The organism is Microbacterium sp. R86528, assembly GCF_044596335.1.
Lineage (GTDB): Bacteria > Actinomycetota > Actinomycetes > Actinomycetales > Microbacteriaceae > Microbacterium > Microbacterium marmarense.
The window spans coordinates 2,924,866-2,979,216 of sequence record NZ_CP138996.1 but is presented as its reverse complement, the minus strand read 5'-3'; the positions used below and the strand labels follow the sequence as shown (position 1 = coordinate 2,979,216).

Below are 54,351 nucleotides of genomic sequence, written 5' to 3'. Positions count from 1 at the left end.
CCAGATGAACATCCGGCAAATCTGAACTGCCCCCCGGGCGTGTCGTGCTGACCTTGGTAGTGCGCGGCCCTCATCGTCCGTGATACGAAGTGCTGATCGCGGCGAAAAAGGGGTACACTCTTCCTCAGTCTCGGCCACCCGGAGGGCCCAGAATCAGCAGAACTGCGAAGACCGTAACAACGCCGACGACAAGCAGCAGCCCGAGAATCCATGGTTTGCGCAAGAACCACCGCATCAGGCGATCGTGCCAGGCGGCATCCCGCGGGTCATCAGTCTCTTCCCTACGCCAGGCACCTTCCAGACGGCCGGTGCGATGAAGCCATAGCTCGGCGGGAATCGTCGCATAAGGGATGATCGTGCTGACGATTGCGATCGCCGTCGCGCCGGCCTTCCACCGCTGATTCTTGGCGACGAGGATAGCTGTCGCTCCGTAGGCAAGAAAGACGAAGCCGTGGATGCCGCCGCCGATCGATACTGCCCACGCCCAGTCTGCAGTTGCTCGCAAGATCAACCCCGCGATGAGCAAGGTCCATGAGATCGCTTCGGCGATCGCGAGTGTACGAAAAAGGGCCAGGGGCGTGCGGAACACGTCTCTCCTTGGGTAGGGGGATTATTCGAGCCGACAAGCTACGCCGCACTACGCGGCGCCGCTTGCTAGTTGTTACTGCTGTTCGGCCTCCGCTGCCGCTTGTTGCTGCGCCGCCTCTTGCTGCTGCTGCACCTGGGCGCGCACCTCATCCATATCGAGTCCGCGCACTCCAGCAATCAGCTCGTCGAGCTGAGGTGCAGGAAGAGCGCCGGGCTGGGAAAAGACCACAATTCCGCCGCGGAACACCATCAGTGTCGGGATCGACGTGATCTGGAACGCCGAAGCGAGCTCCCGCTCTGCTTCAGTGTCGATCTTTCCGAAAGCGATGTCGGGGTTCGCTTCCGATGCGGCTTCGAAGACGGGCGCGAACTGCCGGCACGGACCGCACCACTCCGCCCAGAAGTCCAGAAAGACAATCTCGTTGTCGGCGACGACGCTTGCGAGGTCGTTTGCGGTGATTTCGGTAGTGGCCATGGCTCGTGCCTCCTGAATCGTCGGTGCGACACCGCGAATTACGGCGCCGCGTTGCTCTCTAGTCTGCCGTCTCTGACGGAACCGTGCCCCAACCGCGAAGATTCGTCGCACTCGAGGCGTATGCGAACAGCGAGCCGGGCCGGGCCGGGCTACCGTTGAGTCGTGACCTTTCTGCTGGACGATCTTCGCCGCTGGCCCGATCTTGAAGGGCCAGACCTGCAAGCGTCCGACGCCGCCGACCGGTTGCTCCTTGACGAATCGAAAGATGCCCGTCGGGCCTCGAGCGCGGCTGACATCGTCGTTATCGGCGACAACTATGGCGCGCTTACCCTTCGCAGCACGAGCGAGGCCTTGCCCACCACCGGGCAGCTGATCCGCGTTCACCAAGATGCGCTCACGGGCGAGCGCGCGCTGGCCGCGAATGCGGCACGCCTGGGCCTCGATGCGACTTTCACTTCCGAGCCGCTCGGCCCCGACCTCGTGCGTGGCGCGAAACTCGTTCTCTTGCGCTTGCCCCGTTCGCTGGATGCACTGCGTGATATCGCGGGTTTGATCGCAATGGATGCTGCGCCCGACGTCACCGTCTTCGCCGGCGGTCGCATCAAACACATGACCGTCGCCATGAACGATGTGCTTCGTGAGCACTTCACCACGGTCGACGTGACCCACGCGCGCCAGAAGTCGCGGGTGCTCATCGCGCGTGGCCCGCACTCTGGACGCGCACCGCTTCCGCAACAAGCAACCCACGACGGGCTCGTGGTCTGCGCGTTCGGTGGAGCATTCGCGGGCACCTCCATCGACATCGGCACCAGGCTGCTGCTCGAGCAGCTGCCAGCCACGCTCCCCCACGACGGTGCCGTGATCGATCTTGCTTGCGGCACCGGCGTCGTGGCCGCAACACTCGCGAAGCGAACCCCGCCCCGAAGCGTGATCGCGTGCGATCAGTCCGCCATCGCGGTCTCGTCTGCGCGCGCGACTGCCGAGGCGAATGGGCTTGCCAACGCAGTGACCGTCGTGCAGGACGACATGCTGGCGAGCCAACCGGACGCGGCAGCATCCCTTATTGCCCTCAATCCCCCGTTCCACGTGGGTGCGGCCATCTCTGAAGAGATAGCGCCACGAATGTTCGCTGACGCGGCGCGAGTGTTGCAACCGGGCGGCGAGCTGTACACCGTGTGGAACTCCGCGCTGAAATACCGCGCGTCGCTGGAGCGGCTCGTCGGCCCCACCCGTCAGCTTGCCCGAAACGCCAAGTTCACGGTGACCATCTCTACGAGGCGTTAGTGGCGCTCGCTCAACGAGGAGTCCGCGTCGACCAGTAGGCCCACGCGACGAGCACCGGCTGGAAGAACAACCTCACGAGCCGTTTGCGGTCTGAATCCAAGCTGAATCCATCACGCTTCTTGGTGTACTGCTCGACATTGCCGGGAAAAACCGCGACAAAGAACGCGGCGAGGATCACGCCCAGTCTGCTGCGCGACGCTGGCAGCACCACAAGCGACGCGCCCAACATCACCTCGACGACGCCAGAAGCCACCACGACAGCGTCTTTGTCGAGCGGAGTCGCCTCTGTTGTCCAGTCGGGCACTTGAGCTTGAAACTCTTTGCGGGCCCAAAACATGTGGCTTAGTCCAGCGAACACCATTGCTGCGGCCAGCGTCCATCGTGCGATTGTCCTCATAACAAAAGCGAACCACAAAAGTGAGTTGGTCGGGGCAATCGGCCTCATACGCTAGTGGACAATCCGCCCGCCATCACATCAGACGGCGGTTAGTCGAAAGGCAAGCATGTCCGTCCGAGAACGCTGGCGGCGTGCTCGACCGAGCAACGAAGAACCCCCGAAGGCGACAAGCCCCCGGGGGTTCTTCGTTCGCAGCAGCTAGAAGTCCCAGTCGTCGTCTTCGGTCGCTTCGGCCTTGCCGATGACGTACGACGAACCTGAACCGCTGAAGAAGTCGTGGTTCTCGTCGGAGTTTGGCGACAGCGCCGACAGGATCGCCGGATTGACGTCTGTCGTAGCGGCGGGGAACATCGCTTCGTAGCCCAGGTTCATGAGGGCTTTGTTGGCGTTGTAGTGCAAGAACTTCTTGACGTCTTCGGTGAGACCGACGCCGTCGTAGAGGTCTTGCGTGTACTGCACCTCGTTGTCGTAGAGCTCGTAGAGCAACGAGAAGGTGTAGTCCTTGATCTCGTCGCGCTCAGCCTGCGACACCTTCTCGAGTCCCTTTTGGAACTTGTAGCCGATGTAATACCCGTGCACGGCCTCATCGCGGATGATGAGGCGAATCAGGTCGGCGGTGTTGGTGAGCTTGGCGCGTGATGACCAGTGCATCGGCAAGTAGAAACCCGAGTAGAACAGAAAGCTCTCAAGCAGGGTCGACGCGACCTTGCGCTTGAGGGGGTTGTCGCCCTGGTAGTAGTCCATGACGATCTGAGCCTTCTTCTGAAGGTTCGGGTTCTCGACCGACCAGCGGAACGCCTCGTCGATCTCTTTCGTCGAGCACAGCGTCGAGAAGATCGACGAGTAGCTCTTCGCGTGCACCGACTCCATGAATGCGATGTTGGTGTACACCGCTTCTTCGTGCTGGGTGATCGCGTCAGGGATGAGCGAGACAGCGCCCACGGTGCCCTGAATAGTGTCAAGCAGAGTCAAACCGGTGAACACTCGCATGGTGAGCAACTGCTCGTCGGGCGTGAGGGTGTTCCACGATTGGATGTCGTTGGACAGCGGAATCTTCTCAGGCAACCAGAAATTGTTGACGAGGCGGTTCCAGACCTCAACGTCTTTGTCGTCTTCGATGCGGTTCCAGTTGATGGCCTGGACGTGCTTCAGCAGCTGAAGCTTTTCGGTCATGTCAGTTCTCTCTTGCAGGCTTGTGGATGAGTGAGCGCTGAATCACAGCATGCAGCTGACGCACTCGGTCATGTCGGTGCCCTCAAGGGCCAGCTGTCGCAGACGGATGTAATAGATCGTCTTGATGCCCTTGCGCCATGCGTAGATCTGAGCCTTGTTGATGTCACGCGTGGTGGCGGTGTCTTTGAAGAACAGCGTCAGCGAGAGCCCCTGGTCGACGTGCTGAGTGGCCGCGGCATAGGTGTCGATGACCTTCTCGTAGCCGATTTCGTAGGCGTCTTGGTAGTACTCGAGGTTGTCGTTCGTCATGAACGCTGCCGGGTAGTACACACGACCGAGCTTGCCCTCCTTGCGGATCTCGATCTTCGACGCGATCGGGTGGATCGAGCTCGTCGAGTTGTTGATGTAGGAGATCGACCCTGTCGGAGGTACTGCCTGCAGGTTCTGGTTGTAGATACCGTGCTGCTGGATCGATGCCTTCAGCGCCACCCAGTCTTCTTGGGTGGGGATGTGTTTGCCAGAGAACAGCTCGGTGACCTTGTCGGTCTCGGGAACCCAAGCGCGATCGATGTACTTGTCGAAGAATTCGCCACTCGCGTAGGTCGAGTCTTCGAATCCGTCGAATGCGTGGCCCTTCTCGATCGCGAGGTTGTTCGACGCCCGAAGTGCGTGGAACAGCACCGTGTAGAAGTAGATGTTCGTGAAGTCGATGCCTTCTTCTGAACCGTAGAACACGTGCTCGCGAGCGAGGTAGCCGTGCAGGTTCATCTGTCCCAAGCCGATGGCGTGCGAACGGTCGTTGCCGTCTTCGATCGAGCGCACCGAAGCAATGTGGCTCTGCTCGCTGACCGCGCTCAACGCACGGATCGCGGTTTCGACCGTCTGACCGAGGTCATCAGCATCCATCGACAAAGCGATGTTCATCGAACCGAGGTTGCACGAGATGTCTTTGCCGATCTCTTTATAAGAGAGGTCTTCGTTGTACGTGGTCGGCGTGTTCACCTGCAGAATCTCACTGCAGAGGTTCGACATGTTGATGCGGCCCTTGATCGGGTTGGCCTTGTTCACCGTGTCTTCGAACATGATGTATGGGTAGCCCGACTCGAACTGAATCTCAGCGAGGGTCTGGAAGAACTCGCGCGCGTTGATCTTGGTCTTCTTGATGCGCGGGTCATCGACCATCTCGCGGTACTTCTCGGTGACCGAGATATCGCCGAACGGAATGCCGTAGACCTTCTCGACGTCGTAGGGCGAGAACAGGTACATGTCTTCGCCGTTCTTGGCGAGCTCGAACGTGATGTCTGGGATGACGACACCGAGCGAGAGCGTTTTGATGCGGATCTTCTCGTCAGCGTTCTCGCGCTTGGTGTCGAGGAAGCGGAAGATGTCAGGGTGGTGCGCGTTGAGGTACACCGCACCTGCACCCTGACGGGCGCCGAGCTGATTGGCGTAGCTGAAGCTGTCTTCGAGGAGCTTCATCACGGGGATGATGCCCGATGACTGGTTCTCGATCTGCTTGATCGGTGCGCCCGACTCGCGGATGTTCGACAGCAGCAGTGCCACGCCGCCACCGCGCTTGGACAGCTGCAGCGCGGAGTTGATTCCGCGTGCAATCGACTCCATGTTGTCTTCAATACGCAGCAAGAAGCACGACACGAGTTCGCCGCGCTGCGCCTTGCCGGAGTTCAGGAAGGTGGGCGTTGCCGGCTGAAAACGTCCCGAGATGATCTCTTCGACCAGATCGTGCGCGAGCTTCTCGTTGCCGTCTGCGAGGCCGAGGGCGGTCATGACGACCCGGTCTTCAAAGCGCTCGAGGTAACGCTTGCCGTCGAACGTCTTGAGCGTGTAGCTGGTGTAGTACTTGAAGGCGCCGAGGAAGGTCTCGAAGCGGAACTTCTTCGAGTAGGCGAAGTCATTGAGTTCTTGGATGAAGTCGAGCGAGTACTTCTCGATGATGGTGGGCTCGTAGTATTCCTTCTCTACGAGGTAGTCCAGACGCTCTTTGAGCGAGTGGAAGAACACCGTGTTCTGATTCACGTGCTGCAGGAAGTACTCCCGTGCGGCACGCTTGTCTGCTTCGAACTGGATTTTGCCATCCGCGTCGTAAAGATTGAGCATCGCGTTGAGCGCGTGATAGTCCATGCCCTCGAATCGCGCCTCAGTCTTGAATGTCGATACGGTCACCGCTGTGTCTGCCATCGTTCTAGTCCCTCGCTCACACGTTCTACGTCTTCAGGCGTGCCAAATACTTCAAGCCGATACAAGTGCGGCACATTGCACTTGCGGCTGATGATCGTGCCAGCGAGCGCGAAATGCTCGCCAAAGTTGGTATTTCCCGCCGAGATAACGCCTCGGATCATGTCTCGATTGCGCTCGTCATTGAGGAATCGAATGACTTGTTTGGGAACGGCGCCCTTCTCAACTCCCCGCCCCTGACCTCCGCCGTATGTGGGGGTGATCAGGATGTACGGTTCATCGACAACGAGAGCCGGATCGGTTGAATGCAACGGGATCCGAACCGCCCGTGCGCCGAGCTTCTCTACGAAGCGTGCCGTGTTGCCCGACAGGCTGGAGAAGAAGACGACGAGCGGCGCCGCGGCTGCCCGGCTGGCAACCGCGTGACGCTCTGCGATCACGGTTGCCATGAGCGTCAGACGAGGCGCGAAGCCAGCTCGTCGATTTTGTCGGGACGGAAGCCCGACCAGTGGTCTTCATCGGTGATGACGACAGGTGCCTGGAGGTACCCCAGAGCCTTAACCTGCTCGAGTGCTGCCGCATCTTCTGACAGGTCGAGAATGTTGTACTCGATTCCCTTTGAATCCAGCGCACGGTATGTCGCGTTGCACTGCACGCATGCAGGCTTTGTGTAAACGGTAATCGCCATCGTGACTCCGTTCTCCCCTCAAATCTCGTGTTTGTTCCGGCAGACCCTCACCGGGAGTCCAATACTACATATGGGTACCGACATTCGATAGCACCACAAGGGCTAGTAGTTACATCAGTGTCATTTTCCACCGCTCTCCCCATGTACAACACAGGTTTTCCACCGATTCATCCACAGGCGCGCTGGGAGTCCGGTGTGTGAAAAAACCCAGAATCACGCCACAGTTGGGCAGGACGAATCGATCTGTCCACAGGCCCGAAGAGTTGGCGATCCTCAGACAGGCAATCTGCCTGTGGAGAACGTTTTGGGCGTGTCGCGGCGCGTCGTCAGATCGGCTCGTGGCGCAGCACGCTCACTGTGCCGCCGTGGCGCTAACGTAGACGGGTGTCGCGCTACGGGGAACTGCTGAAAACGCCTGGCGTAGGCCGCATCATGGCCGCCCAACTGACGGCTCGGTTTCCCAACGGCATGACCAGCCTCGCGGTCCTGCTGCATATCGAGCAAGTGACCGGCTCGTACGGTGCGGCGGGGCTCGTACTGGCGGCGACGTCGGTGGGTCAGGCAATTGCCGGACCAGTAACGAGCCGCTGGATGGGCGTCTGGGGCATGAGACGGGTGCTGACGGTGACGACCGCCATCTGCGCCGCCGCGATCGCTGCCATCGCGCTGCTGCCCATGGTGGTCGCCGGCTACATGGTGGTCGGCTTGATCGCTGGGCTCTCCACTCCCCCGGTGCAGTCGGCCGTGCGCACCATCTACCCGAAGATGGTGACCTCGAAGCAGCTGACTCCGCTCTTCTCTTTGGATGCTTCGCTGCAAGAGCTGATCTGGGTGCTTGCGCCGGTGGTCATCACCGTCGTGGCCACGCAGGTCGGCACGGTGCAAGCGCTCCTCCTCGTGGTCGCCATCTTGATCGGCGGGTGCGCGTGGTTCATCCTCTCGCCAGAAGTCGGGCGCGTGCGCATACCCCGAAGTCGTCGTCGACTCGGCAGAGTGCTCATGAAACCGCCCGTCATGCTCGCCACGGTGGTGGGTTTTCTGCTGATCGGTGCGTGCGCCGCGGTGGAAGCGGGCGTGGTCGCCACGTTCGGCCACGACGGCATCGAAGCTGGCATCGTGCTGGCTCTGTTCGCGGTCGGCAGTCTGGCGGGCGGGCTCAGCTTTGGGCACCTTCCGATCGGTCCCTGGGCGATGGCGCGACGATTCGCAATCGTCACGATCGGAATGACCCTGGCGATGTTCTCGCTCGATGTGTGGTGGATGAGCGGCACGCTGATCATCGCCGGCGCCGGAATCGCCCCCGCGTTTGCCGTGCTCTTTGCCATGACCTCGGTGAGCGTCAAGTTCAGCGAGACCGCCGAGGCGTACGGCTGGATCGGCACCGGCCAGCTGATCGGCGCCGCAGCGGGCTCTGCTGTTGCAGGTTTTCTCATCGACGGCGTGGGCCCCGAGGGCGCCATCGCAGCGGCTGCCGGCTTCGCCGCCCTCGGCACGATCCTCGCCATCGTGTTCGTACGTGGCTTTCCCGACCTGCGCGGGCGCGATTCCACCCCCATACCCGACACCGAACCGGTGCAGACGATCACCTGAGAGTGATCCCCCGCGAGCATGGCTTCTATGCTGGATTCGTGCCCGCTCCCATCGTTCTTCCTCGCCTGTCATGGGGGGCTGCGCGCAGCCCCCGCCACGCGCTGCTGATTCACGGTCTCGGCTCAACTGGCGCCCTGATGTGGCGCTTTGGCACCGCACTGGCCGAAGCGGGGTGGCACGCCCAAGCGGTCGACCTTCGAGGTCATGGCAGCGCGCCGAGAGCGTTGGACTACTCCATCGCTGCCTACGCCGCGGATCTTGCCGAAACTTGGCCTGAGCGCGAGGACTCCTGGGATCTGGTGATCGGCCATTCGCTCGGCGGATCTGCAGCCACGGTGGTTGCAGCATCCGACCCGTCGTGGACGAAACAGCTTGTGCTCATCGACCCGGCTATTCACCTCTCGCCCGAAGACAGACAGACCGTGCGCAACAGTCAAGAGCGCTCATTCGCTGACCCCTCACGCGAGGCCGTGCGTGCTGAGCACCCGCACTGGCACGAGCATGATGTCGAGTTGAAGGCGCAGTCGGCGCAGCAAGTGAGTCGGTGGGCGGTGGAGCAGACCAGCGTGCAGAATTCGCCGTGGGACGTTCGGGATGCTGCCGCGCAGCTGACAACTCCCACTCACGTGATCGGCTCAGACCCCAAGGTCTACTCGATTTTCACCGGCGATCTCGCTGCCGAAGTGCTCGCCGCGAATCCGCGTATCGGCATGTCGGTCGTGCCCAACGCCGGCCATTCGCCGCATCGCGACAACCCGGAAGCCACAATCGCGGCCCTGCACCTGGCACTTGGCGAGCGCTGACACGCGCGACGGCGTCTGCGTTCGCGCAAGTTTCCGCGCCGCCCGAGCCCCGGAAGGGCACAATGAGAAGGGTGAGCTCCGAATCTTTCGATCCGTCCGTATACCTGCCAGATGAGCTGCTCGAGCGCATGCGTCAACGGGCGGTCATCCACGATCGCGAGAACACCTTTCCCGAAGATGACCTCGCTGAGCTCAAAGCCGCCGGGTATCTTTCCCTGCTCTGCCCCACCGCACTCGGTGGCGCCGGGCTGAGCCTTGCCCAGGTCTCGCGACTGCAGCAACGACTCGCGGGCGCCGCGCCGGCGACCGCGCTCGCAATCAATATGCACCTGGTATGGACGGGCGTGGCGAAAGTGCTGGCAGATCGCGGCATCAACACCCTGCAGTTCGTGCACGAAGGCGCCGTGGCCGGCGAGGTGTTCGGCTTCGGAATCAGCGAGGCAGGAAACGATCTGGTTCTGTTCGGCAGCAATACCGACGCCGCCCCGCACGCAGACGGTTCGTATTCTTTCTCGGGCACCAAGATCTTCACCTCGCTGTCTCCGGTGTGGACGCAGCTAGGCGTGCATGGGCTCGATACCTCTTCGCCCGACGGGCCACAGATGGTCTACGCGTTCCTCCCCCGCGCTGAAGAAGGCGCAGGACGCGTGGTTGTGCGCGACGATTGGAACACCCTCGGCATGCGCGGCACGCAGTCGCGCACCACAGAGCTTCACGGCGCCGTTGCGCCCGCCGATCGGGTGGTGCGCCGAATCGCCCCCGGACCCAACCCCGACGCGATCGTGTTCGGGATCTTCAGCGTGTTCGAGCTGTTCTTGGCATCGGTCTACACCGGCATCGCCCGGCGGGCGATCGATGTCGCCGTGACCACCGCGGGGCAGCGTCAATCGAAAAAGACCGGCAAGTCATACAGCCAAGACCCCGACATTCGGTGGCGCATCGCCGAAATGGCGCTCACCTACGACGCATTGCCACCGCAGATCGACGCTCTCTGCAACGACGTAGACGCGGCGGCAGATCATGGCCCGAAGTGGTTCTCGATGCTGAGCGGGGTGAAGCACCGCGCGGTCACCGCGGCAAAGGCAATCGTCGACGATGCGGTGCTCGTGGCCGGCGGCTCATCGTATTTTGCAACAGCGGAGCTGAGCCGCCTTTATCGAGATGTGCTCGCTGGGCTCTTTCACCCGTCAGATCCTGAGTCTGCACATTCGACAGTGGCCGCCGCGTGGCTCGGCCCGCTGGAACAGTAGCCCCGAATCACTTCTTAGCGAGTGCGTCCCAGTCGATTTCGATGCATTGCGGATCAGACACAGACACCCGCGCGGGCAGAACCGCCCCCACTTTGGGCCAGAAGTGTCGCGAGGTGACTACCTCGGTTGTGACGCGAGTCGCGGGAACACCCTCGGCCGAGGCAACCACGTCTAACTCGCAGGCTTGGTAGCGCGCGCGCCCGACCGGCTCTGACACCGAGACGACCAGCACGCTGCCCTTCACTGCGTCGGCCAGCGGATCGCGCACCAGCTTCTCGAGTTGGTGCGCCATCTCGTCGAACTCATCCATCTTTCGAGCCTAGCCCGGCGAACGCGACCGCTGCGCGTGCGAAGATGACGCAATGGCACGGACACCAACAGAACTCTTGAGCCCTGCCGACCAGCAGCGTCGGCGCTCCCTTTCGCGCATGAAGGCTGTCGCGCTGGGTGCACTGCTGTTCATGGCGCTCGTGTTCGTGTTCTCGTTCGCGTTCGAGCAAGATGTGCCAGCGCTGGCCTACGTTCGAGCGGCAGCCGAGGGCGGAATGGTGGGCGCACTCGCCGACTGGTTCGCGGTCACGGCACTGTTTCGGCATCCGCTCGGCATCCCGATTCCTCACACCGCGATCATCCCCAATCGAAAAGATGAGATCGGCCAGACGCTCGGCGACTTCGTCGAAACAGAGTTTCTGCGCGGCGATGTGGTGCGAGAGAAGCTCGAAAAGAGTGCGATCGCGGCCCGACTGGGCGAATGGCTCGCCGTTCCCGATCATGCCGAGCGCATCGCCGCCGAGGGGTCTGTGATGGCCTCCAGTGTGTTGCAGGCCCTGAGCGACGACGATGTGCAGGGCATCATCGAAGACCTCGCGCGCGAGCACCTCATCGATCCGGAATGGGGACCGCCGCTGGGCGATTGGCTGAGCAGAATTGTCACGGCAGATGCCCACCGAAGCGCCGTCGATCTTGGCTTCGACACCATCGCGACGTGGCTGGAGGCCAACCACACCTCGTTTACGGGCCTGTTCTCGCGTCGCCTTCCGGGCTGGGTGCCCTCACTTGCCCACCGATTCGTCGACGATGCCGTCTACAACGAGGCGATCAAGTTCGTCGCGGCCGTGCAAGCTGATCCGCACCACCCGGCTCGAGTTGCCATCGATGGCTATCTCGCGCGGCTCGCCGACAATCTGCAGCACGACCCGGCGACGATCGGTCGGCTCGAAGATGCCAAGGTTTCAGTCTTTGACAGCCCGCGCGTGCGCCAGCTTGCTGGCGAAGCCTGGAACACCGCTAAGACGGGCCTGCTCGCCTCGCTGGCAGACCCCAAGAGCGCCCTTCGTCAGCGTGCGGCAGCGGCGCTGAGCGAGATCGGCGAACGATTGACGACAGATGCTGCGCTGCAGCGTCGGGTCGATGTGTGGGTGATCGACGCGGCTGTCTTCTTAGTGGATCGCTATCGCCATGACATCGCCTCGATCATCACCGACACCGTGGAGCGGTGGGACGCAGAAGAGACCACCGAGAAGATCGAACTGATGGTTGGGCGCGACCTGCAATACATCCGCCTGAACGGCACGATCGTGGGCGCGCTTGCGGGACTCGCCATCTACACGATCGCTCACGCCTTTTTCCGCTGACACATAAGAAAATCACCCGTGCACTCGGTGTGCATGGCGAGTAGCCTGGGCGCGTGGCCGCCGACCATCTTCTCTTCAGCTACGGGACGCTCTCGCGTCCCGAGATTCAGCTTGACACTTTCGGCCGTCTGCTCAGGGGTGAGCCTGACGCCCTACCGGGCTACACGATGGACTACGCGCGAATCGACGACCATCGACTTGTCGACCTTTCAGGTCACTCGATTCACGCGGTGGTGCGGCCGACGGGCAACACTCTCGACAAGGTCGTCGGCAAAGCACTGCGACTCACCGAAGACGAGGTGGATGCCTGCGACGAATACGAAGTCGCACTGTTTCGCCGCATTCAGGTGCGGCTGGCGAGCGGTCGCGAGGCGTGGGCCTACGTCGCGTCGTGACAGCAGAGCACAGCGCCACACACCGGGACGGTAGCGTCGACAGCGTGACTCTTTCGCACGATGAACACTGGCCGCGGGCGGGTGAGTGGGATCGCTTCGATGACGCCCCCGGCCCGTGGGATGCCGCGCTGTTGGGCGCTCCCGCGTTTCGAACGTCGCTTTCGCCGACGGGTGCACACGCCACGCCGGCGGCGGTGCGTGACGCACTGCGGCGCTACAGTGCGACTCTCATGGGCAACCCGCCGGTTGATCTGAACGACGTGCTGCGGATCGCCGATGCCGGTGATGTGAGCTCGCCCGACGGTACCGACGGCGAAGCTTCGCTTCGCGACCGGGTGCGAGAGCTTCGACGCAGCGCGGAACTGATCATCGCGCTGGGCGGCGACAACTCGATCACCTACGCGGTGGCCCAGGGCGCACAGGCGCGGGGACTGATCACCCTCGATGCTCACTTCGATCTGCGCGACGGCGTGTCGAACGGTTCCCCCGTGCGGCGGCTCGTCGAAGACGGCCTCGACCCGCACCGCATCGCGCAGATCGGCATTGCCGACTTCGCCAACTCTGCCGCCTACGCGCGCCGCGCGGCCGACCTCGGCATCACAGTCATCACCCTCGACGAAGTGCGTCGAGAAGGCATCGACGCTGCGGTGGCGAAGGCGCTGGAGGTCGCAGGCGGCCGTGGCAGCATCCATCTCGATATCGACGTGGATGTGTGCGACCGCTCTGTTGCGCCGGGGTGCCCAGCATCGGTGCCCGGCGGGCTTGCCGCGTGGGAACTGCGCACGGCTGTGCGCGCGATCGCAAGCGATGCGCGCGTCGTCAGCGCCGACATCGTCGAAGTGGATGCGACGGCAGACACCCCAGACGCGCGCACGGTGCGGCTCGCCGCGCTATGTGTGCTCGAATTGCTCGCAGGAAAGGCAGCTCAAAAATGATCCAGCTCGCGCTCGTACGCCATGCCAAATCGGACTGGGGCAGCCCAGAACTCGATGACCACGACCGTCCGCTCAACGATCGTGGCCGCACTGATGCTCCTCGCATGGCGTCAAATTTCGCGCGGGAGCGCTTCACGCCCGATGTGATCCTGTCGAGCACGGCACTTCGAGCGCGGACGACTGCCGGTTTCTTCGCCGAGGAGCTGGGCATGAGCGTTGAGCTGCAGGAGCAGCTCTACGGCGCACCTGCCTCGCTGCTGCTCTCGGCCGCTGCAGACAGCGGCCACCGCTCCGTGATGGTCGTCGCGCATGATCCGGGAATGAGCGAGCTCGCCGGCCAGCTGTCGGGAGAGCGCATTCAAGCCATGCCCACCTGCGCGGTCGCCACGTTCGCGTGGAATGAAGACGACTGGAGCGCGGTCGACGCCCTCGAGCCCGCGCACTGGTCGTTCAACACCCCGCGATAGCACTCGCGCAACACTCAGCGCTAGCGCTCGCGCTGCACCGCGCGATAGCGCTCGCCCTGGGCCCCGCCGCCGCAACGCACCGCCGCACCGCACCGCACCGCGGCTAGAGCGCGATGCCACCTCGCCACACTCGCGACACCAGCGGCACGCCAGGGCGATATGCCAGGTGCACTCGGGTGGGCGCGGCCAGAAGGACGATGTCTGCCCGCGCGCCCGGCGAGAGGTGCCCCACGTCGTCGCGCCGCAGTGCTCGGGCACCGCCCGCGGTCGCGGCCCATACCGCTTCCGCCGGGGTCATGCCCATCTCGCGCACGGCGAGCGCGATCATGAGCGGCATCGAACTTGTGAAACTCGAACCCGGGTTGCAGTCGCTCGCCAGGGCCACTGTGACGCCCGCGTCGATCAGTCGTCGCGCATCGGGGTAAGGCTGTCGCGTGGAGAATTCCACACCGGGAAGCAAGGTGGCCACCGTGTCGCTGCCGGCGAGAGCGGCGACATCGGCGTCAGAGAGATAGGTGCAGTGATCGACGGATGCTGCCGCGACCGATACCGCCAGTGAGACGCCGTCGCCGTGCCCCAGCTGATTGCCATGAACGCGCGGAAGCAGACCTTCGGCGATGCCTGCCTCGAGGATGCGCCGAGACTCATCGAGACTGAACGCGCCGCGCTCGCAGAACACATCAACCCAGCGCGAATGCGGGGCACACGCGCGCAACATCTCGCCGGTGACCAGCTCAACATACTGTTCGCGTCGGTCGGCGTACTCCGCTGGCACGACGTGTGCGCCGAGAAATGTCACCTCGGGTGTGACCTCGGCGGCGATTCGTGCCACGCGCTCTTCGTCGGCAACCGTGAGGCCGTAGCCGGTCTTGATCTCGAACGTCGTCGTGCCCTGTGCATGCAATTCCGCCACCAGGGTCGCCAGCCGGGCGCGCAGTTCGTCATCGCTGGCCGCTCGCGTAGCCCCGACCGTGCGACGGATTCCGCCCGCGGCATACGGCGTGCCGGTCATGCGTGCTTCAAACTCGTCGGCGCGATCGCCGCCGAACACGAGGTGGGTGTGGCTGTCGACGAATCCGGGGATGACCGCACGCCCGGCAGCATCCACCACGTCTTCAGCTTCGGGAGCTTCAGCGGCAGCACCGATCCACGCGATGTCAGCGTCGTCGATGAGCACGGCAGCGTCGCTCAGGGTGCCACAGGCATCACTCGGCGTCGCGACGTTGGTTGTCAGCTCACCGATATTGGTGATCAGCGTGCTGGTCATCAGAGCATCGGCACGTTCAGCCCGCGTTCGCGCGCGACTTCGCACGCACGCTCGTAGCCGGCGTCAACGTGCCGCATGACTCCGGTGCCGGGGTCGTTCGTCAGCACCCGCTCGATCTTCTCGGCGGCGAGCGCTGTACCATCAGCGACCGTGACCTGCCCCGCGTGAATCGAGCGGCCGATGCCGACTCCCCCGCCGTGGTGAATTGACACCCAACTCGCACCGCTGGAGGTATTGAGCAACGCGTTGAGCAACGGCCAGTCAGCGATGGCGTCTGAGCCGTCGGCCATCGCCTCGGTCTCGCGGTAGGGGCTCGCCACGGATCCAGCATCCAGGTGATCACGACCGATCACAATAGGCCCAGTCAGTTCGCCCGAAGCGACCATCTCGTTGAACTTCATCCCCGCGAGGTGACGCTCTTTGTAGCCGAGCCAGCAGATGCGTGCGGGCAGACCTTCGAAGCGAACGGTGTCGGCTGCTTTTTCAAGCCAGCGAACGAGTGCCGCATTGTCGGGGAACAGCGCTTTGACCGCTTCGTCGGTCTTGCGGATGTCTTCAGGGTCGCCTGACAGGGCTACCCAGCGGAAGGGGCCACGCCCTTCCGCGAACTGCGGGCGAATGTAGGCGGGCACGAAACCAGGAAACGCGAACGCACGCTCGAAGCCGCCAAGCTGCGCTTCGGCGCGAATCGAGTTGCCGTAGTCGAATACCTCGGCGCCCGCGTCTTGAAACCCCACCATCGCCGCGACGTGAGCGGCCATCGACTCGCGAGCGTGACGAGTGAACCCTTCGGGGTCACGCTCGGCCTCGGCGTGCCACTGTTCGCGACTGATGCCCGCAGGCAGGTACGCGAGTGGGTCGTGAGCACTGGTCTGGTCGGTGACGACGTCGATCGGCACGCGACGACTCAGCAACTCGGGGAAGACCTCGGCAGCGTTGCCGACGACTCCGACAGAGAGCGCCTCGCCGGCATCTTTGGCGGCGAGGACGAGGGTGACCGCCTCATCGAGGTCGGCGGTGTAGCGGTCAAGGTAACCGTGGTCGACGCGTCGCTTCAGTCGTGACTCGTCGACGTCGACGATCAGCACCGCGCCGCCGTTGAGCGTGACGGCGAGTGGCTGCGCGCCGCCCATGCCGCCACAGCCCGCGGTGAGGGTGAGCGTCGAGGTGAGGTCTTCGCGTCCGAGAGCTCGAGCGACGGCGGCAAAGGTCTCGTAGGTTCCCTGCAGAATGCCTTGCGTGCCGATATAGATCCACGACCCGGCGGTCATCTGGCCGTACATCGTGAGGCCGAGCTCTTCGAGCTTCCGAAATTCGGGCCAGGTTGCCCAATCGCCCACCAGGTTCGAGTTGGCGATCAGCACGCGCGGCGCCCACTCGTGGGTGCGAAAGACACCCACGGGCTTGCCCGACTGCACGAGCAGTGTCTCGTCGGGCTCCAACTCATCGAGGGTGCGCACGATCGCGTCGTACGCCTGCCAGCTTCGGGCGGCCTTGCCCGTGCCGCCGTAGACGACGAGCTCTTCTGGGTGCTCGGCGACCTCGGGATCGAGGTTGTTCATCAGCATGCGCTTGGCAGCCTCGGCGCCCCAGCTCTTGGCGGTGCGCTCCGAGCCACGGGCGGCGCGGATCGTGCGGGAGTCGGTGTTCATCGGTTCTCCTTGGAATGAGCGGAAAGCGCGCCGTAGGCGGCATCAGCGACAGCGCCCGAGAGAACAAGCCCGGCAACGGCTTCCATCTCTGGACTGAGAAAGCGGTCGGGGCCTGGGCCCGCGGCGACGGTGCGCACGAGATCACGCACGGCGCCGGTCGCCGGGCTGGGCTGCAGCGGCGAGCGCAGGTCGATCGCTCGTGCTGCGGTGAGCACCTCGACCGCGAGCACGCGTGACAGCCCGTCGATGCCACGGCGAAGCTTGCGCGCGGCGGCCCATCCCATCGATACGTGGTCTTCTTGCATCGCTGATGACGGGATCGAGTCCACCGAGGCGGGAGCCGCGAGGCGCTTGAGCTCCGAGACGATTCCGGCCGCGGCATATTGCGCGATCATGAGGCCTGAGTCGACTCCGACCTCGTGCGCGAGAAACGGCGGCAGACCGTGGCTGCGGGTGGGATCGAGCGCGCGATCGGTGCGCCGCTCTGAGATCGAGGCAACATCGGCCACCGCAATCGCAAGAAAGTCGAGCACATATGCGACCGGCGCGCCGTGGAAGTTTCCGTTCGACTCAACGCGGCCGTCCGCGGTGATCACGGGGTTGTCAACCGCCGAGGCGAGTTCACGCGACGCAACCATCTCAGCGTGATCGGCGGTGTCGCGGGCGGCACCGTGCACCTGCGGCGAACACCGCAGCGAGTAGGCGTCTTGCACCCTGGTGCACGTGCCGGGGTCGCGGTGCGACGCCACAATGCCCGAGTCTGCCAGCAGGTCTCGCAGGTGAGAAGCCGACACCGATTGGCCGTACTGCGGGCGAAGCGCCTGCAGGTCTGCCGCGAACACCGCGTCGGTGCCCAGCTGGCTCTCAACAGACATCGCGGCAGCGACATCAGCTGTATCGAGCAGCACGCGCAGGTCGTGCAGGGCGAGCAGCAGCATCCCGAGCATTCCATCGGTGCCGTTGATCAGCGCGAGTCCCTCTTTTTCGCGGAGCACCAGCGGGGCGATTCCCGCCGCGGCAAGGGCAATGGATGCTGATACTTGCGCGCCGCTCGCGTCGCGCACCGGCCCCTCACCGAGTGCGGCAAGAGCGACATGTGACAGCGGCGCGAGGTCGCCCGAGCAGCCAAGCGAACCGTACTCGCGCACGATCGCTGTGACGCCAGCGTTGAGCATGGCGGCGTAGGTCTCAACGACCACGGGGCGCACTCCGGTGTGGCCGGTAGCGAGGGTTTGCAGGCGGAGCAGCTGGAGTGCCCGCACGACCTCTCGCTCTACCTCCTCACCGGTGCCAGCGGCATGCGAGCGAATCAGACTGGCCTGCAGCTGATGCCGGCGCTCGGGCGCGATGAAGGTGGTAGCCAGTGCACCGAAGCCCGTAGAGATGCCGTAGTGCGGCGCGGGGTCATCGGCCAGTTGCTCGACGAGGGTGCGACTGCTCGACACCCGAGCCATCGCGGCAGTGTCAAGGTCAACCTTCGCACCGTGGCGGGCCACCGCGACCACATCTTCGGCGCGCAGCGGCGACGCTCCTACAAGAACGAGATCGGTGTCGGCGGTCATAGCTCGATTCCACACCGGCGGGGTCGTGTTTTTCGGTGCCACGTGGCATTCTGTGTCTGGGATGCCAGACAACACCGCTCACGTGCAAGTACCCGCCGCAGACCAGACGCTGCGGATACTCGGCCTGCTCGCCAGGCAGCGTGGTCCGGTCGCTGCCAGCATGATCGCCACGCAGCTCGAGATTGCGCGCTCGAGCGTCTATCACCTGCTCGCCACGCTAGAGGAGCACGGGTTCGTGGTTCATATTGCCTCCGAGCGGCGATGGGGTCTCGGCACGGCAGCGTTCGAGCTCGCCGGAGGCTACACGCGCCAACAGCCACTGGCTCGGCTCGGCAGAACGCTCGTCGCTGCTCTCGCTGACCGCACGGGCGAGAGCGCTCACCTCGCGGTGATGACGGGACGAGACGTGCTCTACATCGTCGAAGAACGCGCCCCCCGAAGGCCAGCGCTCATCACCGATGTCGGAGTGCGCCTGCCCGCCCATCTGACGGCCACCGGTCGTGCCATGCTGGCAGCGTTGCCGCGCGAGCAAGTGCGGGCACTGTATCCCGACACCGCATCGTTCGCCGATCGCACCGGGCGGGGGCCGCGAACACCCCGCGAGCTTCGGGAACTGCTGCGCGCAACGCGTCGACAGGGCTACGCCACCGAAGACGGCGAAGTCACCCTCGGGCTACGTTCAATGGGGGTCGCTGTGTCCGACCACACGGCGTGGCCGATCGCGGCGATCGCCGTCACCTACCCAGACGACACCACGAAAGACACCACCGAGCTGGCGAGCATCATCGGCGCCTCGGCCGACGAGCTGAGTCGGCGCATTCGGTGAGGCTCAGGCGACGGTGGCGACGGTTCCACCGGTGAGAGCGACAAGCTCGTCGAACGTCAGGGGAAACAGTGTGTGCGGCGTGCCACCTGCCGCCCAGATCTGCGCGTGGTGAGCGAGATCTTCATCGACGATCGTCGTCAGCTGCGTGGGATGCCCGGTCGGCGCGACGCCGCCGATTGCTTGCCCCGTGGCATCCCTCACCTGCGCGGCGCTTGCCCGCTCGATCGACGTGCGTCCCAGCCTCTCAGCGAGCGCGACGGTGTCGACGCGGTGCGCACCGCTGGTCATCACCAGCAACGGCTCGCCGTCTGAGAAGAAGACGAGGCTGTTGGCGATGGCGCCCACGTCGATGTTGAGTGCTGCCGCCGCGGCTGCGGCCGTCGCCGCGGCGTCGGGAAGCATCACAATCTGACCGGTGATACCCGCGTCGGTGAGTCGATCGGCCACGATTTTGCTGCGTGCGGGAAGCTCGGCGGTCATGGCATCCAGCCTATTGGCGCTGGTGAACGAGGTGACTCAGCACAGCCTCTCCTTGCTGGCGTGCACTGCCGCAGTGCGCGAAGCTGAGGGGGTGCGACAGCTCATGCGCGCTCTCACCCGCTACCCCGTCATCACGATGACGGCCATCGTCGCTGTCGTCGTGCTCGCTCTCGGCATCGCCGGACTGGCAGAGACGAGTCGCTGGTTCGCCACGATCTACGTTTCGCTGATCATCGTATGGACGCTCGTGGGCATGGTTCGCGACATGCTGCGCGGCCACTTCGGCCTCGACGTGTTGGCCGTGATCGCGATGATCGCCACGTTGGCCGTCGGCGAATACGTGGCATCGCTGATCATCGTGCTGATGCTGTCGGGCGGTGAAGCGCTCGAAGACTACGCCGCGCGCCGTGCGAAGAAAGAGCTGACCTCGCTGCTTGATCGGGCACCTCAGATCGCGCATATCGTCGACAGTGCAGGCACCGTTGGTTCCGATGCCATCACCGATGTCGCCGCTGACGACGTGCAGGTGGGCGATGTGCTGCTGGTGCGGCCGTCAGAAGTGGTGCCAGCCGACGCCGTGCTGGTGACCGATTCAGCATCTTTCGACGAATCATCTTTGACCGGTGAAAGCATGCCGGTGACGCACATCGCCGGAGAAGAAGTGCTCTCGGGAGCCCTCAATGGATCGCAGGCAGTGCGTGTTCGCGCCATCCGCCGCAGCGCAGATAGCCAGTATCAGCAGATCGTCGTGCTCGTGCAGGAAGCGCAAGAATCTCGTGCCCCGGTCGTGCGTCTTGCCGACCGCTTCGCTATACCGTTCACCGCGGTGTCTCTGATCATCGCGGGCGCCGCATGGGCGATCTCGGGCGACGCGTCACGCTTCGCGGAGGTCTTGGTTCTCGCCACTCCGTGCCCCTTGCTCATCGCTGCCCCGGTTGCCTTCTTGGGAGGACTCTCTCGGGCTGCCAAAGCCGGCATCATCATCAAAAGCGGCGCGGTGATCGAACAGCTCGCGGGAGTGCGCTCGGCCGCGTTCGACAAAACCGGCACGTTGACCCAGGGGCGGCCGGCAATCGTCGCGGTGCACACGACCGACGAGTTCGACGACGATCATGTGCTGCAACTGGCTGCGTCTGCCGAGCAGTACTCGAGTCACGTGCTCGCAGAAGGCATCCGCAACGCCGCGAGCGCACGAGGACTCGCGCTGTCGACAGCTGCGAGCGCCAACGAGGTCGCGACGAACGGGCTGTCTGCGCTGATTGGCTCACGCACCGTGGTCGTCGGCAAACTGGCGTACATCACATCACTGGCGCCCGACACATACACGGTTGATCTTGCCCCCGGCCAGGCGGCAGCCTATGTCGCAGTCGATGGCCGCTTCGCCGGTGCGCTCGTTCTTGCCGACGACCCGAGGCCCGAATCGCGCGCGGTGATCAGCTGGCTGCGTGGGCACGGGATCGAACGCGTCGCGATGCTCACCGGCGACGCTCAATCGACCGCCGATGCGGTGGCGCGTGAAGTCGGCATCACCGAGGTGCGCGCCGACCTGCTGCCAGGCGAGAAGGTGCGGTTGGCAACTCAGATGCAACCGCGGCCAGTGCTGATGGTGGGCGATGGGGTGAACGACGCTCCCGTGCTCGCCGCCGCAGATGTCGGCATTGCGATGGGTGCGAAGGGAGCGACCGCTGCGGGGGATGCAGCAGACGCGGTGATCCTCAAAGACTCGCTGGTGAAAGTCGCCGATGCCGTCGCGATCGGATCGCACACGCTGCGCGTTGCGTTCACTGCAATCTGGATTGGCATCGCCATCAGCATCGCGCTCATGCTCGTCGCGACGACCGGTGTCATTCCCGCTGTCGTCGGCGCCCTGGTGCAAGAGCTCGTCGATCTGGCCACCATTCTCTATGCGCTGCGCGCGCTCAGCGGTCCGACCAGCGGGCTGGACGAGCCTGCCCACAGCGATAGAGCACCCACTGCGTTGACGGCACGTCGCTAGGGCCCGCTGCGCTCGAGCTCAGCGCACGTTCTGCAATAACGGCGCAGCGAGTTGTTCGGGAACTGTCGATGGTTGAGCGGTCTGTCGGTCCTGGCTCGTGGGTCGGGCATCCGATGGGCGCACGCTCATCTTGCCGCCAAAGACGAAACGGCGCTGCACGTGATAGCTGGTGATGAACAGCACCGTCTCGGTCATGATCTTCGCCGCGATCAGACTCATGCCCAGGTCGGTGAGTGCGCTCATCCACACGATGTTCGACGCGAGCAACGCGATCGCCAGAATCGCGTAGCGCACCGCGTGTCTTCCCGCCTGAGGGCGCCCGCGCTGCGCGAAGACGAAGCGGCGGTTCACCCAGAAGTTCGCGCTCGCACTGAGCACTCGCGCCCCGACGATCGATACCGCAAGCCAGCTGCCAAGCCACGGCGACAACAGTGCGGCAAAGATCAGCAGCGCGACGGTATCAATCGCGAATGCGATCAGCGACGAGCCAGCAAACAACAGCATCGGCAGAGTGACGCGCAGCGAATCGGCAATCGGCCGAAAATGGCTCGACTCGTTCTGCTCGAGGTACACCGTCTCGATGGCGATCTCGCGGGCGCGGTAGCCCGCCCCGCGAAGGCGCAGCAGCATCTCGGTCTCATATTCGAACCGGTCGCCGGGCACTTCGAGAAGCCACGGCAGCATGTCGCTGGGCAAGCCGCGAAGGCCGGTCTGCGTGTCGGATGCTGACCAGCCCGCTGCCACCCGGAACAGTCCGCGCGATACGTCGTTGCCCACGCGGCTGCGCAGCGGCACGTCGCCGACAAAGTCACGGCAGCCGAGCAGCAGGACGCTCTTGCCTGCTGCTCGGTCGGCACGCAGCTCGTCTGCGACGCGCAGGATGTCGGCAACCGTGTGCTGGCCGTCAGCGTCGGCGGTGATCACATCGTGGCCGGGCCATTGTTCGAGCACATCTCGAATGCCCGTCTTCATGGCCGCGCCCTTGCCCCGATTGTGCGAGTACTGCACCACGTGAGCACCGGCGCGGCGCACTTCGTCGAACACTGCGGCGAACGCCGCACCGCTGCCGTCATCGACGACGAGCACGTCGAGCGTGACGTCGCTTTCGCGCAATCGCCGGGTGAGTGGCGCGAGGTGAGCACCGGGCTCGAACGCGGGAATGAGAACGATCATTGTCGTGCCGTCACTTTCTCAGTACGCGACATAGAGAATGTCGCTGGTCGCTCGTTCGCCGTCGTTTGAGGGCTGATTGATCACTTCGGAGTTGAAGTACATGGTTGAAGACCCGCCACCGTCGAGGTTGTAGGCGGTTTCTGCGCCGAGTTCAGTCATGATCTCGGCGAGCTCTGTGAGGGTTGCGCCGCGGCTGTATCCGGGGTCGCGTCCGTCGACGACGACGAACACATAGTGGTTGTCGTCAATCACGCCCACGGCCGTGCGGGGCTGCTCTCCCTGAATCGAGTGGTTACCGACATTGGTGTCGATCTCAACGTTCTCGATACCGTCCACGACCTCGCCGTCTTCGACGATTGCGGGCCCGAACGACAGTGTGTTCCAGACGCCCGCGTCGAGCAGCTCCTGCGCGGTCGTAGTCGTTTCGTCATACACCTCGACGCGTCCGTCGGTATAGAACGCCAACCCGTCACGCGCGCCCTCATCACGGTATGCAACGCCGTTGCGCACCACGATTCCGGTGTCACGAAAGCCGTAGTAGTCGCCGTTGATCGCCAGCACGGCGTCGTGGTCAGCGGCGATCTCGCTGGTGGTTTCGATGATGTTCTCACCGAACTGGTCTTTAGCGAAGGCGGAGCGCAGCTGTGTGGCATCAGATACGACCACGTCGGCGACGTAGTAGGTCAGAGTGTCATCGCCCGAACCGGTCACGACCGTCGAGACCGTGATCTCAGAGTCGCCGTCGGTGTATGAGGTGTCGGTGAGCACCGCGGTTTCGCTGTCGCTGAGATCGGCGATCGCTTCGGTGTCTACCGTCGAGTTCTCGGCTTCGTATTCCGAGACATCTGCGATCTCAACGTGTTCGATGAGAAAACGATCGGCTGCCCATGCGACGGTGCCGCCCACGCTGAGCACAACGACCAGGCCGCCAGCGATGAGTGCGTTGCGCAACCGCGTGCGTCGCGGCGCGCGGCGCGGGCGCCGTGTGCTGTGAACGGCATCGGTTGAAGTATCCATGCTTCATGGATACGCATCGGCCCTATGCCGCTTCTCGCAGCAGCTTGTGGATTCTCAGTGAGCGCTGCAGTTCAGCGCATTGCGGGCAGTCGAGATGCCACCTCATCGAGCACTGCTCGATCGCCCGCGTAGAGACCGTGCGCACGGGGCCAATGCGCGACGACGTCGGTGAACCCGCGCTCAGCGGCTCGACCCACGGCATCTTCGAAGGCGGCGACGCTCGAGAGGCTGTAGCGGGGGTCGGAATCGAGCAGCAGCGTGCGCTGAATGCTCTGCGGGTCTCTATCCGCAGCGAGACACGCGTCGTCAAGGCGACGCGACAGGTCGCCCACGTGTGTCCACCACGTGTCATCGTCTTCGATCGTGCCCGCGGTCGTGACCCAGCCGTCACCGGCGCGCGCGGCGAACGCCAGCGCCCTCGGTCCTTCTGCGGCGAGGTGCAGGGGCATGCGGGGCAGCTGTGCGGGCGCGCCCACCATGCGCGCATCGACCGCGGAGTACCAGGTGCCCTCGCGCGAGATGCCCGAAGCCGATGATTCGCTCTGCTCAAATCGCAGCAACTCGTCGAGCAGTTCGGTGAACTCGATGAAACGCGCGAGCCGATCGCGCGGCGTCAACTCCGCGCCGCCCAACACCCGAGCGTCAAATCCCGTGCCTCCCGAGCCCAGGCCGAGCAGAACACGTCCACCGGCGATCTGGTCGACGGTGGCAATGTCTTTGGCAAACGGCACCGGATGCCGATAGTTCGGCGATGCGACAAATGTGCCCAGCTTGATGCGCTCGGTCACCATGGCTGCCGCCGTCAACGTGGGAATAGTCGCGTGCCAGCGCTCGCTGGCAAGCCCGCGCCATGAGAGGTGGTCGTACGTCCAGGCGTGGTCGAAGCCGTATTCTTCAGCACTGCGCCACAGCGCCGCCGCGGCTGGCCAGTCCTCCTGCGGGAGGATGCAGATTCCGAATCGCATTCTCGGAGTCTAGAGCCCCCTTCGAGCACGCAACATCGCCACCTAGCCACGAGTGGCCGGCTGAGCCAAGCAACCGGCTGAGCCAAACGACCGGCTGAGCGAAACGACCGGCTGAGCCAAGTGGCGGGCGACTCGCTCGGGGCGTTCGGGTTCAGCCCGCGTGATGCCACACGGCGTCGTCGACGTCAGGCTCTTCGACGGTGCGCCCGTGGAGCACCTGAAGCGCCATGCGCACCTCTTCGAGGCGTCCTTCGACGGCGAGTTCGCGAATGCGCACCGACGGCGAGTGCAGCAGCACCCCGGCGAAGTGACGCAGCGCTGATTCGACCTCTTCGCTTGCGCCACGTTTGCCAGCGCGAGCGATTTCGGTGTCTAACACGCCCAGAACCTCTTGGCGCAGCGCCGTGATGGCGGGCCCCGCCAGTCGGTCAGCGGTGAACTCGTTGGCGGCATCTCCGACGATGGCGCGGGCGTCGTCGTGAGCGCGGAACTGCTCGAGCGGGGCGTGCAGGCGAATGGTCTCAAGGTCGAGCAGGTCAACACCGTCAACCTGGCCGACTTCGGGGTCGACGTTGCGAGGCAGACCGAGGTCGATGACCAGCACGCGCCTGCCGGGCACGAACGCGTTTGCGTGCACCACGGCGTCTGTGGTGCACGTGATCACGATGTCGGCGAGCGCCGCCGCCTCGGCGAAGTCTTCACGCGGGGCGAGCGCATAGCGCGCGGCGAAGGCAGACGCTCGTCCGCTCGGCGAGAACACACCGATGTTGATCGCACCGCGTGCGCGTACGGCGTCGACCGTCACCGCCGCGTATTTTCCGGTGCCGACGACGAGCACGTTCGCCTGCGACCAGTCCGCGACTCGCGTCGAGGCCATTTCGAGCGCAAGGCGCACCAACGAGCGGTGCTTGCCGCGCAAGCCGATGCGGTTTCTCACCCCGCGGCTGGTGTGCGTGGCTTTCTGGAACAGGCTTTCGAGTTCGCCGCTCGTGGTGCCCTCTTCGCGCGCGGCGTCGAGCGCGCGGCGCACCTGGCCAGAGATCTCGTCTTCGCCGACGACGATGGATTCGAGCCCGCTGGTCACGGCGAACAGGTGTGCGACGGCATCTGAGCCGTGGTGAACCTCAAGCGAGGCACGAAGGTGGTCAACCGGAATGTCGCTAGCGGTCGCCATCGCGTCAACCACCGACTCGACCGCGACGACGTCGGCGCCGGTGAGAGGTTCTTCAATGTCGAGGTACGCCTCGAACCGGTTGCACGTGGCGAGCACGACCGCGCCCGCGACAAAAAGCTCGTCGTCGACGAGCGCGCGAGTAGCTTGGGGCGCCCCGATTGAGAGACGTTCCAAAATGTCTAGGCTCGCGTTGCGATGATTCGCGGTAAGACAAAGGAGCACAAGCATAATGTTAACCCCGTGTCTCTTCATTCTTCCCATCCCGCCGTAGTTCGTCGCAATACTCCCCCGCCGTTGATTCGAGCGTTCCGGGGTGAACGCCCCGAGGTGACTCCGGTGTGGTTCATGCGCCAAGCTGGCCGATCTCTTCCGGAGTATCGGGAGCTGCGTGTCGGCACCGACATGCTCGATGCCTGTCTGACGCCCGAGCTTGCGAGCGAGATCACCCTGCAGCCGGTGCGCCGTCACGGGGTAGACGCCGGCATCTTCTTCAGCGACATCGTCATCCCGGTGCGCTTGGCCGGCGTGGGAGTGCAGATCGTTCCTGGCCGCGGACCCGTACTCGAGCACGCTGTTCGCAGCGCAGCCGACGTTGCGAATCTTCCTCCGCTTGATCCCGCCGCTCTGGATCCGATTCGCGAGGCGGTAGCACTCACGGTGGCCCAGCTGGGTGACACTCCGCTGATCGGCTTCGCTGGCGCGCCGTACACTCTCGCGTCGTACCTCGTCGAAGGCGGCCCCTCGAAAGAACAGCTCATCACGCGCTCGATGATGCACTCCGATCCCGACTCCTGGGCGGCGCTGCTGACCTGGTGTGCTGAGATCACGGGGGCTTTCCTGGCCGCTCAGATTGAAGCGGGCGCATCGGCGGGGCAGCTCTTCGACTCGTGGGCAGGTTCGCTGAGCGTCGCTGACTACACCGAGCGTGTCGCCCCGTATTCGTCACTCGCACTCGAACCGGTGCGCGCCCTCGACGTGCCTCTCGTGCACTTCGGCGTCGGCACTGGCCCATTGCTGCCCGCGATGCACGCCGTCGGCGTCGACGTGATGGGAGTCGACTGGCGCGTTCCTCTCGACGACGCCTCGCGGCGCCTGGGCGGCGAGGTGCCGCTGCAGGGAAACATCGATCCGGCCCTGCTCACCGCACCATGGTCGGTGCTTGAGGCTCACGTGCGCGATGTGCTCGATCGCGGCCGCGCCGCCCCCGCACATGTCGTGAACCTCGGCCACGGCGTGCCGCCCGACACCGACCCGACCGTACTGACGCGCATTGTGGAGTTCGTTCACTCGTATGAGTGAGTTCTCGGTCGTCGGCGGTGGCATTGCGGGTCTGGTCACCGCCCGCCGACTGGCAGCGTCGGGCGCGAGCGTCACGCTATTCGAAGCGTCGGCTCGACTCGGCGGCACCGTGGCCGCGCACAACGTGGGCGGCATTCGGCTCGACGCAGGCGCGGAGAGCTTTGCGGTGCGAGGGGGCGCGGTCAGCGCACTCGCTCACGAACTCGGACTCGCCGACGACATCGTGTCGCCCCGCCCGGGCCCGGCATGGCTGCAACGCGCGAATGACACCGCCGTTCCGCTTCCCGCGACGAGCCTGTTGGGCGTTCCCGGCGACGTGCTCTCCGCCGATGTGGTCTCGATCATCGGGATGGATGCTGCCACCCGCGCCGCCGCGCTCGATGGCACCCCTACACCCGCGGTTGTCGCTGATATGACGCTCGGTCGGCTCGTCCGCGAGCGGATGGGCGATGATGTGCTGGCGGGTCTGGTGGCACCGGTCGTGAGGGGCGTGCACTCGATCCACCCCGATGACCTCCCGATCGATCGCGCACACCCACGACTGCGCGCAACGCTCGCCGAGACCAATTCACTGGCCGCGGCAGTCACTCAGCTGCGCGCCGCCGCCCCGCCCGGGTCAGCGGTCGCGGGAATCCGCGGTGGCATCACTCGTCTGGTCTCGGCGCTCACCGAAGACCTCACCGCGCGCGGCGTGCAGATCATGCTCAACTATCCCGTGACCGACATCTCGGCGCTGCCCGGCAGAGTGATCGTCGCTGCGCCGGGCTTCTCGGCGGCCGGTATTGCGACGACAGGTGCGGCGGGTCGAGAGATCACGCTGATCACACTCGTCGTCGATCAGCCCGAACTCGATGCCGCACCGCGGGGCAGCGGCCTGCTCGTCGCCGACGGTGCTGCCGTATCAGCGAGAGCACTCACGCACGCGACAGCGAAATGGGAGTGGTTGCGCGAAGCTGCGGCCGGGCGCCACGTGCTGCGGCTCTCGTTCGACACTCCGCCCGTCGACGGAGCCGACACCGCGCGCCGAGATGCGGAGTCGCTGCTGGGCATTGCGCTTCCCGAGATCATCGACTCTGCGGTTGTCACCTGGACCCGCCCCGCACCGGCGTCAGCACTCGCTGGCACGCCCGTGGTGGGCGAAACCGTCGCGGGTTCTGGGCTTGCCGGAATCATCGCGCATGCGGAGCGCACTGCGACCGAGATCATTCCGGCCCGCGGTTAGCCAGATGCTCAAATAGCGGCGAGGATAGATGCATGAGCAACGCGTCTGACTCGGCTGTCGCCCCCGCAGCCACCGAAACCATCGGCTACACCCTCTGGGCAGTGTTTGCCCGAGATGGTGCGCAAGCAGCACTCGAGAATGACCTCGCTGCGGCCGTCACCGAGGTCGAAGCAATGGGCATCACCGTGCGCGGCTGGTACGACGTGTCTGGCCTTCGTGCCGACGCCGACCTGATGGTGTGGCTGCACGGCGCAGAGCCCGAGGTCTTGCAGTCGGCGCTTCGCATTCTGCGACGGGCAGAGCCCCTCTCGTCACTGCTTCCCGTGTGGAACGCCATGGGCGTGCACCGTGATGCCGAATTCACCGCCAGCCATCTGCCCGCGTTCATGCGCGGCAAAGACCCCGAGGCGTGGGTCACCGTGTACCCGTTCGTGCGCTCGTACGACTGGTACATCCTGCCCGACGACGAGCGCCGGGCCATGCTCGCCGATCACGGTCGCAAAGGCTCGGAGTACCGCCAGGTGCTCGCCAACACGGTGGCATCCTTTGCGCTCGGCGACTACGAGTGGATTCTCGCCCTCGAGGCACCCGAACTCGTCGATCTGGTTGACCTGATGCGCCACCTGCGCCAGACCGAAGCGCGACGCCACGTGCGCGAAGAGGTGCCGTTCTTCACGGGCCGTCGCATCAGCATCCCTGAGATCAATGAGGTGCTTTCTTGAGCACCGCTGCATTGCGCATCGGCACTCGCGGCAGCGCGCTCGCGCTGACGCAGACCGGCATGGTCGCCGACGATCTCAGCGCCGCAACCGGCGTGAAGACCGAACTGGTGACCATCACGACCGCCGGCGACCGGTCGAAAGAACCTCTCTCTCGCGCGGGCGGTGTCGGATTGTTCACCGGCGCCTTGCGCGACGCTCTGCTTGCGGGCGAGTGCGACCTGATCGTGCACTCGCTGAAAGATCTGCCGACCGCACCGCACGACCAGCTGACGATCGCCGCGATCACCGCGCGCGTTGACCCCCGCGACGCGCTGTGTGCGCGCGACGGCCTGACGCTCGACGCGCTGCCGCGCGGTGCGCGCGTGGGCACCGGCTCGCCGCGGCGCATGGCCCAGCTCAAAGCGAAGCGCCCCGACCTCGAAGTGATCGACATTCGCGGAAACGTCGACACCCGCCTCGGCCGCGTCAGCGAAGGCGATCTCGACGCCGTCGTGCTCGCCGCGGCGGGGCTGGAGCGTCTCGGTCGCAAAGACGTCGTCACCGAATACCTCGATGCCGACGCGTGGCCGACCGCTCCCGGTCAGGGCGCGCTGGCAGTTGAGGTGCGAAACGGCGAAGAGCACCTCGTGACGGCTCTTGACCACGCCGAGACGCGCGCTGCTGTCGAAGCCGAGCGACACGTGCTCGCGGCCCTCGAAGCCGGCTGCTCGGCGCCCGTGGGTGCGCGCGCCGTCGTCGACGCGGGGTTGCTGCTGCTCTCGGTCAGCGTGTACAGCCTCGACGGCACCACCGTGCTCACCTCATCGCACGGCGCCGTGTGGCCCGATGAATCAGCATCCATTGATGTTGCCGATGGCGTCGCCCGCGAACTTCTTGCCGCGGGCGCAGCCGAGCTGACGGGAGCATCGTCATGATCGAACGTCCTCGCCGTCTGCGCTCCAGCCCCGCGATGCGGCGGCTCGTGAGCGAAACCCGTCTGCACCCGGCAGACCTCGTGCTGCCGATGTTCGTGCGCGAGGGTGCCAGTGAGCCCGTCGCGATCTCGTCGATGCCCGGAGTCGTGCAGCACACCACCGAGTCGCTGCGCCCGGCAATCGCCGAGGCCGCCGCGGCTGGCGTTGGCGGAATCATGCTGTTCGGTGTTCCCGAGCACAAAGATGCCACCGGCTCTGGCGCGACCGATCCGAACGGCATTCTGAACGTCGCTACGCGCATCGCGGTGGCTGAGGCCGGTGATGCGCTCGTTGTGCAGACCGATCTGTGCCTCGACGAATTCACCGACCACGGTCACTGTGGTGTGCTCGATGCGAGTGGCTATGTCGACAACGACGCGACGAATCAGCGCTACCGCGAGATGGCAGTCGCGCAGGCTGAGGCCGGTTCGCAGCTGCTCGGTCTGAGCGGAATGATGGACGGCCAAGTCGCTGAGGTTCGCGATGAATTGGATGCTGCGGGCTACGCGAATCTCGCCTTGCTCGGCTACGCCGCCAAATACGCCTCGGCCTTCTATGGCCCCTTCCGTGAGGCCGTACAGTCGTCGCTTGAGGGCGACCGCCGCAGTTACCAGCTTGACCCCGCGAATCGCCGCGAGGGTCTGCGTGAGATCGATCTCGACGTGGCCGAAGGTGCTGACATCGTGATGGTCAAGCCCGCGATGAGCTATCTCGACGTGTTAGCCGACGCGGCAGCATCCAGCCCGGTGCCGGTGTGGGCCTATCAGGTCTCTGGCGAGTACGCGATGATCGAGGCCGCCGCTGCGAACGGCTGGATTGATCGCCGCCGCGCGATTGAAGAGTCGGTGGTGAGCATCCGCCGCGCGGGTGCCGACGCAGTGTTGACCTATTGGGCAGTTGAACTGGCGGGATGGATCCGATGAGCACCAACGCGACAGAATTCGATCGCGCTCGCGCGGCGATGCCGGGCGGGGTGAACTCCCCCGTGCGAGCGTTCGGCTCGGTGGGAACAACGCCGCGTTTCTTCGTCTCGGCTTCGGGGCCTCGCGTCACCGATGTTGAAGGTCGCGACTATGTCGACCTGGTGGGCTCGTGGGGTCCGGCGATTCTCGGGCACGCGCACCCGGCTGTGGTGAAGGCAGTTCAAGATGCTGCGACCCGTGGCCTCGGTTTCGGGGCATCGACACCCGGTGAGACCGAGCTCGCTGAGATCGTCGAGGCGCGGATTGCACGTGACTGCATGCGCCCGATCGAAAAGCTTCGCCTGGTGTCGACCGGCACCGAGGCGACGATGACCGCGATTCGTCTGGCGCGCGGCGCCACAGGACGCGACCTGATCGTCAAGTTCGCTGGCCACTACCACGGTCACTCCGACGGCCTGCTGGCCGAGGCAGGGTCGGGAGCGGCAACACTCGCGATGCCAGGCTCTGCGGGCGTACCCGCACCTATCGCCGCTCAGACACTCGTCGTGCCTTACAACGACCTTGACGCGCTGCGTGAGGTGTTCGCTGCCCGCGGCGACGACATCGCCGCGATCATCGTCGAGGCAGCGCCGGCGAACATGGGCATTGTGCCGCCCGCGCTCGGTTTCAACGCGGCGATCGCCGACCTCGCGCACGAGAACGGGTCGCTGCTCATTCTCGACGAGGTGCTCACGGGCTTCCGTGTCGGCCCTGCCGGCTGGTACGGCATTGATCCGGTGTCATTCACCCCAGACCTCATCACCTTCGGCAAGGTGATCGGCGGCGGGCTCCCCCTGGCAGCTCTGGGTGGATCGGCCGCGATCATGGATCTGCTCGCTCCCCTCGGCCCGGTGTACCAAGCGGGCACGCTCAGCGGCAATCCGCTCGCCGTGGCGGCGGGACTTGCCACGTTGCATCACCTCGACGCGGCCGCGTACGAACGAATCGACGCGGCATCTCACGCGATCGCCGATGCGACAGCATCCGCCCTCGCCGCCGAAGGCGTCGCCCACGTCGTGCAGCGCTCAGGAAACCTGTTCTCGGTTCAGTTCACCGACGCGGCGCCAACTGACTATGCGACGGTGAAGGCACAAGAGGCGTTCCGCTACCCGCCGTTCTTCCGCGCAATGCTGGAACAGGGCGTTTCGCTGCCGCCGTCGGTCTTCGAGGCGTGGTTCGTCTCAGCCGCTCACGACGACACCGCGGTAAGCCAGATCATCGATGCGCTTCCGGCCGCCGCACGCGCCGCCGCCAGCGCCACAGCCTGACCAGCGCAGAGCGCCACTGAGACGAATAGCGCCTCCACGATGGGAGGCGCTATTCGTTTGGTGGACCTGAGGGGACTCGAACCCCTGACCCCCTCGATGCGAACGAGGTGCGCTACCAGCTGCGCCACAGGCCCTGAACCTCAAGAAGATTATCACGCTCGCGCGAGGCCCCGAGTCCGTTCAGACGCTATTGACCCGCCGCGCGCTTCGTCAGCAAATTGCGCACGTGAGCCTCGATCTCGGCGTCATCGACGTAGCCCATGCGCGAGTACTCACTCGGCGCATGAGATGGCTGAGCGGCGTGAGCGGCACGGGCGACGGCAATCGACGGCGGGCGCTGAGCCTCAGCTCGCTGACGAAGATCTTCTTCAAGCGCGGCCTGCTTCAACGCGGTGCGCGCAGCCGCGGCATCGAGCAACGATGCTGCCTGCGAACCCGCTGAAGCGGTCAGCGGCTTGGGCATGGTGCGCGGTGCCCACTGGCGCTGCGGAGCGGTCTCGAGCGCTACGTCTTGCAATGCGACGGCGGGGCGGGCGGCAGCATCCATCGTTCGCGTCACTTGGCGAGCGCCCACGCGAGACATGCGCTGCAGCAAGAGCGCTGCGGTGCCCGCAATTGCGATACCCGCCCACAGCAGCAACTGCGACCCGGTCATGACGACCTGAACCGCTCCCCAGACGGCAACGCCGGTCGCCGCGAGGCTGATCGATGTCAAAGCGAGGCGAAACCGTCGACGCGCACGCGCTTGTCGTGCGCGCGGAGTATGCGATGCGGCAATACGCTGAAGTCGAGCCTCTTCAAGATCGATCCTGGCTTGCTCTAGCGCCGATTGCTCGCGCTGCGCCGATGCCCGCTTGGCCAATCGCTGCTGAGCCGCCGCGGTGCGCGTGTTGAGTTCGAGGCGCACTTCTTCGGGTGTTTCGCTGGTCTCGGCGAGAATGCGCAGCGCCTGGTTCAGCCGAACAGCATTGCGCTCGGCCGCGTCGTACTGACGGCGACCGTACCAAGACGGCACAAGGTAAACGAGCCACAAGAGCACGGCGACGAGAACGATCACTCCGCCGCCCAATACCTGCCCGTCCATGATCTAAACCGTAAGCGACTGCACGGCGTAGTCGTGGCAACCTGGCGCGTGTCGTTTTAAGGCTGGACCAGGTCGGAGGGCGGAATGGATGCCACGTTGTGCGGCACCTCACCAGAAACCCATCGATTGAGCACACCCTGGGGCACATCTTCGCGCACCAGCGCAAAGCAGTAGTGGTCGCGCCAGTCACCGTTGATGTGAATGAAGCGCCGCCGCAGCCCTTCGTAGCGGAAGCCGAGCTTGGCGACCACGCGCAGACTGGCCACGTTTTCCGGACGGATGCAGATCTCCATGCGGTGCAAGCGCATCTCGTCGAAGCAGATGTCGGTCGCCATCGCGACAGCGGCCGGCGTGATTCCCCTACCCGCGAAACGCTCGCTCACCCAATAGCCGATCGTGGCTGAGCTGAGCGAACCGCGAGCGATGCCCCAGACGTTCAACTGACCCGCGATCTCGCCGTCGTACTCCATGACGAAGGGAATGCCGGAACCGTCGCGGTACTGCTGCAGCAGGCGCTTGACGCCAAGACGCATGTCAAACGACACTGCCCCGTCGGGATTGGTTGCTTCCCACGGGCGCAGCCACTTCCGGTTCGACAGCAACTCCTGCTGCAGCACACGGGCATCGCGTGAGCGCACCAGTCGAAGTGAGACCGGTCCGTGAGCGCGGGGTGCTGTCAGATCCACAACGACCCCTTCGACAGCGCGGCGCTACAGCGTGGCCGCGAACTCCTTGAACCAGGGTCGCAGCTCGGGTCCGAGATCTTCACGATCTGACGCTAGCTGCACGATGGCTTTGATGTAGTCCACTCTATCGCCGGTGTCATAGCGACGACCGCCGAACACGACGCCGTACACTCCGGGGCCGTCGGGGTCTGCTGCCATCTCTTCGAGAGCATCGGTGAGCTGAATCTCGCCGCCCTTGCCCGGTTCGGTGTGCTCGAGAATGTCGAAGATCGATGCCGGCAATACGTAGCGGCCGATGATCGCGAGGTTCGAGGGCGCATCTTCTTTTGCGGGCTTCTCGACGAGACCCTTGACCTTGACGAAGCCTTCGGTGTCGGTCGCGTCAACGTCGGCGGCACCGTAGAGGTGAATCGCGTCGGGGTTGACCTCCATCAGCGCGACGATGGCTGCACCGGTGCGCGCCTGCTGCTCGAGCATGGTGGTGAGAAGCACGTCACGCTCATCGATGAGGTCGTCGCCCAGAAGCACCGCGAACGGCGCGTCGCCAACGTGCGCCTTGGCACGCAGCACCGCATGGCCGAGCCCCTTGGGCTCACCCTGGCGGACGAAGTGAATGTCAGCCAGATCGCTCGAGTGCTGAACCTTCTGCAGCTTGGCGTGGTCGCCCTTCTTCTCAAGGGTGCGCTCAAGCTCGGGAACCGAGTCGAAGTGGTTAGAGAGGTTGTTCTTGTTGCGACCGATGATGATGAGAATGTCATCGATGCCGGCCTGCGTTGCCTCTTCCACCACGTATTGAATGGCGGGCTTGTCAACGACGGGAAGCATTTCTTTGGGCATCGCCTTGGTGGCGGGCAAGAAACGAGTTCCGAGGCCAGCTGCCGGAATAACGGCCTTGAAGCGCGGTGAAGTCATGAAGAACACTCTAACGATTTCAGAAGACATTCATGTTTCTTCTGCAACACTTCGGCACCTGATCGGCCGCTTCGCTGCAGCGTTTAGACTCGAGGGCATGTCTGATGCCATCGCCGATGCTAAGCGCGCACTGCGCGCCGAGCTGCGCGAGCGGCGCAATCTGCTTTCCGAAGCCGCACTCGACACCGCCGGATCGGGAGTGCGCGAACAGCTGGACGCTCTTGTCGAGCAGCTCGATGTGCGCTCGATGTCGTGTTACCTGTCGATTCAGACCGAACCCGACACGCGCGAGTTCGTTGTCGAGGCGGTGCGCCGCGGCATCCGCGTGCTGTTGCCCGTCACGCGCGCCGACGGCTTGCTCGACTGGGCTGTCGCCACCGACGAGGGTGAGGTCGCCGAGGGGCTGTTCGGTCTTTCTGAACCGACCGGCGAGCTGCTCGGGCCGATTGCGGTGAACGACGTCGACCTGCTGGTGATTCCCGCGGCCGCGGTCGACACATCGGGTATGCGCCTGGGCTGGGGCCGTGGCTACTTCGACAAGACGCTCGGCTCGATGGAGGGATGCCCTCCGGTGTACGCCGTCGTATTCGACACGGAAGTGCTCGACGAAGTGCCTCAAGACCTCCACGATCAGCCGGTGACCGGAGTCGTGACACCGACCCGCACCCTTACCCTCGCGCCCACAGCGCGCTAACCGCCCGAAAGAAGCCATGCCTACATACGCCTACGCCTGCAAAGAATGCGGCCACAAGTTCGATGCGGTGCAGTCTTTTGCCGACGCCACGCTTACCGAGTGCCCTGAGTGCGGCGGCGCGCTGCGCAAGCAGTACGGTTCGATCGGCGTGACCTTCAACGGCTCGGGCTTTTACCGCACCGACTCGCGCGCGGGCACGAAGAGTGCATCCGATGCTGCTGCCAAGCCTGCGGCCACGCCGGCGAAGTCCGACTCGAAGCCCAGCACCGCAACGCCCAGCACCACTACTTCAACGCCGGCAAGCGCCGCGAAGTGACACTCAACACAGCCGATTACAGAAGCGAGACTTCACGCATGATTAAAGGATTCAAAGAGTTCATCACTCGCGGAAACGTGATTGACCTCGCCGTTGCCGTCGTTATCGGCGCAGCATTCACCGCGGTGGTCAACGCGATCGTTGCGAGTATTGTGACTCCGCTCATCGAGATCTTCTGGCAGCCCGACGAAGAAGGTGTTGCTGGCATCCAGGTGCCCGACCTGTACGGCGGAACGGTCACCTTTCCCATCGGCGACCTCATCAACGCCGCGATCAGCTTTCTCGCCGTCGCCGTCGTGGTCTATTTCGTCTTCGTGGTGCCGATGAACAAGTTCAAAGAGCGCGCCGCTGCCAAGGCCGGGGTTGCTGAAGAAGAGGCGGCTGACATTCCGACCGAGCAAGAGCTGCTCATTCAGATTCGCGATCTGCTCGCGAAGGATGACACATCAGCTAGGCCCTGATTCAGTAGTGCGGCGGAACGTCGCGGCGCAACTGATCATCGTTGGGCCCCGACGGGCCGCTGGATGCTGCCCGGTCAGCGGGCGCATCGCTTGCGCGCTCATCGGCGGGCACCGGCTCTGACGTGGTGCCAGGCGCGGGGGTCAGCTTCGCGCGACGAGAGCCCGGCACGCGGGTGATGTGCTGCCGGTCACTCGAAGGCATCGAAGGGCTGGGTGTCATTGTCTGCCCGTGCCGTTTCTGGTGCGACGCCGAGCAGCGCAGCGATGCGCGACGCCACGCTGGCCGGGTCGGTGTACAGGTCAAAGGAGTGCACGCGCACGTAGTGCCAGCCGAGGCGGCGCAGAATCTGCGGGCGCAGGCGCAGCGATTCACGCAGCGACTCCCCCACCGTCTCGGGGTCGCTCTCGACAACCACGGCTTTGCCTGCGTGCTGGGCGACGAGCGGCAGCAGCCCGCGGTAGTCGACGTCAACCGCGAGGCCGAGACGACGAAGTTCTCGCGCGAGCGCCAGCGTGAGCGGGTCGGCGAGGTCTTCAAGGCGGGCGTGCCGCGATCGCGCAGCGATATTGCCGAGAATCGACATGAGCGTCGCTGCACCGTGCTCGAGGCGTCCGTCATCGAACGCAGAAGGCCTGATCGACGAGACGATCACCATCGAGCGGCGGGCGCGCGTCATGCCCACAGTGAGCAGACGTTCGCCGTCGGGTGTCGACAAATCGCCGAAGTCGCTCAGCACTCGACCGTGTTTGGTCAAGCCGAAGCCGAGCGAGAAGATGACACGGTCGCGGCTCTCTGCGACAGACTCTTCGAGGGTGAGAACGGCAAGCGGTTCGGCGGTTTCGCGCGATACGAAGTTGGCGACGTCGCTGCGCCCGGCGAATGCCTTTTCAACGGCCGCCCGCACCCGCTCGGCGTGGCGCCTGCTGGCGGTGACGACCATCAGCGACTCGTTGCCGCGGTTGATCGCGTGCTCGACCACAAGCGTGACGACTCGCGCTACTTCGGCGTTGGGGCTTTCGACTGCACCGCTGACAGGGTCGGGGGCACCCGTGCCGCCCTCGACGTAGTCGACGGTGAGGCTGCCACGGCCGAGGTATGACCCCGCCCACGGGTACGAGACCAGCTCGCCACCATAGAAGGCATCGTTGACCAATTCGGCCAGGTCTTCGCCGCCCGCGCGGTAGCTGCGCGTCAGCGTCTCAACGGGAAGCAGCTCAGCGAGCCGTTCGAACACGCTCACCGAGTCGAACGGGGTTGCCGGTTCGAGGTCGTCTTGAGCGGCTCCCGCGGCAACGCGGAACGGCGTGGGCTTCTGCGTCACGGGATCGCCGAAGACGACGATCTGCCCGGCACGCTTGAGCGCGGGGGTCGCTTCGGCCAGACACAGCGAGGTGGCATCAGCGATGAGCACGACGTCGAACTTCTCGGTGGCCGGCAGCGCCGGCACTTCGTAGGGCGAGGCCAGCCAAACCGGTGCAAGCGTGCGCAAGAGTGTGGGCGCCACGTCGTGAAGAACCGACGGTGTGGCGTTGCCCGCCTTCAGCGCGGATTTCAACGCGGATGCTTCGTGTGCCTGATCGACAATGCCGATGCGCCACTGGGTAGCGAGTTGGCTGGCGAGCATGTGGCCCGATGCTGCCGCGTGCGCTTCGTCAACGAGGCGGAAGTCGCGTTCGAGTCTGTCGACGACTGCGGTGTTGGCGCCGAGCAGAGCACGGTCGGTTCGCAGCAGGTGCTCCAGAGCGGACTGCCACCACGCGAACTCGAGTTCATCGGCAACGCGATCTTCGGGAACGTGCCGCACCGACAGTTCTTGCAGCAGCGGGCCGAGACCTAGCGCGGCAAGGTCGCTGCGCAGGGTGGCGCGCTCGACGAGGTTGTCGAAAACGTCTGATTCGGCGGCGAGCGCGGCGAGCGTTCGCACCAGTTCGGCGACCGGCAGCGTCGCCAAGCGGTCTGAGCCGCTGCGGCCAACGATCGCGTCGAGCTCAGCCAGATCGGCGCCCACGCGCTGCCAGGCAACCTGGGTGTCGGCCAGACCGATCGGCACCTCGGGCACCACACCAGCATCCACATAGCGCTGCCATTCATTGCGCTGATGCTGAATACGCACGAGCGCTTCGTGCATGTCGGGCACGTGCACTCCGGGGCGAATGTACTCGCGTGACAGGCGACGAAGGCGGCGGCGATTCGTGCTGCTCATCGTGGGAGAATCGCGTCGCGGTCCGTGCGCCTGAATCAGTTCGCCGAGAGGGCGCTCGAATACCGTGAGGCTGAACCGGTCGAGCGAGTCACGAATGCCCTGCAGCAGCGTCAGGTAGGCACCCATGTCGGCAACCGTGTCGAACGGCCGCATGTGGGTGCGGGCGATCAGGGCGTAGCCGCGTTCAAGCAGCGAGGGTACTTCACTGCGGTGCAGCTTTCCTGCCAGCGCGTGCGCAGCCCGTGCTTGCTCGGTGGTTTCGAACGTGACGCCGTACCAGGGCGAGTCGTTGGGTCCGAAGCGGAACTCACCCAGTCGAGCGGTCGCCGCCAACGTCTCTGCCGCAGCAGCGCGAGCGTTTGCGAGCCTTTCCAGCGTGTCGATCTCGAAGCGAGCAGGAGTCGACGGCGCAGTCGGGCGCTGGGCGAGCTGAGCGAGCGCCCGCAGAATGTCGAGAACAGAGACGCCGAGGCTCGGATGCTGCGCAGTCACCGAGCCGCGATAGTCACGCAGCACTCCGCGCAGCCGCACGAGCGCGTCGTCGATGTCGGCAACCTTCGGCGCCTGCGCCTTCTCGTTGCGACCGATCGCTCGGATCAGGTCGCGCTGCAGATGCGCGGGCGAGACCGCCAGCCCGGGCAGACCGATGCCAGAAAGCCGGTGCCTGACTCCCTCGAGGGTGGAGCGCCGCGCGCTGACGACCAGCACGCGCTTGCCGTCGCGCACCAGGGCGCCCACTGCGTTGATGACCGTCTGCGTGCCGCCGGTGCCCGGCAGCGTGTGCACAGCCATCGACTGGCCGGCGATAATGCGACCCAGAACGCGCTCTTGCTCTGAATCGGCGTCAAGCAGCAGGGTGTCGGCTGCGGGCGGTCGTTCATCGAGCGGAGCGACGTCGGGCACGTCGCGCACCGTCGTGAGCATCTCGCGGTCGTCAGGGTGACCGGCGAGCGCGTTGAGAATCGGGTGGTCGAGGTCGCCCGCATCACGTGACATCGCTGCGGCAACGTCGACGAAGCACGAGACGAGCAGGCGCGGCGCTACGACGAAGCTGTGGATCGAGCGGGTAAGCGCGCGAATGTGGTCGATGACCGGCTGCGGCTTGAAGACTCCGTCGTCATACGCGAGCGCGGCGAGCGCGCCGCCATCGACGTCGATGCCGAAGTGCACGCGCATGGCGCGCACGAGTTCGGGGTTGACGAAGAACTTTCCCTGCAGGGTGAGCTCGAAGTCTGACAAGTGGCGCCGAATGGCGAGCGGGCGCAGCAGCACGGGCGCCGTGCACTTCATGCCGCCGATGTTCCACGAAGCGAGCCCCACGCCCAGCCGCACAGATTCCAGGCCGCGGGTGGTGCGCAGCTCGACGTTCTTCGCCGTGATGCGCTCCGCGGCGAGGCGTGCGTTGCGCAGAGCTACTTCGTCGCGGAACAGCCCAGAAAGCAGTGTGGATCGCCCGGTGATGAACTGCGGAAGGCTGCCGGGGTGAGCCTTGGTGATCTCAATTGCGGAGTCTTGCGTGTCAGAGAAGTGCAGCAGGGTCGAGCGCCCACCAAGCTCGGCGGACTCGTTGCGCAACCGGTCACGCTCAGACGCCGCGATATGCACAACGGTGGCGTCGGGGTCGGCAACGCCGAGGTCGCTTGGGGTCACCAAATGCCCGAGACCCGCGCTTTTTGCGCCGGTCACGACGCTCTCTTCTGCTCGCCACACACGAGCCAGACTAGGCGCGCCGCGCCGAACCTACTTGCAGTGAGGGCGAGTTTCGCGGTATTGGTGCCCCACGGGCATCCAATCCTCCCCAACGTCACCGTTCGCCACGTCGCCACCATTGCCGCTGCGGATCAGCCAGACAGTGCGGCACGCAGCAAGATGAACACATGACATCGCCCCAAACGCCCCGCTACCGCGTTCACCCCTCCCCCATCGGCGACATCATGATCGTGGAGCGCGAGGGCAGCCTCGTGACCGTTCATCCCTTCGACGGCCCCGTCTACGCAGAGGTGGCGCGGCTGTCGATGTGGCTGCGGGCGGCGGTGGAGCAGCAGCATCCCGAGCATGCAAATGATGTGATCAGCGAGACGATCACCCAACTCGAGCAGTACTTTGCTGGCGAGCGCGAGGCGTTTGAGCTGCCGCTTGATTGGAGCACGGTGCGGGGCTTCACCCGAGATGCCCTTAAGGCGGTGTGTGAGATTCCCTATGGCGAAACGGCTGGCTATGGCGAGGTGGCGATCGCCGCGGGCAGCCCTCGGGCCGCTCGAGCGGTGGGCACTGCGTGCGCGCACACGCCGTTTTCGATAGTGGTTCCGGTGCATCGAGTCGTGCGCGCCGACGGTTCGCTGGGCGAGTACGGCGGCCACCCTGAAATCAAGAAGTACTTGATAGATCTCGAGCGGCGCACGAGCGAGTAGGCCGCCGGTGGGCCGCTGGAGACTGCAGCGGTGCGGGTGGTGTGCTCCACCCGCACCGTCGCGCCCCGCCGTGGTCACCGTCGCGCACCGCACCCGCGCACCGCACCCCGCACCCGTGCTCGGTCTCGCGTTGGCCCCGATGGTATGGTCGACGCTACGAAACCGGCACCGTTGCCGTCACCCCGAGAGCAGGTGGATCACGCTGTCTTCGATCGATACCACCCCTCACCTCGTCGCCCGCGCGGTAAGTGAGTTGGCGCGCCGCACTCGCTTTCCGGTGGCGTTCGGCGGTCTCGAAACGGCGGGCGCTATTCACGTCACAGCGGTGCACGGGGCTCGCACCAACAGCCTCGAAGGTCTTGTGGTTCGCGCTGAACGCGGCTTGGGGGGCAAAGCGTTCGCTGAGCACCGTCCCCGCCTTGCTATGGACTACCGCTCCGCACGTTCGATCACCCACGACTACGACACGAACGTGCTCGGCGAAGGCATCGGCACGCTCTTCGCCGTGCCGGTAATGGTGCATGGACGTGCGCGCGGAGTGCTGTACTGCGGGTCGTGGGGGCAGTCATCGGTCGGAGACATCGTCGCCACGCCCGCACTCGACGTCGCTCACGACCTGGCAACCGAGTTGCGCATCAGCGACGAAGTGCAGCGCCGCCTCGGCGGGGTTCCTAACGCCAGCGCGGCTCACTCCCCCGGCGCCGAGATGTCGGCGTCAGTGCGGGAAGAGCTGCGGCACAGCTACGCCGAGCTGCGGCGCATCGGCGCTTCGGTGGCAGACAGTGGTGTGCGCGCGCAACTCGCTCAGCTCGAATCCCGCCTGGCTGCGCTCTCTGCGGAGGGCCCGATCGCCGCAACGGCCTCGACGGTGCGACTGTCGCCGCGCGAAATCGATGTGCTCTCTTGCGTTGCAGTGGGTGCCACCAATGCTGAAATCGGCACCAGCTTGGGGCTGAAAGAGGCCACCGTGAAGTCGTACTTGCAGACGGCAATGTCGAAGTTGGATGCCACAACGCGCCACGCGGCGGTGGCGAACGCACGCATCGCGGGCATTCTGCCCTGAGGCTCTCGGGCGAACCTGAACCGCAGAACCTCAGAAGCTCAGAAGCTCAGAACCTCAGAACCTCAGTATCGCGTGTGAGAACGCGCATAGAACCACCGCAGGGTTGCATCCTTCGGCTTTTCTCGGAATCGTGGCGGGTCCGCAGTCCGCAACAGAAGGAGAAAGCAATGCTCACCCTTACCCCGACGGCGGCCGAGGCCGTAAAGAACATCGTGTCGCGTGTTCCCCAGATCGATGATGGCGGCGTTCGCATTCGTGACACGGGCGGCGAATCCGGTTTTGAACTGAGCGTCACGCCCACGCCTGAAACCGAAGACACCGTCGTCGTCACCGACGGCGCCCGCGTTTTTCTCGACTCGAAGGCCGCTGTTGCCTTGGATGATCGAGTGCTCGATGCTGAACTTGCCGGCGACGGTTCGGTGCGTTTCGCGCTCTCTGCCGCGTAGCACCCGCAGTTCTTCAGAAGGAGGGGTCCCGTTCGCGGGGCCCCTTTTTCGCGCCCGTTCACGGGGCCCTTTTTTTCGCGCACTGATAACCCCGCACGCTATCTCTGTCAAGTGGGTGTGAAGCGTCTACGAGGACTGCGACGCTGGAACGCATGGGCAAGTTCATCTATGAAGGAAACCTGAAAGTCGACTTCGACGACCGCACGCTGGCGCACCTGCAGATGGTGATTGGCACCAAGCTGCGCAGGGGCGAGGCGTTTCACTTCACATGGAAAGACGACACCAGTCTCGGAAACGGGCGAACCTCGGTGTGGATGCATGCGCAATCTTCTCTGGTCTACAAGTACTACGGCAGTCGGCGCCCGACGCTGAACGCGCGGTGGGTTGATGCTCTCGCGTTCACCGCCAACTCGCCGACGGGCCTTTTCCTTGTGCCTGAACCCAACGGCGATGAGACGACGGGGGCGGAGTCATGAAGAGGATCGACATCGTCTACGGCGGCGAGCGTTTCAGCATCGGCGACCGCGATCTTGAGACGCTGAAGCAAGAGATCCGCTCGGGACTGGCGACGGGTCATCACTGGCTGGTCGTGAACGACGGCGAAGGTGAGTTCCACAGTGCTTACCTCTCGATCAGCCCGGGTGTGCCCCTCGCGTTGATTCCAGTTCCCGACCACGAGCCAGAGGGCGCAACAGAAGCGTGGGATGGCCTGGGCACCGTGTCGGAAACTGACGTGTAACTCGCCGTTTGACTGCTGTCAACCCCCATACGGATATGTGACATGACCTGCACTATATCCGTATGAAAACTCACACAGCGCACCAACTTCGACTCGAACCTCTGGGTGAGGGCAGTTGGCGGCTCTGCGATCACTCACTCTCGCCGAATGATCCAGGATGCTTGATCGCCTACGTCGAGCAATTGCGCGAAGGGCCGTACGAAATCACCTGGGTGGCGTTTTCCCGGCACCGTGAGAGGTATGACTCGGTCAACGATGTGCTGCGTGCGGCAAACGCGTTGCTGAACGCAGCGGGCAGCAGCGGGCCGAACAAGCCCGCACCGATCCCGCACCTGCCACCGCTCGTGGCGCGGTGAGGCGCTCTGCGGGGAGTCTTGCTCCCGATGAACCTGACAGGCCCATCCGCATCTCCATCGACGAAGAGTTCTGGGATGAAGCCGACGACTTCGAAGAAGCGCTGCTGCGCCAGATGATTCGAGAGGGCTATATCAATCGTCAGACGCCAGGCGGCGGCTGACGCATGCGCTCGGGTAGCATCCGATCATGACCGCCGAGCATCCTGACCTCATGACCGTCGCCGACGTGGCTGTTCGATTCGGCGTCTCAGAGTCGACCGTGCGCGTCTGGCTCACCCACCGCGACGCTGGCGCCACGGGCGGAGTGCCCTCGGTGTTGCCCGCTCCCCTGGCGCGCGGTGTGGTGTGGATGGCCTCGGAGATCGAGGCGATCGCCCCCATCGTTGAGGCGCGAAGCCGCAAGGGCGGGCGGCCACGCACCAAAGTTCAGCCCGAGAACGCATCGTCCGAAGACACCGCACCCGAAGACACCGCACCCGACATCACCGGGCCCGAAGACACCACACCCGAAGACACCGCGCCCACGGCGTGATCGGCGTCAGCCGGGGCTCTCGGTGACCCGCGTCTGCTCGTCAAGGTCGTCAGGGCTCAGCTGAGCGTTCTTGAAAGCATCCGTGAGCGGCAGACGCAGCTCGAGATCGGTGCCGCGACAGATCTCGACGGTGCCGCTGTCGATGGTGAAATCGATCACGTGCCCACCGTGCGTGTGCGCGTCGTCGACGTAGTGCACGTGCCCGCCAGGCACGCTGATGCCGCGCTCATACAGGGGAGTGCGAAATCCGGCCACCGTGCCGGTGGTGTCGGCGAACGTCAGGGCGGGAACATCGCGCACGGCTTCGCGCATTCCGACGTAGGGCTTGGTCTGCTTGACCACCGTGCGGGTTTGCACCGTGGCGAATCGCCCGCGCACGCGCACGGCGAACAGGTAGTTCGCGGTTCCCACCGCCGACTCGATCATCGCGACGACTTCGTCCCTGGTCTTCGTGTGATCGATCGACAGGGTGATCTCGGGCGCAAACCGGGTGATCACTGCGAACGGGGTGAGCTCGGCAGCATCCACTTGACCCACGGTGCCATCGGCCCGAAGTCGATAGCAGATGCCGTCGAGCACAAGCATTTCGCCATCGAGACCGTTGAAGGTGCCGAGCCCGAAATCGCCGTGTTCGAGCAGCTCGCCCACGGTGAGATCGCCGTCGTAGACGCCATCGAGCAATGCGCTCAACAGACTCGCTTGAAAAACCTTGTGCCTGAGCATTGGCCACCCGTCGTTTCGTGTGACCAACACTCTAGGCAATCAGCGCATCAGATCTGTTCGATGTCGTTCGGAATCCAGCTCTTGTCGAACCATGATTCGAGCGGGCCGTAGAGACGAAGAATGCCGTACCAGCTCTTCGACGGAATCGTCTGAATCCAGTTTCCGCCGTGCTCGCTGGGCTGCTCGGGGCCGAAGTACAGGTCGATCGAGCCGTCTTCGTTGTAGACGAGCTCATCGCGGTCTTTCTCGCTGCTGCGGCTGGGCAGCGCCTGGCCTGTCTGCAGTTCTGAACGCGTCTGCGGGTCGTAGGCGATGACCGACCAGAAGTCCTGTGCGGGAATGCCGGCGGGCAGGGTGAGTCGGTATGTCTTGTCTCCCTGCAGATAGTTGCCCGCGGAGTCGTGCTCCGACAGCGCGTACTGTGAGCCGACGCCGACCATCTCGAGTGCCATCGCGGGCGTGTTGAGCGTGGCTTGGTAGAAGAACAGCGTGCGGGCGTCCATGTTGCGCCCGCCGCGGCCGTCTTTGTCGAGCCAGCGGTAGTCGCCGCCGACGAAGCCGGTCTTCCACTTGCGATCTTCGTAGTAGTAGGCACGCGGGTCGCGGGTCTTGAAACAGATCGCACGGGCGGTCGCGTTTCCGACCGCGGCGGCCTCGGTGAGCAGACCGAGCATGCGCTCATCGGGTGCGAAGGGATGGTCTTTGTGGATGCCGATGGCGGCGAGCAGGCCGCGGGTTTCGGGGTCGATCAGTTCGATCGGCTCGCGCGTGATGACGTCAGCGACCTCTTCGTAGAACGAGCGATCGTTGGCGTGGATGGTGTTGAACGCCTTGCCCGAGATCGACAGGAACTCCATCTCGGGGCGCGCACCCTCCGCGTTGAGCGGGTAGATCTTGACGCCATCTTCGAACATCGCCTTCGCTGCGTCGGTCTTGCCGTCGACGAGAAAGCCGCGCAGTGCCAGCAGGTTGGTGTAGCTCCGCGAGTGCGACACGTGGTACCCGTCGGGAATCTCGCCCTCGTAGCCGGGAGGAACGATCAGGTAGTTGCCGCCAGCGCCGCGGTCAGGACCGGGCTTGCCCATGTCGGTCACGAACCGGAACCATGCGTCGTTCACCGTGCCAGGGCCGCAGCCCGGCGGGATCTCGACGACGGTGGGGCCGTCACGGTGCAGGTCGAGCATCGCGAGCGCATACACCGTGTCGGTGTTGCCCGTCAGAAAGAGCGGGGTGGAATCGAGCAGCTGATCGGCGATACCGACCTTGTTCGCAGCGTCGAGCCCGAAATCAGTGAGGCCTGCCCGAAGCCCCTCGAGGGATGCTGCCGGAATGCTCTGCAAGAACACTTCGACGCCACGCGCGAAGTCGAGCTGATCGAAGACCTTTGCGGCGGTCTCTTCACTGGGAAAACCGTCGGTGAACTCGAGAGTGCCGATGCGGGTTTCGACGCGATCGGGCGTCATGATCTTGCTCGGGATCGGAGTGTTGTAGCCGGCAGGAACGTCTGCTGAGGTGCTCATGGTTTCACCGTAGCGGCGACGACGCTTCAGCCCCTCACATTGTTGGGGTGAAAGTGCTCTCGCGTGCGATCTCAGCCGGTGCGCTGCGTGACTTTGTAGACCTCGCCCTGCTGGTCGTAGGTCGTCCACTCTCCGACCGGCTCGCCGGCCTCGAAGTGGCCTGATCGCTTGATCGTGCCATCGAGGCGGTACCACTCCCAATAGCCGGCGGGCTGGCCGTTCTCTGTCTTGCCCTTCGACCAGCGCGTCACACCGTTGGCGTGGTATTTGATCGTGTAGCCGTCGATGATCTCGGTCTTCTTCGAATCGCTCACATGGTCATTCTCGCCGACAGGCGGGGCGGCAAGACTACGGGCGGCTGCGGCACGTGCCAGCATCCGCCCGCATCTCTTGCGTGTTACTTGGGATCAACGGTGATCAGCGACGCTCCGGGCTCGACGGTGCCTTCGGTGACCGGGGTGACCTCGCCGAAGTCGTCGGCGTTGAGCACGATGACGGGGGTGACCATCGAGTAGCCGGCCTTCTCGATGACCGATCGATCGAAGGTCACCAGCGGGGTGCCCAGTTCGATGCGGTCGCCGTTCTTCACCTTGACGTCGAACCCTTCGCCATTGAGGTTGACGGTGTCGATGCCCACGTGAATGAGCACTTCGAGCCCACCGTCGAGCACGAGGCCGAACGCGTGACCGGTGGGCTGGGCGGCAGCCACGGTTCCTGCTCCGGGCGAGTAGACGGTGTCGCCGGATGGCTCAATCGCAGCGCCCGGGCCCATCACGCCACCGGCGAAGACGGGGTCAGGAACCTCGGTGAGCGGCACGACACGACCCGCCAGCGGGGCGGCGATGTCGAGGGCCACGCGCTCAGCCACCGCGGTTGCCGTCGCGGTTGCCGGAGCGACTGTGGCTGCGGCGGCTGGCGCAGCATCCGACGCGTCGATCACTCGGGGCTCAGCCGCCTCAACCGATGCGGGCGATACCTTCTCGGCCGCGGCTTCTGCCTCGGCAGCGTCGCGTGCTGCTTCGAACTCGGCCTGCTGCTCGGGGGTGCGGAAATTCGAGCCGATCACCAGGAACATCGATGTGAAGAACGCACCGAAGATCGCGATCGCGTAGAGGCCGATCGGGTTGAACGCGGGGATCGTGAGCAGCGAGGTGAACACGAATGCCTGCGTGGTGATGCCGTTTTCGAGGCCGAGCACGAGGCTGCCGACACCGATGATCAAACCGCCCACGAAGCATCCGACAAGAAGGCGTGGATAGATGCGCTTGAATCGCAGATGGATTCCGTACAGCGACGGTTCGGAGATTCCGCCGAGCAAACCGGCTGCGAGGGCGCCGGTGGAGGTCTGCCTCATCTGGTGGTCGCGGTGACGAATGGCGAGCACCAGCACGCCGGCGGTGGCCCCGAAGCAGGCGAAGTTCCATGCGCCCATGGGCCCCTGGATGAAGTCGTAGCCGAGGGTCTGGATGTTGAGCAGCATGACCGCGTTGATCGGCCAGTGCAGACCGAGCGGCACCATGAACGGGTACGCGAGCGGAATGACGATCGCGAAGATGAACGGCGAGAAGCTGTTGATCGCGGCGAGCAGGTTCGCGAGCGCGGCACCGGCGTAGACGCCGATCGGGCCGATGATGAACGCGGTCATCGGGATCATGACCAACATCGCCAGGAACGGCACGAAGATGAGCTGCAGGTTGGGGGTGATGATCTTGCGCAGGCCCTTGTAGAGCAGGCCGAGCACCGCAGCCATGAGCAACGGTGGGAACACCTGCGAGCTGTAGTCGAAGACGGTGAGCGGAAAGCCGAAGATGGGCACGATCGTCACGTCGACGCCGAACACGACTGTCGGCTCGACGCCTTCGCCGAGGGCGAGAAAGCCGGGAAGCATCAGCACCGCCATGATGGCGAAGCCGACCCAGGGGTCTGCGCCGATCTTCTTCGAGGCGTTGTAGGCCACCATCAGGGGCAAGAAGATAAACACACACTGCCACATGAGGTTGATGAAGGCCCACGACGGGTCGAGGGTCACACCGGGGGCGTTCCAGTCGGGAATGACGTCGAGCGTGGCCATAAGGGCCATGAAGGTGATGAAGAACGAGGCGCCGAGCAGCGCGCCGAGCACCGGGCGGAACGAGTCTGAGAGAAACTCGAAGAACGAGTCGATCCAGGCGACTTTGCCTCGCACGCCCTTCGAGCGTTCGCGTTCTTTGATCGATGCGATGTCGTCTTCGCCGCCGCCGGATGGTGCTGCTCCCCCGTCGATGTCGGGCAGCGCTTTGATGTCGTTGTAGACGGATTGCACGGCGCCACCGATGACGACTTGAAAACGGTTGCCCGCCTGCGGCACCGCCCCCATCACCCCGGGAACCGCTTCGATCGCGTTCTGGTCGACTTTTCCTGCATCGACGAGCTGAAATCTGAGCCGTGTCGCACAGTGGGTGAGGCTCTCGATATTGCTCGAGCCGCCGACGCCTTTGACGATGTCGGCTGCGGTGTTGTCTGCCATGTCGATCTCCTCCGATGGATCAGGTTTTCACCTGCGCGATGACTGCAATGCAGAGCGATGCCGCATCGATCGTGATCGTATCGCTCTGGCCGACGGAACTCTACGAAATGTTCGGCGAACAGGGATGTTCTCGCCCGAGGTTCGCGCCTAGGCCGGTTTTGCCACGCGGTCAAGCCTGTTGTTGATCGATCAGAACAAGTGGATGCTGGTGTCTACCCACAAGCAGAGTTAGCCCCACGCAGATTTCGCGCCACGCAGATCCGCCCCAAGCAGAGGAGAACGCATGTCTACCGAGTCCAGCGACAACAAGACCGCGGCCGACGAAATGCCGGCCGACGAAGACCTGCAAGAGCCCAGCACGGCGAAGGAGCCCGGCGAGGAGCCCAAGGCTGACACTCCCAGCCAGCCCGAGCCCAGCCACCAGGCAGTCGGGATCGGGGTTGTGGGTGCGCCGCTCGTGGATCCCGAGGAGCCCGCCGACGACGTGAATCCCGAGGAACCAGTCGACGACGAGGGCTGACCCCGGCGGTCTCGTCGCGACTCACGTGGTGACGGGGCTGGTCCCGAAGATCCAGCCGACGCGGGCTGATCCCGGCGTTGCCGCTACCACTGCATGGCGACGGCCGCCAGGCCAGCCTCGCGTGCAGATCTACAGGGCGGTCTTGCGTCGCGTCGCGGCGATCGTCATCGCAGCGCCAAGAAGAAGCAATGCGCCGGCAGCGAGCAGGCTGGGTTTCGGATCGAGGCCAGACTCGGCAAGCAAAGCTGCCGACGTGGAGGCCGCACTTGTAACCGCAGTCGACTCAGCCGCAGTTGACTCGGTGGCAGTCTCGTCGGTTGTACCGTTGCCTTCCGATGTGGTGCCCTCGTCTGAGCCATCGTCAGTAGGAGTCGGCGTTGCAGCGGCCGAGATCGCGACCGAGTATTCCGCGATGGCGTCTGGGGTGGCCCCGTTGCTGGCGGTGATCGTGAACACGAAGGTTCCCGGGGTTGTGGGGGTTCCCGAGATGACGCCGGTGGTCGAGTCCAGAGTGGTGCCGGTCGGAAGGGTTCCGCTGGAGCTGTAGGTCGGTGCCGGGGTGCCCGTGGCAGTGACCGTGTGCGAGTACGGTGTGCCCGTTTCGCCCGCGGCGGGTGCGCTAGAGGTGATCGCGGGGCTGGCGGTCTCGACGGGGGTGGTGGTGTCGCAGCTTTCGTCAACGCTGATCACGTTGGTGTCGAGCGTCACGGCGCCGTTGAGCGCGAGCAGGCGTCCGTCGATGGTGGCGCCGGTGTTGGCGGTGATCGAGGTGTAGGCGAGCACGGTGCCGACGAATGTGGCGTTCGTGCCGATTGTTGCCGAGCTGCCTACCTGCCAGAACACGTTGCAGACGCTTGCTCCGCCGGTGACGGTGATCTGTGAATTGGATGCTGCGAGCAGGGTGGATGCCGCTTGAAAGATCCAGACCGATTCGGCGGTGCCTTCGAGAACGAGGGTTCCGTTCAGCGAGATTTCGCCGCCGGAGTAGGCGCCCGGGGTGAGTGAGCGACCGTTGAGTTCGTCGAGGCCGAGCGGTGTGGGGGTCTGGCTTGCTGCGTCGTTGTAGGCGACGACGGCGTCTGCTCGTGCTTGTGTTGCCACAGCGGTAGTTGCTTCGGTGACGCCGTTGATGATTCCTGGCGGGAAGCCGGTGATCGACGTGCCGGGGCTCACGCCGAGGTTGCCGTTGACGACGGTGGGGCCAGTGTTGGTGACAGCGGAGGCGCCAAGAACGCCGAATGGCGAGGCGGTGCCGAGGTCGAGCTCGGTGGCTGCGTATGCGGCAGTGCTCGGGACGAAAGCCACGGCGAGGACTGCGGTGATAATGGCGGCGGAGAAACGGACTTTTGAGGATGCCTTGAACAAGGTCGATCCCTTCCTAATAGGAGGGGCATCCAAGGTCAACGTTTTTCAACAGCGTATGCGCCTAGGCCATGTCTATCAGTGATTGTTCGTGATCGGGCTTTTTGTAACCTGATCGACGCACAACGTTCCCGCCGCAGCGCCTCTGCCAGGCTGGTTGCCGCTCAAAAAGGCGCGGGATCGAATTCGGCATCGGTGGCGAAGTGCACGCCGCTTGAGGAATGGTCGGGATAGACGCGACCCGCGGGGCTGATCCATTCCATGACTCCGCCCGGCTTCTGCGTGACGCTCCACGGGGTGTGGTGTTTCAGGGTGTGGTGACGCCGACACAGATGGGCGAGGTTCGAGACCGCGGTTTTTCCGCCATGCGCCCAGTCGATGGTGTGGTCGACATCGCTTCGCGCGGTGGATTGTCGACATCCGGGGAATCGACAGTGTTGGTCGCGGACCGCGAGCAGTCTTCGCATCTTCTTCGTGGGTTGGTATCGGTCGACGGCGAGAACCGCGGCCGATATCGGATGGGTGAGTATGCGGTCCCACCCGGGAGCATGTCTCGCGAGTTCTCTTGCCGTGTCTGGGTCGATTGGCCCGTTACCGGCGAGAGCGATCGAGTCGAATGGGTCATCGACGGGTGAGTCCAACAGCGTGAGCACCGGAACGGTGACCTGAACCGTCGCGCGGATGCTCCCCAGCCCGGTGTCACGGGTGCCGATGTGGGCGACAGGGTCAGAAGCGAGGAGCAGGTCGGCCAGAAGGTCGGCGCGGATCGCGTCGAGGGTGCGACGCGCGTTGAGGAGTTCGTCGACGTGGGCGGTTGGGCGTTGCGCATCGTCAGTAGTTGCGCGTTTCGACTCATCGGCAGAGCCCCCTCGCTTCGCAGCACGCGCATCTTCGGCAGAGCCCTCTCGCTTCGCAGCACGCGCATCTTCGGCAGAGCTCTCTCGCGTGGCGGCACGCGCAGCTTCGCGTGCATCGCGAATCGCCTGTGCGTCGGCGTCAGCGACCTCGCGGGCCATCTGGGTGAGCCGATCATGGATGCCGTGGATGATGACGGCAGGCCCGGTGACCTGCAACTCGGCCATGCCGTCGTCAAGATCACGCACCTGCACGGCCCGAGAAGTCGCGGCCGCAACATGTCGTTCGCGGATCGTCTCGTTGAGAAACCACTGCGCACGCCGCTTTGCGACCGGTCGCAGTCGGGTGACGGTCTCGGCTTCGGCGTAGGGCAGAATGCTCGACTCGTACTCCGCGATCAGCTCGGGTTCGGTGATGCGGTCGCCTGCTTCAACGATCGCCTTCGCGTGGGCCAGCGAGATGCGCCCCGCGGCGAGCGCGGTGGTCGTCTCGGGAAACACGTCGACCATGCGCGCTGATTCACCGAGTTGCCGTTGCACGGTGCGGTCAGATACGCGTAATGCGGCAGCCAGTTCTGCCGCCACACTGCGGTGCGCAAAGTCTGCGTCAGATTGGGAGGCTTCAGCATCCGCCCACTCCTTTGCAATCGCCGCCGCCTCTGCGAGCGCACGAGCCTCACGTGCCTGCAACGACGCGATCTGGCGTCGAATGTCGACCACGTCGCCCACGACCGAAGCAATGCGCTCGGCCGCTATTTCGGCGGGAGCAGTAGCGGTGCGGGACATGCTTCAATGATGACAGGGGCCTCGGACATTCGTTCGAATGTCGGCATGGCGAGTGTGAAGAAGGGTGGATGCTGCGCCCCGGCGCGCAGCGCTGACGCGTGCCGAGTGGTCAACCATCGGCAGGCAATCACCGCCCGTGATGAAGCGGCCTGCCTACACTTCGGCCGCACCGGCGGCGACCTCACCGAGGCGGCAACCGCCGCCGGCTGCTGTCACGCCTCAGCTGTACCGCTGCACGGCAGCCCGAATAGCATCGGCGTGCTCGTAAATCTGGTCGAGCGACGTGAGCGGGTGCCGGCTTTCGTTCTTCGCTTCATCGAGAAGGCCAAGGTATTTCAGCTTGCCGTTGAAGTGCAGTCGTGCGATTGGTTTGCGGTTGTTGTCGTCGAGGAGGACTGCGAAGTAGCTCTTTGCGTCGCGTTGCGTGATTCGCTGGGGTTTGACCCCTCCGCACGCGATGGCCTTCACTATCTGATAACCCTCGAGTTCTTCGAGCGTGGTTTCAATCTCTGTGTCTCGATCAAGGTCTTCGGTGACGACGGGCTCACTCGTGACTGCTTCACCATTTACCTGAGCGCTCGCTGCTCCCAGTGCGCTCTTGAGTCTGTCGTTCACACTCTCGGTAAGGAACTGCTTCGACGCTTTCGCTACGAGCGCGGTGAATTGTGCTCGAACTTTCTGTGTGAAAGCGCCTTCGTACACACGCCCAGTGAAAAACTTGATCCACTCATCCGATGGCTCTTTGAATTGAGCAGCAATCTCACGCTTGAGCGCCCCCAGATACTTGAGCTCCTCGGCGGCGCTAATGAGCGTCAGTGGCGTCGCCCGGCGCGCACAGAAGCGTGGGCGTCGAGGAAGGTTCGACCGCCGCGAGCAGAACGAGATCCGGCATCACCTTGTGGTGCGCGCCGTCAGTGTGCAGCGGCTGCTGGCCAGCACCGACCACGGCACTCAGAGATTGCGGATGCGCCTCGTCGGCATCGACGACCGGCAGGGTGCTCAGCACTGACTCCCCTCGCCGGATTGGAACCGGCCTCCAGCCGAGCGCGCTGGCATCCTGGAGAAGCGTCCGAATATCTGCTCGCAGCGTCGCCCAGTCGTTCTGGATTGCTTCGACGGCACTTTCTTCCAGGGAGATCATCGCCCCGAGTCTCCCACACGCTTCCTGCGACGGCGGACGGCGCGGATGGTCGAACGGCTGGCCCGTCCGGCGCGGGTACGCGGCGCCCGTTGAGAGATCCGTTTGCGGGCGTCGCACGATTCAGGTACGTAGGCGGGCAGGGCCGTGCGTTGGTCCATATCACCGTCGATGCGGTGGTTCTAGTCGAATCCATCCGCGATCGTCGGGTGACGGCACACGGATGCGGGAAAGCTGGACGACGAAGGAGGAACCGTGGCCACGATACGGAACCGGGTCGTCGAGCGCCAAGCAGAACCTGACGCGTCGGACTCGGCCTTGAGGTTGTGCATCGACGCGTGGTCGAGCACGGGGCTAGCGGTCGAAGATTCGTACCGTGACAGCGAAATCATCGAGGCTGGCCTCGCGCGCGAGGTCCCGCTCCAGGCCACGAGGGTTCCGCAAGATCCCCTTGTGATCAAAGACCAGACAGATCAGGTGCCGCACCCCGTCGAGGGCTGAGTAGCGATCACGATCGACGATGAGCTCTTCGCCAAGCTTTCGGTCCGGGAGGCTAGTGCGCGTGAACTTGAGTTCGATGGCGAGCTCGAACTCCGGAAGCAAAAAGTCAACGCGTGAAGATCCA

General features: G+C 64.5%; 57 protein-coding genes, 1 tRNA gene and 1 pseudogene (1 of these 59 only partly in view). 28 read left to right on the top strand and 31 right to left on the bottom strand.

The features are described from left to right. Positions 1–124 precede the first annotated feature (124 nt). Both SJY18_RS13830 and trxA read right to left on the bottom strand, forming a co-directional pair. Entirely contained in the window at positions 125–589 is a 465-nt protein-coding gene (locus tag SJY18_RS13830; RefSeq protein WP_337337624.1) for a DUF3817 domain-containing protein, read from the bottom strand. A gap of 72 nt (positions 590–661) precedes the next feature. Then, complete coding sequence (gene trxA, locus SJY18_RS13825; RefSeq protein ID WP_337337623.1) at positions 662–1,063, bottom strand: thioredoxin; 402 nt, start codon at positions 1,061–1,063, stop codon at positions 662–664. Positions 1,064–1,225: 162 nt separating this feature from the next. Between trxA and SJY18_RS13820 the strand changes: the two genes are divergently transcribed. Beyond that, the gene (locus SJY18_RS13820) at positions 1,226–2,347 is read left to right on the top strand and encodes a class I SAM-dependent methyltransferase (protein ID WP_396667983.1); all 1,122 of its coding nucleotides are present in this window, start codon (positions 1,226–1,228) and stop codon (positions 2,345–2,347) included. A gap of 10 nt (positions 2,348–2,357) precedes the next feature. Here SJY18_RS13820 and SJY18_RS13815 read toward each other — a convergent pair whose 3' ends face one another. The 5 genes from SJY18_RS13815 to nrdH all read right to left on the bottom strand — a co-directional run bounded on the left by SJY18_RS13815 (position 2,358) and on the right by nrdH (position 6,801). After that, entirely contained in the window at positions 2,358–2,744 is a 387-nt protein-coding gene (locus SJY18_RS13815; protein WP_337337621.1) for a hypothetical protein, read from the bottom strand. A gap of 198 nt (positions 2,745–2,942) precedes the next feature. Beyond that, positions 2,943–3,917, bottom strand: coding sequence for a class 1b ribonucleoside-diphosphate reductase subunit beta (nrdF, locus tag SJY18_RS13810; RefSeq protein WP_337337620.1), 975 nt, complete (start codon positions 3,915–3,917; stop codon positions 2,943–2,945). A gap of 42 nt (positions 3,918–3,959) precedes the next feature. Then, positions 3,960–6,116 carry a class 1b ribonucleoside-diphosphate reductase subunit alpha gene (nrdE, locus tag SJY18_RS13805; RefSeq protein WP_337337619.1) on the bottom strand — a complete coding sequence of 719 codons (2,157 nt, stop codon included), beginning with the start codon at positions 6,114–6,116 and terminating at the stop codon, positions 3,960–3,962. After that, positions 6,098–6,562 carry a class Ib ribonucleoside-diphosphate reductase assembly flavoprotein NrdI gene (gene nrdI / locus SJY18_RS13800; RefSeq protein WP_337337618.1) on the bottom strand — a complete coding sequence of 155 codons (465 nt, stop codon included), beginning with the start codon at positions 6,560–6,562 and terminating at the stop codon, positions 6,098–6,100. Before nrdI ends, nrdE begins: the two co-directional genes overlap by 19 nt. A gap of 5 nt (positions 6,563–6,567) precedes the next feature. Beyond that, entirely contained in the window at positions 6,568–6,801 is a 234-nt protein-coding gene (gene nrdH, locus SJY18_RS13795) for a glutaredoxin-like protein NrdH (protein WP_396667982.1), read from the bottom strand. Positions 6,802–7,185: 384 nt separating this feature from the next. Here nrdH and SJY18_RS13790 point away from each other — a divergent pair, with 384 nt between their 5' ends. From SJY18_RS13790 to SJY18_RS13780, 3 genes are all read left to right on the top strand, one after another. Further along, a complete protein-coding gene (locus SJY18_RS13790) occupies positions 7,186–8,391 on the top strand; it encodes an MFS transporter (RefSeq protein ID WP_396667981.1) in 1,206 nt (401 codons plus the stop codon). 38 nt (positions 8,392–8,429) lie between these two features. After that, positions 8,430–9,194 (top strand): alpha/beta hydrolase, encoded by a 765-nt coding sequence (locus SJY18_RS13785; protein WP_337337615.1) that lies wholly within the window; start codon positions 8,430–8,432, stop codon positions 9,192–9,194. Between the two features lie 62 nt (positions 9,195–9,256). Beyond that, the gene (locus SJY18_RS13780; protein ID WP_396667980.1) at positions 9,257–10,444 is read left to right on the top strand and encodes an acyl-CoA dehydrogenase family protein; all 1,188 of its coding nucleotides are present in this window, start codon (positions 9,257–9,259) and stop codon (positions 10,442–10,444) included. 7 nt (positions 10,445–10,451) lie between these two features. Here the strand turns inward: SJY18_RS13780 and SJY18_RS13775 are convergent, their stop codons facing one another. Further along, positions 10,452–10,754, bottom strand: coding sequence for a hypothetical protein (locus SJY18_RS13775; protein WP_337337613.1), 303 nt, complete (start codon positions 10,752–10,754; stop codon positions 10,452–10,454). A gap of 52 nt (positions 10,755–10,806) precedes the next feature. On the opposite strand from SJY18_RS13775, the gene SJY18_RS13770 reads away from it, so the two are divergent. The 4 genes from SJY18_RS13770 to SJY18_RS13755 are packed head-to-tail and all read left to right on the top strand — an operon-like array spanning position 10,807 to position 13,875. After that, positions 10,807–12,078, top strand: a complete 1,272-nt coding sequence (locus SJY18_RS13770; protein ID WP_396667979.1) for a DUF445 domain-containing protein — start codon at positions 10,807–10,809, stop codon at positions 12,076–12,078. A gap of 53 nt (positions 12,079–12,131) precedes the next feature. Further along, entirely contained in the window at positions 12,132–12,473 is a 342-nt protein-coding gene (locus tag SJY18_RS13765) for a gamma-glutamylcyclotransferase family protein (RefSeq protein ID WP_396667978.1), read from the top strand. Positions 12,474–12,517: 44 nt separating this feature from the next. After that, entirely contained in the window at positions 12,518–13,408 is an 891-nt protein-coding gene (locus tag SJY18_RS13760; RefSeq protein ID WP_396667977.1) for an agmatinase family protein, read from the top strand. Then, the gene (locus tag SJY18_RS13755; protein WP_396667976.1) at positions 13,405–13,875 is read left to right on the top strand and encodes a SixA phosphatase family protein; all 471 of its coding nucleotides are present in this window, start codon (positions 13,405–13,407) and stop codon (positions 13,873–13,875) included. Before SJY18_RS13760 ends, SJY18_RS13755 begins: the two co-directional genes overlap by 4 nt. 103 nt (positions 13,876–13,978) lie before the next feature. On the opposite strand, the gene hutI is transcribed toward SJY18_RS13755, so the two are convergent. The 3 genes from hutI to hutH are packed head-to-tail and all read right to left on the bottom strand — an operon-like array spanning position 13,979 to position 18,356. Next, a complete protein-coding gene (gene hutI / locus SJY18_RS13750) occupies positions 13,979–15,142 on the bottom strand; it encodes an imidazolonepropionase (RefSeq protein WP_396667975.1) in 1,164 nt (387 codons plus the stop codon). Further along, positions 15,142–16,794 carry a urocanate hydratase gene (hutU, locus tag SJY18_RS13745; RefSeq protein ID WP_396667974.1) on the bottom strand — a complete coding sequence of 551 codons (1,653 nt, stop codon included), beginning with the start codon at positions 16,792–16,794 and terminating at the stop codon, positions 15,142–15,144. The genes hutI and hutU overlap by 1 nt, the downstream gene beginning before the upstream one ends. Then, positions 16,791–18,356: a histidine ammonia-lyase gene (gene hutH, locus SJY18_RS13740; RefSeq protein ID WP_396667973.1), complete on the bottom strand. Its 1,566-nt coding sequence runs from the start codon at positions 18,354–18,356 to the stop codon at positions 16,791–16,793. The genes hutU and hutH overlap by 4 nt, the downstream gene beginning before the upstream one ends. Before the next feature lie 61 nt (positions 18,357–18,417). Between hutH and SJY18_RS13735 the strand changes: the two genes are divergently transcribed. Next, the gene (locus SJY18_RS13735) at positions 18,418–19,182 is read left to right on the top strand and encodes an IclR family transcriptional regulator (protein WP_396667972.1); all 765 of its coding nucleotides are present in this window, start codon (positions 18,418–18,420) and stop codon (positions 19,180–19,182) included. Between the two features lie 3 nt (positions 19,183–19,185). Here SJY18_RS13735 and SJY18_RS13730 read toward each other — a convergent pair whose 3' ends face one another. Then, the gene (locus tag SJY18_RS13730; RefSeq protein WP_337337604.1) at positions 19,186–19,662 is read right to left on the bottom strand and encodes a YbaK/EbsC family protein; all 477 of its coding nucleotides are present in this window, start codon (positions 19,660–19,662) and stop codon (positions 19,186–19,188) included. 103 nt (positions 19,663–19,765) lie between these two features. Between SJY18_RS13730 and SJY18_RS13725 the strand changes: the two genes are divergently transcribed. Then, complete coding sequence (locus tag SJY18_RS13725) at positions 19,766–21,658, top strand: heavy metal translocating P-type ATPase (RefSeq protein ID WP_396668927.1); 1,893 nt, start codon at positions 19,766–19,768, stop codon at positions 21,656–21,658. Between the two features lie 18 nt (positions 21,659–21,676). Here SJY18_RS13725 and SJY18_RS13720 read toward each other — a convergent pair whose 3' ends face one another. The 4 genes from SJY18_RS13720 to SJY18_RS13705 all read right to left on the bottom strand — a co-directional run bounded on the left by SJY18_RS13720 (position 21,677) and on the right by SJY18_RS13705 (position 26,215). Beyond that, positions 21,677–22,831, bottom strand: coding sequence for a GtrA family protein (locus SJY18_RS13720; RefSeq protein ID WP_396667971.1), 1,155 nt, complete (start codon positions 22,829–22,831; stop codon positions 21,677–21,679). 18 nt (positions 22,832–22,849) lie between these two features. Further along, positions 22,850–23,848, bottom strand: coding sequence for a phosphodiester glycosidase family protein (locus SJY18_RS13715; protein ID WP_337337602.1), 999 nt, complete (start codon positions 23,846–23,848; stop codon positions 22,850–22,852). Positions 23,849–23,919: 71 nt separating this feature from the next. Further along, positions 23,920–24,813 carry an LLM class flavin-dependent oxidoreductase gene (locus SJY18_RS13710; RefSeq protein WP_396667970.1) on the bottom strand — a complete coding sequence of 298 codons (894 nt, stop codon included), beginning with the start codon at positions 24,811–24,813 and terminating at the stop codon, positions 23,920–23,922. A 151-nt stretch (positions 24,814–24,964) separates the two neighbouring features. Further along, positions 24,965–26,215 carry a glutamyl-tRNA reductase gene (locus tag SJY18_RS13705; protein WP_396667969.1) on the bottom strand — a complete coding sequence of 417 codons (1,251 nt, stop codon included), beginning with the start codon at positions 26,213–26,215 and terminating at the stop codon, positions 24,965–24,967. 12 nt (positions 26,216–26,227) lie between these two features. On the opposite strand from SJY18_RS13705, the gene hemE reads away from it, so the two are divergent. From hemE to hemL, 6 genes are read left to right on the top strand one after another with little or no spacing between them, the layout of a single operon-like run. Continuing rightward, positions 26,228–27,286, top strand: coding sequence for a uroporphyrinogen decarboxylase (gene hemE, locus SJY18_RS13700; RefSeq protein ID WP_396667968.1), 1,059 nt, complete (start codon positions 26,228–26,230; stop codon positions 27,284–27,286). Then, a complete protein-coding gene (locus SJY18_RS13695) occupies positions 27,279–28,508 on the top strand; it encodes a protoporphyrinogen/coproporphyrinogen oxidase (protein ID WP_396667967.1) in 1,230 nt (409 codons plus the stop codon). The genes hemE and SJY18_RS13695 overlap by 8 nt, the downstream gene beginning before the upstream one ends. 32 nt (positions 28,509–28,540) lie before the next feature. Beyond that, on the top strand, positions 28,541–29,230 hold the full coding sequence (hemQ, locus tag SJY18_RS13690) for a hydrogen peroxide-dependent heme synthase (protein ID WP_396667966.1): 690 nt from the start codon (positions 28,541–28,543) through the stop codon (positions 29,228–29,230). Then, entirely contained in the window at positions 29,227–30,144 is a 918-nt protein-coding gene (hemC, locus tag SJY18_RS13685) for a hydroxymethylbilane synthase (RefSeq protein ID WP_396667965.1), read from the top strand. Before hemQ ends, hemC begins: the two co-directional genes overlap by 4 nt. Beyond that, a complete protein-coding gene (hemB, locus tag SJY18_RS13680; RefSeq protein WP_396667964.1) occupies positions 30,141–31,106 on the top strand; it encodes a porphobilinogen synthase in 966 nt (321 codons plus the stop codon). The genes hemC and hemB overlap by 4 nt, the downstream gene beginning before the upstream one ends. Then, the gene (gene hemL / locus SJY18_RS13675; protein WP_396667963.1) at positions 31,103–32,413 is read left to right on the top strand and encodes a glutamate-1-semialdehyde 2,1-aminomutase; all 1,311 of its coding nucleotides are present in this window, start codon (positions 31,103–31,105) and stop codon (positions 32,411–32,413) included. The genes hemB and hemL overlap by 4 nt, the downstream gene beginning before the upstream one ends. 58 nt (positions 32,414–32,471) lie before the next feature. Here the strand turns inward: hemL and SJY18_RS13670 are convergent. The 4 genes from SJY18_RS13670 to galU all read right to left on the bottom strand — a co-directional run bounded on the left by SJY18_RS13670 (position 32,472) and on the right by galU (position 35,095). Beyond that, positions 32,472–32,547 (bottom strand) — tRNA-Ala (locus SJY18_RS13670). 53 nt (positions 32,548–32,600) lie between these two features. After that, positions 32,601–33,497: a large exoprotein gene (locus SJY18_RS13665; protein WP_396667962.1), complete on the bottom strand. Its 897-nt coding sequence runs from the start codon at positions 33,495–33,497 to the stop codon at positions 32,601–32,603. Between the two features lie 56 nt (positions 33,498–33,553). Next, positions 33,554–34,183 carry a GNAT family N-acetyltransferase gene (locus SJY18_RS13660; protein ID WP_396667961.1) on the bottom strand — a complete coding sequence of 210 codons (630 nt, stop codon included), beginning with the start codon at positions 34,181–34,183 and terminating at the stop codon, positions 33,554–33,556. 24 nt (positions 34,184–34,207) lie between these two features. Further along, positions 34,208–35,095 carry a UTP--glucose-1-phosphate uridylyltransferase GalU gene (galU, locus tag SJY18_RS13655; protein WP_396667960.1) on the bottom strand — a complete coding sequence of 296 codons (888 nt, stop codon included), beginning with the start codon at positions 35,093–35,095 and terminating at the stop codon, positions 34,208–34,210. A 97-nt stretch (positions 35,096–35,192) separates the two neighbouring features. Between galU and SJY18_RS13650 the strand changes: the two genes are divergently transcribed. Genes SJY18_RS13650 through mscL form a run of 3 tightly spaced genes read left to right on the top strand, consistent with a single transcriptional unit; the run spans position 35,193 to position 36,566 of the window. After that, positions 35,193–35,789, top strand: a complete 597-nt coding sequence (locus SJY18_RS13650; RefSeq protein WP_396667959.1) for a 5-formyltetrahydrofolate cyclo-ligase — start codon at positions 35,193–35,195, stop codon at positions 35,787–35,789. A gap of 16 nt (positions 35,790–35,805) precedes the next feature. Next, the gene (locus SJY18_RS13645) at positions 35,806–36,105 is read left to right on the top strand and encodes an FmdB family zinc ribbon protein (RefSeq protein ID WP_396667958.1); all 300 of its coding nucleotides are present in this window, start codon (positions 35,806–35,808) and stop codon (positions 36,103–36,105) included. 38 nt (positions 36,106–36,143) lie between these two features. After that, positions 36,144–36,566, top strand: a complete 423-nt coding sequence (gene mscL / locus SJY18_RS13640) for a large conductance mechanosensitive channel protein MscL (RefSeq protein ID WP_396667957.1) — start codon at positions 36,144–36,146, stop codon at positions 36,564–36,566. Position 36,567: 1 nt separating this feature from the next. Here the strand turns inward: mscL and SJY18_RS13635 are convergent, their stop codons facing one another. Then, on the bottom strand, positions 36,568–36,768 hold the full coding sequence (locus tag SJY18_RS13635; RefSeq protein WP_396667956.1) for a hypothetical protein: 201 nt from the start codon (positions 36,766–36,768) through the stop codon (positions 36,568–36,570). Beyond that, positions 36,755–40,456 (bottom strand): AAA family ATPase, encoded by a 3,702-nt coding sequence (locus SJY18_RS13630; RefSeq protein ID WP_396667955.1) that lies wholly within the window; start codon positions 40,454–40,456, stop codon positions 36,755–36,757. Before SJY18_RS13630 ends, SJY18_RS13635 begins: the two co-directional genes overlap by 14 nt. 191 nt (positions 40,457–40,647) lie before the next feature. On the opposite strand from SJY18_RS13630, the gene SJY18_RS13625 reads away from it, so the two are divergent. The 8 genes from SJY18_RS13625 to SJY18_RS13590 all read left to right on the top strand — a co-directional run bounded on the left by SJY18_RS13625 (position 40,648) and on the right by SJY18_RS13590 (position 44,317). Further along, positions 40,648–41,181, top strand: a complete 534-nt coding sequence (locus tag SJY18_RS13625) for a methylated-DNA--[protein]-cysteine S-methyltransferase (protein WP_396667954.1) — start codon at positions 40,648–40,650, stop codon at positions 41,179–41,181. 70 nt (positions 41,182–41,251) lie between these two features. Then, positions 41,252–42,244, top strand: a complete 993-nt coding sequence (locus SJY18_RS13620) for a LuxR C-terminal-related transcriptional regulator (RefSeq protein ID WP_396667953.1) — start codon at positions 41,252–41,254, stop codon at positions 42,242–42,244. Between the two features lie 167 nt (positions 42,245–42,411). Further along, entirely contained in the window at positions 42,412–42,690 is a 279-nt protein-coding gene (locus tag SJY18_RS13615) for a Fe-S cluster assembly protein HesB (protein ID WP_337337583.1), read from the top strand. Between the two features lie 152 nt (positions 42,691–42,842). Next, the gene (locus SJY18_RS13610; RefSeq protein WP_396667952.1) at positions 42,843–43,166 is read left to right on the top strand and encodes an ATP-dependent DNA ligase; all 324 of its coding nucleotides are present in this window, start codon (positions 42,843–42,845) and stop codon (positions 43,164–43,166) included. Then, positions 43,163–43,429: a hypothetical protein gene (locus tag SJY18_RS13605; protein ID WP_396667951.1), complete on the top strand. Its 267-nt coding sequence runs from the start codon at positions 43,163–43,165 to the stop codon at positions 43,427–43,429. Before SJY18_RS13610 ends, SJY18_RS13605 begins: the two co-directional genes overlap by 4 nt. Positions 43,430–43,491: 62 nt before the next feature. Continuing rightward, on the top strand, positions 43,492–43,785 hold the full coding sequence (locus SJY18_RS13600; protein WP_396667950.1) for a hypothetical protein: 294 nt from the start codon (positions 43,492–43,494) through the stop codon (positions 43,783–43,785). Further along, positions 43,782–43,946, top strand: a complete 165-nt coding sequence (locus SJY18_RS13595) for a hypothetical protein (RefSeq protein ID WP_396667949.1) — start codon at positions 43,782–43,784, stop codon at positions 43,944–43,946. Before SJY18_RS13600 ends, SJY18_RS13595 begins: the two co-directional genes overlap by 4 nt. Positions 43,947–43,972: 26 nt before the next feature. Continuing rightward, complete coding sequence (locus tag SJY18_RS13590) at positions 43,973–44,317, top strand: helix-turn-helix transcriptional regulator (protein WP_396667948.1); 345 nt, start codon at positions 43,973–43,975, stop codon at positions 44,315–44,317. 6 nt (positions 44,318–44,323) lie between these two features. Here the strand turns inward: SJY18_RS13590 and budA are convergent, their stop codons facing one another. The 4 genes from budA to SJY18_RS13570 form a co-directional block, all read right to left on the bottom strand. Continuing rightward, positions 44,324–45,040 (bottom strand): acetolactate decarboxylase, encoded by a 717-nt coding sequence (gene budA, locus SJY18_RS13585; RefSeq protein WP_396667947.1) that lies wholly within the window; start codon positions 45,038–45,040, stop codon positions 44,324–44,326. A 47-nt stretch (positions 45,041–45,087) separates the two neighbouring features. Further along, positions 45,088–46,560 (bottom strand): DUF1254 domain-containing protein, encoded by a 1,473-nt coding sequence (locus tag SJY18_RS13580; RefSeq protein ID WP_396667946.1) that lies wholly within the window; start codon positions 46,558–46,560, stop codon positions 45,088–45,090. A 71-nt stretch (positions 46,561–46,631) separates the two neighbouring features. Then, complete coding sequence (locus tag SJY18_RS13575; protein ID WP_337337575.1) at positions 46,632–46,874, bottom strand: hypothetical protein; 243 nt, start codon at positions 46,872–46,874, stop codon at positions 46,632–46,634. Between the two features lie 83 nt (positions 46,875–46,957). Continuing rightward, positions 46,958–49,066: a glucose PTS transporter subunit IIA gene (locus SJY18_RS13570; RefSeq protein ID WP_396667945.1), complete on the bottom strand. Its 2,109-nt coding sequence runs from the start codon at positions 49,064–49,066 to the stop codon at positions 46,958–46,960. Positions 49,067–49,349: 283 nt separating this feature from the next. On the opposite strand from SJY18_RS13570, the gene SJY18_RS13565 reads away from it, so the two are divergent. Continuing rightward, positions 49,350–49,586, top strand: a complete 237-nt coding sequence (locus SJY18_RS13565; protein WP_337337573.1) for a hypothetical protein — start codon at positions 49,350–49,352, stop codon at positions 49,584–49,586. 129 nt (positions 49,587–49,715) lie between these two features. Here the strand turns inward: SJY18_RS13565 and SJY18_RS13560 are convergent, their stop codons facing one another. The 5 genes and pseudogenes from SJY18_RS13560 to SJY18_RS13540 form a co-directional block, all read right to left on the bottom strand. Continuing rightward, complete coding sequence (locus SJY18_RS13560) at positions 49,716–50,951, bottom strand: ice-binding family protein (protein ID WP_396667944.1); 1,236 nt, start codon at positions 50,949–50,951, stop codon at positions 49,716–49,718. Positions 50,952–51,112: 161 nt separating this feature from the next. After that, positions 51,113–52,588: a DUF222 domain-containing protein gene (locus tag SJY18_RS13555; protein WP_396667943.1), complete on the bottom strand. Its 1,476-nt coding sequence runs from the start codon at positions 52,586–52,588 to the stop codon at positions 51,113–51,115. Between the two features lie 219 nt (positions 52,589–52,807). Then, positions 52,808–53,401 (bottom strand): annotated as a pseudogene (locus SJY18_RS13550) (restriction endonuclease); the annotation flags it as partial. After that, the gene (locus SJY18_RS13545; protein WP_396667942.1) at positions 53,391–53,729 is read right to left on the bottom strand and encodes a hypothetical protein; all 339 of its coding nucleotides are present in this window, start codon (positions 53,727–53,729) and stop codon (positions 53,391–53,393) included. The pseudogene SJY18_RS13550 and the gene SJY18_RS13545, both read right to left, overlap by 11 nt. A 351-nt stretch (positions 53,730–54,080) precedes the next feature. After that, positions 54,081–54,351, bottom strand: partial view of a hypothetical protein gene (locus tag SJY18_RS13540; protein ID WP_396667941.1) — the final stretch only. The gene runs 746 nt beyond the window's last position; the window shows 271 of its 1,017 coding nt (coding positions 747–1,017); its start codon lies off the right edge, out of view; it ends in the stop codon at positions 54,081–54,083.

Excerpts from the sequence above, each read along its gene's own strand:
- trxA (WP_337337623.1), bottom strand. The coding sequence starts at position 1,063 with ATGGCCACTACCGAAATCACCGCAAACGACCTCGCAAGCGTCGTCGCC.
- SJY18_RS13815 (WP_337337621.1), bottom strand. The coding sequence starts at position 2,744 with ATGAGGACAATCGCACGATGGACGCTGGCCGCAGCAATGGTGTTCGCT.
- nrdF (WP_337337620.1), bottom strand. The coding sequence starts at position 3,917 with ATGACCGAAAAGCTTCAGCTGCTGAAGCACGTCCAGGCCATCAACTGG.
- nrdE (WP_337337619.1), bottom strand. The coding sequence starts at position 6,116 with ATGGCAGACACAGCGGTGACCGTATCGACATTCAAGACTGAGGCGCGA.
- nrdI (WP_337337618.1), bottom strand. The coding sequence starts at position 6,562 with ATGGCAACCGTGATCGCAGAGCGTCACGCGGTTGCCAGCCGGGCAGCC.
- nrdH (WP_396667982.1), bottom strand. The coding sequence starts at position 6,801 with ATGGCGATTACCGTTTACACAAAGCCTGCATGCGTGCAGTGCAACGCG.
- SJY18_RS13780 (WP_396667980.1), top strand. The coding sequence starts at position 9,257 with ATGAGAAGGGTGAGCTCCGAATCTTTCGATCCGTCCGTATACCTGCCA.
- SJY18_RS13775 (WP_337337613.1), bottom strand. The coding sequence starts at position 10,754 with ATGGATGAGTTCGACGAGATGGCGCACCAACTCGAGAAGCTGGTGCGC.
- SJY18_RS13770 (WP_396667979.1), top strand. The coding sequence starts at position 10,807 with ATGGCACGGACACCAACAGAACTCTTGAGCCCTGCCGACCAGCAGCGT.
- SJY18_RS13755 (WP_396667976.1), top strand. The coding sequence starts at position 13,405 with ATGATCCAGCTCGCGCTCGTACGCCATGCCAAATCGGACTGGGGCAGC.
- hutI (WP_396667975.1), bottom strand. The coding sequence starts at position 15,142 with ATGACCAGCACGCTGATCACCAATATCGGTGAGCTGACAACCAACGTC.
- hutU (WP_396667974.1), bottom strand. The coding sequence starts at position 16,794 with ATGAACACCGACTCCCGCACGATCCGCGCCGCCCGTGGCTCGGAGCGC.
- hutH (WP_396667973.1), bottom strand. The coding sequence starts at position 18,356 with ATGACCGCCGACACCGATCTCGTTCTTGTAGGAGCGTCGCCGCTGCGC.
- SJY18_RS13735 (WP_396667972.1), top strand. The coding sequence starts at position 18,418 with ATGCCAGACAACACCGCTCACGTGCAAGTACCCGCCGCAGACCAGACG.
- SJY18_RS13730 (WP_337337604.1), bottom strand. The coding sequence starts at position 19,662 with ATGACCGCCGAGCTTCCCGCACGCAGCAAAATCGTGGCCGATCGACTC.
- SJY18_RS13725 (WP_396668927.1), top strand. The coding sequence starts at position 19,766 with ATGCGCGCTCTCACCCGCTACCCCGTCATCACGATGACGGCCATCGTC.
- SJY18_RS13720 (WP_396667971.1), bottom strand. The coding sequence starts at position 22,831 with ATGATCGTTCTCATTCCCGCGTTCGAGCCCGGTGCTCACCTCGCGCCA.
- SJY18_RS13715 (WP_337337602.1), bottom strand. The coding sequence starts at position 23,848 with ATGGATACTTCAACCGATGCCGTTCACAGCACACGGCGCCCGCGCCGC.
- SJY18_RS13710 (WP_396667970.1), bottom strand. The coding sequence starts at position 24,813 with ATGCGATTCGGAATCTGCATCCTCCCGCAGGAGGACTGGCCAGCCGCG.
- SJY18_RS13705 (WP_396667969.1), bottom strand. The coding sequence starts at position 26,215 with ATGCTTGTGCTCCTTTGTCTTACCGCGAATCATCGCAACGCGAGCCTA.
- SJY18_RS13695 (WP_396667967.1), top strand. The coding sequence starts at position 27,279 with ATGAGTGAGTTCTCGGTCGTCGGCGGTGGCATTGCGGGTCTGGTCACC.
- hemQ (WP_396667966.1), top strand. The coding sequence starts at position 28,541 with ATGAGCAACGCGTCTGACTCGGCTGTCGCCCCCGCAGCCACCGAAACC.
- hemB (WP_396667964.1), top strand. The coding sequence starts at position 30,141 with ATGATCGAACGTCCTCGCCGTCTGCGCTCCAGCCCCGCGATGCGGCGG.
- hemL (WP_396667963.1), top strand. The coding sequence starts at position 31,103 with ATGAGCACCAACGCGACAGAATTCGATCGCGCTCGCGCGGCGATGCCG.
- SJY18_RS13665 (WP_396667962.1), bottom strand. The coding sequence starts at position 33,497 with ATGGACGGGCAGGTATTGGGCGGCGGAGTGATCGTTCTCGTCGCCGTG.
- galU (WP_396667960.1), bottom strand. The coding sequence starts at position 35,095 with ATGACTTCACCGCGCTTCAAGGCCGTTATTCCGGCAGCTGGCCTCGGA.
- SJY18_RS13650 (WP_396667959.1), top strand. The coding sequence starts at position 35,193 with ATGTCTGATGCCATCGCCGATGCTAAGCGCGCACTGCGCGCCGAGCTG.
- SJY18_RS13645 (WP_396667958.1), top strand. The coding sequence starts at position 35,806 with ATGCCTACATACGCCTACGCCTGCAAAGAATGCGGCCACAAGTTCGAT.
- mscL (WP_396667957.1), top strand. The coding sequence starts at position 36,144 with ATGATTAAAGGATTCAAAGAGTTCATCACTCGCGGAAACGTGATTGAC.
- SJY18_RS13635 (WP_396667956.1), bottom strand. The coding sequence starts at position 36,768 with ATGCCTTCGAGTGACCGGCAGCACATCACCCGCGTGCCGGGCTCTCGT.
- SJY18_RS13625 (WP_396667954.1), top strand. The coding sequence starts at position 40,648 with ATGACATCGCCCCAAACGCCCCGCTACCGCGTTCACCCCTCCCCCATC.
- SJY18_RS13615 (WP_337337583.1), top strand. The coding sequence starts at position 42,412 with ATGCTCACCCTTACCCCGACGGCGGCCGAGGCCGTAAAGAACATCGTG.
- SJY18_RS13610 (WP_396667952.1), top strand. The coding sequence starts at position 42,843 with ATGGGCAAGTTCATCTATGAAGGAAACCTGAAAGTCGACTTCGACGAC.
- SJY18_RS13605 (WP_396667951.1), top strand. The coding sequence starts at position 43,163 with ATGAAGAGGATCGACATCGTCTACGGCGGCGAGCGTTTCAGCATCGGC.
- SJY18_RS13600 (WP_396667950.1), top strand. The coding sequence starts at position 43,492 with ATGAAAACTCACACAGCGCACCAACTTCGACTCGAACCTCTGGGTGAG.
- SJY18_RS13590 (WP_396667948.1), top strand. The coding sequence starts at position 43,973 with ATGACCGCCGAGCATCCTGACCTCATGACCGTCGCCGACGTGGCTGTT.
- budA (WP_396667947.1), bottom strand. The coding sequence starts at position 45,040 with ATGCTCAGGCACAAGGTTTTTCAAGCGAGTCTGTTGAGCGCATTGCTC.
- SJY18_RS13580 (WP_396667946.1), bottom strand. The coding sequence starts at position 46,560 with ATGAGCACCTCAGCAGACGTTCCTGCCGGCTACAACACTCCGATCCCG.
- SJY18_RS13570 (WP_396667945.1), bottom strand. The coding sequence starts at position 49,066 with ATGGCAGACAACACCGCAGCCGACATCGTCAAAGGCGTCGGCGGCTCG.
- SJY18_RS13565 (WP_337337573.1), top strand. The coding sequence starts at position 49,350 with ATGTCTACCGAGTCCAGCGACAACAAGACCGCGGCCGACGAAATGCCG.
- SJY18_RS13555 (WP_396667943.1), bottom strand. The coding sequence starts at position 52,588 with ATGTCCCGCACCGCTACTGCTCCCGCCGAAATAGCGGCCGAGCGCATT.
- SJY18_RS13545 (WP_396667942.1), bottom strand. The coding sequence starts at position 53,729 with ATGATCTCCCTGGAAGAAAGTGCCGTCGAAGCAATCCAGAACGACTGG.